The sequence below is a fragment of the Leptolyngbya sp. FACHB-261 genome (assembly GCF_014696065.1).
Taxonomy (GTDB): Bacteria; Cyanobacteriota; Cyanobacteriia; order FACHB-261; family FACHB-261; genus FACHB-261.
Map to the genome: position 1 here is coordinate 1 of NZ_JACJPL010000002.1, position 56,908 is coordinate 56,908.

The following is a 56,908-nucleotide window of genomic DNA, read 5'->3' on the forward strand; positions in this document are numbered from 1 at the left end:
CGACCTGGGCAGACGTGTTGAACCGGGCGAACCTGGGGATGGAAGTGATGCACGAGCGCAACGCTCACAACTTCCCGCTTGACTTGGCTGCTGGCGAAGCAACCCCGGTTGCTCTGACCGCTCCCGCCATCAACGGCTAATTAGTCCAGGCTAGTTAATCAAAAAGCGCTCTCCAATGGAGAGCGCTTTTTGACGTTCTTTCTAACCTTCTTTTCGACCTCTTTCTTCATAGGGCTTCATAGGGGTTTCCGCACTGGTGTTTTTTGCGTTTAGTCGAGCAATCCAGTTTGAATTCCAACCCTTTGACTGATTCAGGAGTAGCAATTTCCGACTTGTAAGCCGACTCCAGTGCTACGGTATGATGGACGCTTCTTGGCCTTCCTAACTCGGTGTACATCAAGCGACTGGAACTGACCCGCTTCAAGTCTTTTGGTAGTACGACGGTGATCCCGCTGCTACCAGGATTCACTGTCGTTTCTGGGCCTAATGGTTCTGGGAAGTCCAATATTTTAGACGCCTTGCTATTTGCTCTGGGACTAGCAGGTTCCAAGGGTATGCGGGCTGAACGCTTGCCAGATCTAGTCAACAACAGCCAAAAGTCGCGCAGCACAGTCGAGGCAAGCGTTAAAGTCACTTTTGACTTAGAAGACGGCAACGATGGAGAGTGGAGTGTCACTCGCAAACTGCGTGTCACGCCGCAGGGCACTTACACCTCTACCTATGCCATTAATGACGTTCCCTGTACCTTAACTGAGCTGCACGAACAGTTAGCAGAGCACCGCATTTACCCTGAGGGGTACAACATCGTGCTGCAGGGGGACGTCACCAGCATTATCTCGATGAGTTCGCGGGAGCGGCGGCAAATTATTGATGAGCTCGCCGGAGTGGCCGCCTTCGACCGCAAAATCGACCAGGCTAAGGAGAAACTGGACGCCGTTAAAGAGCGCGAAGACCGTTTTCGCATCGTTGAAAAAGAACTAATTGCCCAGCGCGATCGCCTTGCACAGGATCGCATTAAAGCCGAAAAATATCGAAAGCTCCGAGCTGAAATTCAGGCTATGGAGCAATGGGAGGTTGTTCTTAACGGCAGACAACTACAGCGACAGCAAACCCAACTGCGAGAGCAAATCCGAAGCTGTGAGCAAAACCGGACTGAGCTCAGTACTCAGTTAGCAGAGTTAACTATTAATATTGCTCGCGCCAGCGCTGAACTAGAGCATGCCAATCAGCGGGTTAAAGCTCTGGGCGAAGATGAGCAACTGGCACTACAGTCTCAGAAAGCGACACGTGAGGCAGAACTGCGAGCTGTGACGCGCTCTGCTCAGGAGTTGTCTCAAGCGCAGAAAACCGATCAAAATACACTGATTCACCTGCAAGGCGAGGTTCAGGAACACCACGGCTCTCTGGAGCGGCTCAATGACCAGTTCCGCGGTCAGATTGAGCAAATTGAGCAGCTAGTTGCCCGGCAACAGCATCAACAGCAATTGCTGGCCCGGTCCCGCGAATCGCTTCAGACCATTGCTGAATCTTCGAATACCTCGGTGCAGCAGCAAACTCAGCTGCGCCACCAGATCGATACCCTGCTGAGTACGCTCGACCCACAGCGCCAAGAGCAAACTCGCTTGCGAGAGCGACTGAGCCAGCTTGAACGCCAGATTCAGGACCAGAAGACGGAATTAGCTCGTCTAGATAACGACTTGATTGAGCGGCAGAACTTGCTCAGGGAAAAGCAAGCTGAATCAACCGATCAGCAAGAACGGGTCCAGTCTTTAGCGCAATCCTTGACAACGGCGCAGCAAGAAGGGCAGACCCAGCAGGCGACTCGCGACCGGCTGAGCGAAGAGCAAACTAACCGCCAACGGCAGTTGGACCGCATCGAAGCTCGGGCACAAGCTATCCAAGAAGTGCAGGGAACTTACGCCACGCGGTTGATTCTGCAGATGGAGTTACCTGGGGTTTGTGGGTTAGTAGCTCAACTCGGTCAGGTCGATCCGCATTATCAGTTAGCTCTCTCGATTGCAGCAGGTGCGCGTTTGGGCCACCTAGTTGTGGAAGATGACGGTGTGGCAGCGGCTGGGATCGAACTGCTCAGGCGGGAAAAAGCAGGTCGCCTCACCTTTTTGCCCCTCAACCGCATCCAGCCCGCTCGCTCGCTCCCCCGCTTGCAGGCAAACGGAGCTATCGACTACGCGCTCAACCTGATTCAATTTGATGAGCGTTACATTGATGTGTTTGCTTATGTGTTCGGCAACACAGTTGTCTTTGAGCATTTGAGTGACGCCCGACGCTACCTCAACCAATACCGCATGGTCACGATAGACGGGGAGTTGCTAGAAAGCTCTGGCGCAATGACCGGCGGTAGCGCGCAGAAGAACAGCCTTCAGTTTGGTACAGGCTCCCCAGCAGAATCAGATGAGGCAAAAGCCCTCAAGGAACGCCTTCAGGAAATTGAACGCTTGCTCAAGCTGATCAACCAGAAGATCCAGGTGGCTCAAGCCAACATGACGCACCAGAGCGAGCAACTGGCTGAATCTCGCGCTCGCCATCGGGATGCTCACTCCCAGATTGATCCTCTCACTCAAGCGATTGCCAGCCTTAACGGTCAGCGCGACCGCTTACGGCAAAACCTAGAGTCAAATCAGCAAGAACTCCAGGCCAGCCGTCAGCGGTTGAGTGAATTAGACCAGAACTTACCCGTTCAGGAAGCCGATTTGCAAATCCTGCGTCAAGAACTGGGTCTGTTGGAGCAGTCTCAAGACCACAGTGAGTGGCAGCAGGCTCAAGCGGCAGTTAGCGAGCAGGAAGTGCGGCTGGCAGAACTGGACGTGAACTTGCGCAGCGCCCGTGATCGCCAGAGTGATGCCACAACTCAAGCTCAAGTGCTTCAGGAAAAGATTAAGCAAAGCGAAGCCCGGATTCAGGAGTGCCGGCGTCGCCAAACTGACCAGCTCAACCAGCAAACTCAGCTGACCCAGCAACGGCAGCAGTTGGAAGCCACTCTGGCTCAGCTGCAACAACAACTGGCCACGTTAGAGGTGCAGCTAGGCTCCGAAAAACAGCTGCGAGATCGCCTAGAACGCCAGTTGCGCGAGCAGACCAATGCCCGCCAGGAATTGGAGTGGCAATTGAGCCGGCTCCAAGAGCGTCAGCAGGAAGCGCAGCAACAGCTCGAAAGCGTCCAGACCAGTTTGCAAGAGTACAGCCAGAACTTGCCCGATCCCGAACCTGAAGTTCCTGCCGATCTCACTTTAGAACAGCTGGCTTCTGAGTTACGCAGCCGCACTCGTCGCTTGCAGGCTATGGAGCCAGTCAACATGCTGGCGATTGAAGAATACAACCGCACCCAGGAGCGCTTGGACGACCTCAGCCAGAAGCTAACTACGCTTGAAGAGGAGCGTACCGAACTGCTGCTGCGGATTGAGAATTTCACTACGCTACGCCTGTCAGCCTTTAAAGAGGCGTTTGATGCAGTAGACAAGAACTTCCAGGTGATCTTTGCCGAACTCTCAGACGGTGACGGTCATTTGCAGCTCGAAAACGTAGCCGATCCTTTTGCGGGAGGTCTCAATCTGGTTGCTCATCCCAAAGGCAAACCGGTGCAGCGCTTAGCCTCTATGTCAGGGGGCGAAAAATCGCTAACAGCCCTCAGTTTCATTTTTGCCCTGCAGCTCTATCGGCCCTCCCCGTTCTACTCCTTTGATGAGGTAGATATGTTCCTGGATGGGTCGAATGTAGAGCGATTGTCTAGAATGGTAAGGAAGCAGGCAGATTCCGCCCAGTTCATTGTGGTTAGCCTGCGGCGACCTATGATTGAGGCGGCTGAACGCACAATTGGGGTCACGCAAGCGCGAGGTGCTCATACACAAGTCCTAGGCTTGAAGCTGCGCTCTGGCTAGCAAGATGTGACAGCATGGGTTGACGTCTCTACAAACCCGTGTCAGGAGCGCTCGTGTTATCGTCGTGATTGATGATTAGGCGAATAATCGCTCAGCATCGGTTGCGCCTCTCCTCAGTTTCGAGACTCTAGTTTCAAGATTGTTAATCGGCAATTCGGATTCAGTAGGACACAATGACAACGACATCTGAACCTGTTCGCCAGCGCTCGTCGATCCTGGGCACCCAGGTGATCAGCAAGGCAACCGCCCGACGGCTCGGCGTGGTTTCCCAGCTCTGGCTGGACATGGATCAGCGGCAGGTTGTAGCAGTCAGCGTGCGAGACAACCTGATTGCTGGAACGCCCCAATACATGTCTCTGTCCAGCATTGCGCTGCTGGGACCCGATGCCATTCTGGTCGATAACGAAGATGTCTTTGAAGACATCAACGTTGATGCTTACACCAGTCTGATTGGCAGTGAAGTCGTCACCGAGACTGGGGAACTGCTCGGTAAGGTGCGTGACTTCAAGTTTGACCCAGGCAACGGTGAGATCTTTCAGCTCATTCTGTCCTCGCTGGGTATTCCCCTAATTCCCTCTCAAGTGGTTAGCACCTACGAGTTGGATGTCAATGAGATCATCGCTGTAGGCCGAGATCGCATCATTGTCACTGAAGGCATGGAAGAGCGTCTGACCCAGCTGACCGTGGGCATTCTTGAGCGTCTGGGCATCGGCAAGCCACCCTGGGAGCGGGATGAAGATTACATCTCGACCGTTGATCCCAATGACATGCTGGGCACTGGCTCCAGCCGTCCCTCTACCGCTCGCACCGTAACCACTCGGGCCAGTGAGGATATGTGGGATGACGACAACTGGTCTAAATCCCGCCCTGCTGCCCGCCGTAAAGCTCCAGAACCCTACTACGACGAAGAGCTAGAGGAAGCTGATAACTGGTCGGACGAAGCTGAGGAATACGAAGAACCTTACGAAGAAGACAACCGTTACCGCCGCGACAACGAGGATGCTTGGTCCGACGAAGAACCTTACGAAGCGCCTCGAGTCAACATTCCCCAGAAGCAGCGCCAGCCCGAGTACGAAGAAGAGAAAGACTACTAGGCTCCCCACCCAAGGTGAAGCCCCTTCTGGTCCATAGCTCGTGAGTCCCTATCGCTGGCTAAGCCGCTCTCTGGCGACCTTAAAGCAAGCGGGTTGGTATCGCTCTGTACAACCTGCCACTGGTCGGGCAGGGTCAGTCGTTGAGCTGGACGGGCAACAGTTGCTCAACTTTGCTAGCAACAACTACCTGGGATTGGCAGGCGATGAGCGCTTGATTGAGGCAGCAGTGCTTGCCACCCGTACCTACGGCACTGGCAGCACTGGCTCGCGGTTACTGACCGGCCATCTGGAGCTACATCGGCAACTCGAACAAGCACTAGCGCGGCTCAAGCAGACCGAGGACGCTCTGGTCTTCAGTTCTGGTTACAGCGCCAACTTGGGAACGATCACAGCCCTGGTTGGTCAGCGTGATCTGGTGCTCTCAGATGCTTACAACCACTCCAGCCTCAAGAATGGTGCGATCCTAAGCGGCGCAACGGTCCTAGACTACGCCCACCTTGACTTGGCTGACTTGGGCCAAAAGTTAGCGCAGCATCGCCAGTCCTATCGTCGCTGCTTGCTTCTGAGTGACAGTGTGTTCAGCATGGACGGTGATTTGTGCCCTTTGCCAGCGCTATTGGATCTGGGAGACACTTACGATTGCATGCTCCTACTGGACGAGGCTCACGGCACGGGTGTTCTAGGAGCGCATGGAGCTGGGTTAGTTGAGCAGGCAGGTTGTACTGGTCGGCCTTTGGTGCAGGTAGGGACACTTAGCAAAGCTCTGGGTAGCCTAGGTGGCTATGTCGCCGGTTCAGCAGAGTTAATCGACTTTCTGCGCAATCGTGCTCCCAGTTGGATCTACACCACAGCCCTGTCACCAGCTGACACTGCCGCTGCCTTGAAGGCTGTAGAAATTGTGCAGGCTGAGCCAGAGCGCCGCGCCCAGCTATGGAGCAACGTTACCTTTCTGCGCCAGGCGCTCTCTGGTCTCGATCTACTGCCTTCTGAATCGCCAATTCTCTGTGTCCGAAGCGGTGACATTCCGCAAACCTTACAACTCGCTCAAGCCTTGAGACAGGCTGGGATTTTTGCGCCTGCTATCCGTCCACCGACCGTACCAACCAGTCGGATTCGACTAACTGTAATGGCAACGCATACACAAACGGATCTAAGAAACCTGGCTCAAGTGTTACAAAGCTATGCCGAGGTATCCACAGATTCATCTTTACCTACAAATGTTTACTAGGATGATTGCTAGTGGATCTGCTTCCCTGCGGCCTGTCTAAAACCTGTTCAAAGTGTCTGCTTTTTATCAGCACAGCCTTGACCACGTTCTTTGCCTGATTCGACTCTCGACTCATTACCGTGGCTGGCTCTGTCGATTTCTATTCCTGCTGACATGCTTCAAGATACCCAGACGATTCGCCACTATCAGAGACTCACTGATGATCTCGCAGAGCTTTGGAGCCGGGGCTACCGGACCGATGAACTGCGCCTGTTCACCAATGGCTATCTAGCAGCTCTGCGCACTTCCAATGTGGTAGAGCCCTACGCTATTCATCGTTTAGAAGAAGAGGCATTACGCTTCCTCTACGACTCGTCGAACTTCGCCATTCCCGAGCCGGAACGGGACTACGATCTGCCCTGATCCTGGTTTGGAGTTGCCTTAGACCTTAGACCTTAGACCTGGCCTAGTGTTCGTCTGCCTTCAGCTGAGCCAAAGGTCAGGCTTATAGGCTCTGAGCAAGAAGTTCGGTTCCCCGAACCTTAGCTGCTGTTTGCCCCAACCCTTAAGAAAACCGTTTCTTGATAGGCTGGAGATAAATGAGCAGCTAATTCTGCTCCTTGTTTATTTGGTGCTGCTTTGCATGACCGAATTACCTTCTGCTTTAGGGCTAGACTCAGGCAATCCTGCCTCGGCCCCTCGCACCTTTGATCTTGACGCACTGAATACTCAGTTTGATCAAGCTCATCCCCGTGACATTTTACGTTGGAGCACCGAGAACCTAAGCCACTTAGTGCAGGTGACCTCCTTTGCAGACAGTGGCATGGTGATCCTCGATCTGCTGGACCAGTTAGGGGCTCAGTTGCCTGTCCTGTTTATCGATACCCTACATCATTTTCCGGAGACTCTAGCGCACGTCGAGCGTGTTAGACAACACTACCGCCTAGACCTTCACATCGCCCATCCTGAGCCCTCCGATCGCAAGGCCTTTGAGGCTCGCTACGGGGAACGTCTTTGGGAACAAGACCTGGAGCAATATCAGGTAGTTACGAAGGTGTTGCCTTTTAAGCAAGCCCTAGCCGATCTCCAAGTGAAGGCTTGGATAAACGGACGGCGACGCGACCAAGCAACCACTCGCACCCAGCTCCCCGTGTTTGAGTGGCATGGTGAACGGCTAAAAGTGAACCCCTTGGTTCACTGGACCAAGAAAGAGGTTTGGAACTATCTCTTGGAGCATAACGTTCCCTACAATCCTCTCCACGACCAGGGCTACAGCAGCATTGGCGACCAACCGTTGACAACGGCAGTTCAGGTTGGTGAGGACGAGCGTGCTGGTCGTTGGCGGGGAATGGGCAAGGTTGAGTGCGGCATTCACGTTCTCTAGGTTGCCTCTGGGCTTCAGACACGAACTATTAGGAAAAACCAGATAGTTTTAGGTGATAAGTACAGATTGGGGCCAAGGTCTAAAGGCTAGAGGACGATAGGCCAACTGATGCCGATGGATTAGTGGTGCTCGCCTGTAACAGTTCTTCGATCTGGGCTAGGGCGGTTCGCGCCTCACGCGCATGACCTAGAAGGGTCTTAGCCATAGTCACATTTTCGGCAGCCGCTTGCTCAGTAATATCGCTGCGGTGCTGAATGCGGTCTTGGAGGCGCTGGAGTTGCTGATTCAGCTCATCAACCCGATCCACAAGTGCTCGGATCTCTTTGGCAATGCGAGCAAATGCCTGACCGCTGACTCCTGCTCGGTGGGCTTCTACTGCTGATGTGAATGCCAGCAAGCGAATGTGGCCAGATAGACTGCTCAAGGAATCAGTGACGACCCGCAGCTCCTGCACCTCCTGCCCAAAAGATTGGCTATTCGCTAGAATGCGCCGGGTCCGTCGGTGCACTGACTTAACCCCAGCAAAGGTTGCTTGAAAGACCCGTTCGCCCTTCTGGACTAGTTGGCGGGTGGTGTCCAACAGAGAGTGTTGACGAACCACGACGTGGTGAGTCTTAGCCATCACCTCAGCCTGTTGCTGTTGCAAAATCTGGCGATGATAGCTGACTTCTGCCTGACATTGCTCCAAACGGCTGCTATGGTCTCGGACGCGGTTTCGTTCTTCTTGCAGTGAGTGCAGGTAGGCACTAATCTGAGCTTTTTGATGATAGAGGGACTGGGCAGCCTGTTCCTGCACCTGGACCTGAGCTAGCAGCAAGGTTGGCAGATCCAGAAGCGACCAGCCTTGGTCACAGGTTACAACCAGTGGCTCGTGAGCTAACTCGGCAGCACGGGTTAAGGCCTTGTGCATAGCTTCAGCAACCGTCGCCGTCCAGGGTAGCTGGAGATAAGTCGTTCGTGCTTGCTCAAATAAGACCCGAATGGGACGTTTCAAGAATAAATCCAGGCCATAGGGTCTGCTGAGCTGCTCCAAAAACCGCCGCCGTGACACCATCCCCAATAACTTGCCCGCCTCCACAAGGATGACCCCGGGCAGTAGAGGGTCTTCCTCAAAGCGACGAGCGACTAACTTGCAAATCGTCGAGCTGTCTACCTCAAACCGGTGAAGCGCGAGCTGCCTGAGCCGCAGATCTAGCTCTGGTGTTAGCGCAGATAACTCTGGATCTAGCTCCAGATTGGTTAAAACATCTGTCTGAAGTTGAGCGTTTATGTCTACATCCGCTTCAAAGATCAATCGTCCCATCCCCTAAGCTTCACCTGTGCTCTTTAGCACACTGACAGTTTCAGATGCCCAATGCTTACATCACGGAAGGTTACAGAGCCAAACAGCACCCAAAGATCGCTTTCTGTCGAAGATGCGGCGCAGGAGGGGCATCAAAAGGCGGTTAGAAGCCTGCGCTCACTGGATAAACCTGGCTGATCGAGAACGAGGTCAGATCAGGGAACAACAAACTGTGAACATTTTAACCACATCTGCCGAGGTGCCATGAAATTTTGTCTCAGAAATCCTGATAGTCGACCGAGGGGCTGGAAGGGTATAGATTAGTGCCGACCCTGGCAGCCTTGCGGGAATTGCATTAAGATTCGGGCAGGGTGCTCGGTCGGGACAGCGATAAGGCTAGCTCTAAAAAGCTTTTTGTATGACGGACTGCGAATGGATGTAAACGGCTCTGATCCCAGAGACGCTTCGCTCTATGCGGTGCCCCACCGTCCCCCGATCATTAACAGCGCTCAAGAACTGCGCTCTGCTCAGAAACTGGGGTTGTCGCTGCGCGGGGCTATTGCTCGCAATATTGACTTAAGTTGGGCTCTACTCGACCAGCTTCGGGTACCCGGTGGAGACTTCCAAGGCGCGAATCTGCGCGGCGTTTCTCTGGGTGCTGCTGATTTACGCTTAGCTGACCTTAGCCTAGTGCGATTGGAGCAAGCTAATTTAGCAGGCGCCGATTTGTGGGGGGCAGACTGCTCTGGGGCGCAGGCCCAAGCAGTGAATCTGCAAACCGCGCGGCTAATTCAATCTCGCTGGTTACAGGCCAATCTGCGTAGCGCCCGTTTCGATGGGGCCGACTGTACCAAGATTGACTTGAGTGGGGCTGATTGTCTGCGAGCAAGGTTTGAGAAAACTTGTTTACAACGCGCATTGCTGCGTGGCACTTTTTTAGGAGCCTGTAGCTTACAGGGGGCTGATCTTAGGGGAGCCAATCTCGCCGGGGCCAATCTCAGTGGGGCTAATTTAACCGGTGCGGTGATCACTGACGCTGACTTTTCCGAGGTGCAATTAGAGCCGAAAACACGACAGTATTTATTGAGTATTGCAAGTGGTATTCATCCGCTTAGCGGTCGCTCAACGCATGAGACTTTGCAGCCTAACCGCAAGAGTTTTCTGTTTTTCTGGCGGCGTTAACCTTGCTGCGGTCTCCTGGCTTTCCGCCTGCTAAAAAATGGAAACTTTAACAATCGGAGCATCAAATAAAAGCCAAAAAAGCAGTAACATCCCTGATACTAAATGTTGATAGCCAGAGACAAATTAACAGTCATTCTTGCGTAAAGCATTAATAAAACTGGCTATCATTCGTTAGATATAAGACTTTAGCTACACTTCAGAATCGAGTTCATCTTTAGATTCATACTTAGATATAACCTGCGAAGGATACCTCAGCAAGTTTAATTCCCCTATGCTGACCTCGTTGCTTTAAAAATTGAGGGATTAAAAAGATGGATGCTGCGCCTCATTTTCCATTCGCCGCTACACTGCTGTACGTTGTTGGTTTTATCGCTGCTGTAACTTTCGGCTCAATCGCCTGGTACAACTCTAAGCGCCCTGTAGGCTGGGAGAACAAGGACCGCCCAGACATCGTGCCAGAAGTGAAAACAGAAGAAAATCCTGGTATTGGCGAACCGAATTCCTAACTTTGAAACTGCGCGGATCGTTGCCTTGGCTCGCCTGAATTTTGAGAAGGCACCACAATAGAGGCAGCGATCCGTCAGGGAGTTTTTACCTTCGTGCTTTCCGGCCTCACTCAAACTAGTGCCCGTCAGCGGGAAATTGCTGAAGTTGTTCTGCGCAATGGCTGGGGCTACATGCGCCGCCTACTCACAGGGGGCAAGCCTGATGAACCCCGCCTGCCGACCCCCCGTATCCTGCGCAATATTCTGGTCGAATTAGGACCTGCTTTCGTCAAATTAGGGCAGCTACTCAGCACTAGACCTGATCTGCTGTCGCCTGAATACATCACAGAATTAAGCACCCTGCAAGATGAGGTGCCGCCAGTGGCTTGGGAGGAAGTGGAGATTGTACTGCGCTCCAGCCTGCCCCGACCTCTGGAGGAAGTCTTCGCTGAGGTCTCTGCTATCCCGGTTGCCGCTGGTTCGATTGCCCAAATCCACCGTGCCCGTTTAGCGGGTCCAGAAGGGCGGGAAGTAGCGCTCAAGATCCAGCGCCCTGGGATTGAAGCAATTGTGCGGCAAGACATGCAGCTATTGCAAAGCATTGCAGAGTTGGTTTCCCGCACTGATTTTGGTCAGTACTACGATTTGGTGAGTTTGGCTGAGGAATTTAGTACTGCATTGCAAGCGGAACTGGATTTTACGGAAGAAGGCCAGTCTACCGAGCAGCTACGCGATAGCTTACAAAATACGGACCTGATTGATAGTAAGCAATTAATCGTTCCTGAGATTATTTGGGAACTGACTTCGCAACGCCTGTTAGTAATGCAATGGCTCTCTGGTGAGCCTGTTTTGGCTCACGACCGAGGACCAGCGGGGGGACCCATTGCAGTCATGCTGGTAAGAGCCTTCTTTCAGCAAATTTACATTGATGGCTTCTTTCACGCCGACCCTCACCCTGGCAACATTTTCTACCTTCAAGACGGCCGAATTGCTTTAATTGATTGCGGTATGGTTGGTCGCCTAGACCCTCGCACTCAGCAACTCCTGACTCAGCAAATGCTGGCAATTGTCAATTTAGATGCGCGGCGCTGTAGCCAAATTATTTTGGAGCTGGGGGAACCGACCAAGCGGTTGAATCTTGTGCAGTTAGAGCGCGATTACGATCGGCTACTGCGTCGCTACTACAACCGCAGCCTATCTCAAATCAACTTTGCACAATTGTTTTACGAAGTGCTGCGTTCCACCCGCAAAAATGGGGTGCGCGTCCCTGGCAACATGGGGCTCTATGTCAAAACTCTGGCTAATCTTGAAGGCGTTGCCCGTAGTCTAGACCCAGAGTTTAATTTGATGGGCGAAGTGCGTCCACTGGTGGCCGATCTGTTCCGGCGGCAGCTGATTGGCAGCACGCCTCTGCAGGATCTAATGATGACGGCTCTTGATTTGAAATCGTTATCCCTGGAGTCCCCCCGCCAGATTGAGACGCTGCTCGACCGGCTGGCCACGGAAAATCTGCAGTGGAATGTAGCTCTGCGGGGCCTAGACCCGTTACGGCGCAGCCTGGATGATTCAGCTAACCGGCTCTCTTTTAGTGTGCTGGTGGGCTCGTTGATTTTGGGAGCTGCAATTATTTCCAGTAGTGATATCGGTGGCCAAACACCGGTGCCCTTGGTTTGGATCAGTAGTGTGTTGTTCGCTACCGCCAGCTTTCTAGGTTTATGGCTGATAGTTAGCATTTTGCGCTCAGGAAGATTACGCTAGAGCTCTTGCCTTCCAGGTAGCAAATAATACTTTCTACGGTTTTGGATGAACGCTCACTTGTGCTGGTTTTCCGGTTCCAGACTCGATTCACAGGACTGAGACTCAGAGGGAGCGCGCTGAGGCTAGGAAGTTACTTCCGTAATGAATAATGAAAATGCTAGAACTCAGCAAGTAGGACAAGGGTAAAAGCAGTTACCCCTGCAACCTAGACCCCACTTTGGCACTTTGCTGTACTGGCCATAATGGATCTACCCCCCGAAACTCGCCTGTGAATCGCGTCGAACCCAATAACGATCACAATTTGGGGCGTATCCTGCGGGAGCGCTACCGAATCAGCCGTTTGGTCGGGAAGGGTGCAATGGGGCGGGTCTATGAAGCCCACGACACACTGCTCGGTAACGTGCCGGTGGCAGTTAAGGTCCTATCCCGTGCGCTCATGGATCAACGGGCCCGAGTGCGCTTTGAGCGAGAAGCGCGCATCTGCGCCCAGTTGAGCCAGAAAAGTTTGCACGTTGTGCGGGTTACGGACTACGGCGTCAGTCCTGATGATGCACCGTTCTACGTCATGGAATACCTACAGGGCCGCAACCTGAGGGAAACTATTGGCGGACGGCCCCTACTACTGCCGCGTTTTCTAGCCCTGGCTCGCCAGATCTGTTTAGGTCTCCAATGCGCTCACAATGGCATCGCCTTAGAGGACGGCGAAATCTGCCAGATTGTGCACCGAGACCTGAAGCCAGCCAATATCCTGATTTTGCCGGACGAGAGTTTGGATGAGCTGGTCAAGATCCTGGATTTTGGTATCGCCAAGTATATGAGCGAGAGCCAGCAGGGGTTAACCAGCGCCTACATGGGCACGTTGGCATACTCCTCGCCAGAGCAGATGGAGGGACGCACCCTTGACTCCCGTTCCGATATCTACAGTCTGGGCATCATCCTCTACGAGATGTTGACTGGCAGGATGCCCCTGGCAGCAGAAAGCTACACCTTTGGTAGCTGGTACAAGGCCCATCATTATCAACCCCCCCGCGCACTAAAGTCAGCAAACCCAGCTCTGCGCATCCCGCCTGTGCTGGAAAATCTGGTGATGCGCTGCTTAGCTAAAGCGCCACTCGACCGCCCTCAAAGCGTAAGCGACATTTTGCGCACTTTAGACAGCCTGGAGCAGCGCTCTACGCATGGTCGACAACTGGGCGAGCAGATCGGGGTTGCGATGGGCCGCTCAGAGGCACCCACAACCACCAAAGCCAGCACGACCCTTCGACCAGAAGCATCACCCGGCGCCGATCTCTCGCCTGCTAGCCTGGCTGAAGTCGGGCTAGAGAATGAAAATCAGCAAATCTCACCCGCCACTGCGGCAGATGTAGTCTGCATGCGGGCTCCCTGGCCAGACGATAAACCCCAGGCAGAAATTGTCTTCCCAGAGATCATTCCCTTCGGTATGTTTGGCCGGCAAAACCTGCCAACCCTCTGGACCATGCTGGAACTGGAGCAGATTCACGCCCGGTGGGCCAAAAGCCCCTACAACCAGTTTTTGTTTCTCGGAGCCCCTCACCCCATGATTCTTTGGGTGACAGCGCTCTATTCAGTGGATCTCAAGCCCCGCTGGATGCCCTGCTATCTGGATCTGAAAACCCCTAAGGGCCAGCATCTTACCCGCTTACTGGGCGAGCAGGGTGAGTATCGGCTGCTGTTGTTTGCTCAAGGAGACCCTGGCGCTTGCCGCCGGATTTTGCGCTCGACCGTTGCTCCGATTCAGAAGGAACTGCTGCTTGACTGGGCCAACGCGGCCCAACTAGCGCCAGAAGGCCAGGTGAGTGTCAGCAAGAAGCTGCTAAAAGCGGAACTGGATAAGGTGAAGGTTCGGTTCATGACCAAGCTAGATCAGATCAGTCGCGAACCCTCACCGCCCCAGAAGCCCAGAGAGAGTGTCTAGGGATACACTCAGTCTTTACCGTGCCCCTTACTGAGCCGGATGCAACTCTAGAGTGACAGCAATGCGCTGCAACTTTGTCGCGGTGCTACTGGCTTGGGTGCCACGGACCACATCCAACTGAATCCGATCGCCAGGCTTACGGTCCTCGATTTCCTGGGCCAGTTCCTCGCCGGAGGCAATTGGCTTGCCATTGATGCCGGTAATGATATCGCCGCCTAGGGTCAGTTGCAGGTTGCCCAGCGCCACATCACGACTGCCACCATGCAGACCCGCCTTGGCCGCAGGACTACCACGCTCCACTCGAGCCACTAGCACGCCGCGATCAACCGGTAGCTTCAGCACTTCGCTCAAGGGAGGCGTTAGTGGTTGCACGGCCACACCCAGCCAACCTCGCTGTACCTGACCATAGGCGAGCAGGTCGGGAACGACTCGGCGCACGGCAGTCACGGGCACGGCAAAACCAATCCCAGCGCTGGCACCACTGGCCGAGAAGATCATGGTGTTAACGCCTACTAGCTCGCCGTTGCGGTTGAGGAGAGGCCCGCCAGAGTTACCAGGGTTGATGGCTGCGTCGGTTTGAACCATGTTGCGGATGGCTCGACCTGCCACTTCTGACTTGATTTCCCGGTTTAGGGCGCTGACCACGCCAACAGTTAGGGTCAGGGATAAACCAAAAGGATTGCCAATGGCCAGAACCTTCTGGCCGACGCGCAGGCCATCAGTGTTGGCTAGGGGAATCGGCTGCAATAGCTTAGCTGGAGCGTCAATTTTGATCACCGCCAGATCATTGAGCGGATCGGCTCCCACCAGTTGGGCCTCGTAGCGGGACTGGTCAGAAAGCGTTACCTCCAAGCGATTGGCATTGCGCACCACGTGATAGTTGGTGAGGATGTTTCCCTGCTTGTCCAGGACACTGCCGGAACCGGTGCCCTGTCCCTCTGGGAAGGGACGGCGAAAATAGTCGTAGCCCACAATCGTCGAGGTGATGTTGACGACACCAGGACTCCGCTGCTCGTAGACCGAAACGTTGACCTGCTCGTCTTCATCAAACCCGGTTGAGCTTACAGAGGTATTGAGACTCGCACGTCCCTGGTTGTTCCCTTGAGCGAAGGCAGCCGGTAGGGGGCCAGTAAAGACTAACGCCAACACCAACAGGAGGCTCAAACAGCAGCGCCGAAGGCGGGTTGGACAGATGTTCATCTCTTAGGTCGGAGGCTCAGATTCTGGATTTAGTTTTATTGTGTCAGGAGAAGACTTGTAAACAGCCCCCAGACAGAGCGAGAGAGAGCCAGCTTGAGCTACGCAATAGATTTCGGCACCAGCAATACGGTGGTTGCTCGGTGGAATGCAGCAACGCGGGAGCCAGAGACACTAAAATTGCCCGGTTTAAGTGTTACCCAAGCCAATAATCCACCCTTAATTCCCAGCCTGGTCTACGTTGAAGACGCTGCCAATGAGTGCATCCTCACGGGTCAACTAGTACGGGACCGAGGCCTGGATTTGAGCATGGATGCCCGCTTTTTTCGCAGCTTTAAGCGCGGCATTGGCTCCTCGATTCAAGGCTTTTTGCCTGAGCTGGACGGACGGACGGTTAGCTTTGAGCAGGTGGGGGCCTGGTTCTTGCGGCAGGTCCTGGAGCAAGTTCAGAAAACTGGACCGACTGACTCGATTGTGTTTACGGTGCCGGTGGATAGTTTCGAGCCCTACCGGCATTGGCTAGGGCAGGTGGTCAGTGCGCAGGGTCCTGCGGCTTTGCCAGTGGAACAGGTGCGTTTGCTGGATGAGCCGACTGCGGCAGCTTTAGGCTATGGCCTCCAAGCCGGTGAGCAGTTGCTGGTGATCGACTTTGGTGGTGGCACGCTGGACTTGGCCTGGGTGCAGCTCAACCTGGAAGCCAACGGCAGCAAGCCTTTGGGTTTTGTACTCAAGTGGGGCGAGAAGCTGTTTGCCGAAAAGTCGGGCCAGAGGCCAAAGGTGGCGCGGGTGATGGCAAAGGCGGGTATGAACCTGGGCGGCACTGACCTGGATAACTGGCTAGTCGATTATTTTGCGCAAACCCAAGAGCTGCCTCGCAACTCGCTGATCACTCGGCTGGCAGAACGGCTGAAGATTCAGCTCTCGGCTCGGCCCAAGGCCAGCGAAGTCTACTTCAACGACGAGACGTTGGAGAGCTACGACCTTAGCCTGGAGCGCAGCCAATTCGAGCAGATCCTAGAGGAGCGCGGCTTTTTTGCTGGGCTGGAAGAGACTGTGACCCAAGTGCTGCAACAGGCCCAGCGTCAGGGGCTCACCGCCAACGACCTGGATCATGTGCTGCTGGTGGGTGGTACGGCTCAAATTCCAGCGGTGCAGAATTGGGTGCGCGAACGCTTCGGCAGCGATAAGGTCCGAGGCGAGAAGCCTTTTGAAGCCATCGCCCACGGTGCCCTGCAAATCAGTCAAGGCGTCGAACTTAAGGACTTTCTCTATCACAGCTACGGTGTCCGCTACTGGGACCGACGCAACAATTGCCACAGCTGGCACCCGCTCATCCCAGCGGGTCAGGCTTACCCAATGTCGCAGCCAGTGGAACTGGTCTTGGGGGCTTCGTTGGAAAGTCAGCCCAGCATTGAGCTGGTGATCGGGGAGTTGGGTTCAGAGAGCAAAGCGGCTGAAGTTTTCTTTGATGGCGACCGTCTGATCACCCGCACTAGCAGTCAGGCACAGACTCAGGTGCAACCGCTCAACGACCGAGACGGCGCACGCAGCATTGCTCAGCTCAACCCACCTGGCTATCCGGGCAGTGACCGGATTCGGGTGCTGTTCCAGGTCGATGTCCGCCGTACTTTGCGGATCACGGTTGAAGATATTCTGACCGGCGACACGTTGCTGGAAGACCGGGAAGTGGTGGAGCTGAGCTGAGCGCGCGATCGGGAAGATAAAGAGAAAGGGCTTGGCGGTGCCAAGCCCCTAGATTAGGCGCGTAATAGGTAAATTGTGGGCGGGGGAAGTGGAAATACGGCGTAAATGGTGTGAATAAGGGGAATGGGATGGGGGACCAAGCCCCTACCGGGTGATGGGTCCGTACCGGGTGATATGGTTGTTAGCTCTCGGCGGGGGGAGCAACTGGGCCGCTGCGAACTGGAATTAGATAGGCGATTAGGGCGCCGCCGCAGAAGCCTGCGATGTTGCGGAAGATTGGTAGCCACTCGCTGGTGCGGGTCAGGACTGGACCCAGGCCGAAGGCGATGAATAGCATGGCCCATAGGGGCGAGAAGATTAGCGCCCACTGCCAGGCGAAGATCTGATCAGGCTTGCGGGGATGACCAGCGAAGCCGAAAATTACGCCGCCAGCGATAGCGCAAACCAGGGTCAGGACCCATTGCTCGTGGGGTAGACCGGGCACTACGGCGCAGCCACCGCCGCGCAGACAGGTTTGGATTGCGTCAATAGCGGAGAGAATGGCCTGGTCTTCGCCGTTGTCTCGCACGAAAAACTGATTGCCGTAGCGGGTTTGTAACTCTACCCAGAACACGCGTGGCAATAAAGGATAGACTGCATCACCGACGTTGAAGTTGAGGATGTTGCCGCCACGGGAGTCGGCTACCATCAGCACGCTCTTGTCGTTTAAGCCCCAAAAGTCTTTGACCGCTCGACCGGGTGTTTGGTCGAACTGCGTCAGCACTCGCACTTTCCAACCTGTCTCGTCTTCGAAGTCGGTGAGCTTGCTGCTAAGTTGCTGCTCCTGCACAGAGGTGAGCACGTTACCCATATCAATGACTGCGGTGGGCTCAGACGGCAGCAATTCAGGTGCATAAACTGCGTGTGCAGCCGGGGCATTCACCCAACTCACTAGGCTCAAGACCAGTGCGAACAGAGCTGATGTGAAGAGGCGGGAGGCGTATTTCATTGTTATGGGTTTCTCTCAACAGGCTACGGCAGAGCTAATAGCAGCCAGGCAACTCATACTTCTTTACATTTGTTTACTGACTGTGTGTAAATCTTAGTCTGAGTCGGCGAATCAGTCCAGTAGTCACTGGATGGAGATTAAGAAGCCTTTAAATTTGGGCGAGCTGAGGCTGGAAAGCAAGACCCGCAAGGCTTTTCGCTGAGTTTGCACGCCTGTTTTGCTTGCCGATGGGCCTGCAATTGAGACCTGCTCTTGAGTTAGCGCGGGGGTGGGGGCGAGTGCAGGGCTAGTTGGATGAGTTGGGTGGATAGGTTGTAGAGGGTGATGGGTGGGCGACCAGCGGTGGAGGGGACTGAGATCTTTTCGACCCAGTAGCTGGCTTCTAGGATGGCCATCTGCCGGTTGACCTCGGATTCGGGCAGGCTGCTTTTGAGCACAATCAGGGAGAGGGGAACGCGGGCGGTGCGGCTGCGGGGGTCGGTGAAGTTGGCGATGATTAGCAAGATGAATTTGGAGGTGGACTGGAGATTGAGGTTGCGGGTGATGGTGTCCCAGAGGAGGAGGCGAATTTGGGAAGAGGTCATTGGGGTTAGCGGTTGGGGATGGGGGTGTAGAAGCTGCGCAGGTTGAGCTTGAGATCGAGTTGGGCTTTGTGCTGTTGCCAGAGACAGCGCAAATAACCGATGACATCTTGGGGATAGTCAAAGCGTTGGATTTCGGTTTTGAGAATTGCGGCTAGGGCTTGTAGGGCTTGGTGGGTTTTGCAGGTGCGAATGGCTTCGATGCAGGCTTCGAGCCAGCAGGCTAGTTTGCGATAGCTAATAAATTGGCCGCCGCGATCTTGGCGGTGCACAAAGAGCACTTGCGCCCATTGTTCGAAGCGCAAAATTAGGCTTGGGGAGATGCCTAAATAAGCAGCGATATCACTAAGCAGGATTTGGAGTTTACGCGGGTCGATAACAGTGGAAAGATTGCGCATAAGAGATGGGAATTGGTCGAGAAAATGACCCCTCAACGCTGGTGGGAGAAAGAGGCTTGTTTAGGGTTTAGTTAGCTGGTTGAAATTAGGTCCGGTTCCCCCAGCATTGGGGGTTAGGGGGCCTCAAAATACGGCCTGTGGGTAGGGGCAGGGTTGTCCTGCCCTTACCGAGATGCCGCCAAAGGGTTAGCCACCCCGGTGGTTTGCCATAGCAAGTCGGGGTGGCTAAGTAGGTGTTAAAATCACCCGTTAGCCTCCTGACTGTCCATAGAACAGTTGAGGGGTTAGCTACTCAGAGGTTGACCTATAGCCTTTGAGTAGCGCTTAAGTTGTATGGATTGTTCGGCTGATTCGATAGGCAAATCCTCTGCTGCAAATGATTGAAGCTACAGTATCAGATAGTTGGGTGCTGTGCAATGGTATTGGTTTGCTATTGCAATAAGAGACCTACCCCCCCGACCCCCTTCCCTGCGAGGGAAGGGGGAGGCTCAGAGCTGACTTCCCTTTCTTCGTAAGGAGCATTCTATTTGATGTACTACTAGGGCTGTTGTCTATTCTCTGCTCTCCAGTCTGCATAGTTTGCTAGTAGACGCTTCAGCTCATTTTGCTCACTGAAGGTGTAGACAGTTTCGAGGGGTTCCTGACCAGGCTTCGCTACAGAAGAAGTGATGGCTTGAAAGTTATGTCCTACAGCAAAACGAAAACCTTCGAGACCTGGCAGGTCTTTTACAAAGGTTAATGTTCCACCTGGAAGCGTGCCCACATACTCGAACTCTTCGAGATTAAGCCAGGTATACAAGTCGTCAAAGTTTTTGGTCAGTGTGGGCAACGTTTGAAGGCCAGTGGTCATGTTTGCGTATATCCGTGCGTGTGTTTGTCAGATGGTTGATCACTCCACCTTCTATGGTTGCACAGTAGTCCAATAACTCGTGTTCTGTACAAAGTATCTGTACAAAGTAGTAGATGCTGTACTCAGCCCGTCTTGCTGCATGAAGTTGTAGCAATTTATAGAGGGCTTCTTCTTGATCTGTAACCTAGTGCATCGATAGCTTCAAAGTTATGTGACACATAAAAACAGTGTCTCTATCTCGTTTAGGCACTTTAAAAAGCTCAGCCTGCCGTCTAGAAGTGTACTCCAAGCTGAACTTTTCTAGCCTAGACTAAAGATAAAGGATTTCCACCAAAGTCAGATTGAGGAAACTGCACTAGTTGAGAATCCTACACTACTACCATTCGCGTTAGTATTATTTATCATCTCCTGAGCTACCTGCTTCTCAATCTGGTCAGTTTCATCGTCATTCAAGTACAAACACTTAACCTGTAAATAAGCCAGTACAGTACGGGCATCATTACCATGAATAGATTCTTCTTCAATTAAGGTGAGGAGCTTGGAATATATCTCTTTGTAACGTTTCTCATTATATTGACGATTTGCTTCTTGCTCCTTGGATTCCTGTTCAATTACCTCTATATGCTCGCGTTTAATTCCTGTAGACTTTTCAATCCTTCTTAGCTCGTTTTTAACGTCTTCACTTATGACCCCCTGATTCTTCCGAATTCCATCAGAAAACACCTGTTTGTAGCGGCGCAAACTCTTCCGATACTCTTCCCTTGTCCCAACAACTCGTTCTTCTATTAGCCTTATATCATCATCACTAAGCTCCAACGATTGCTGTATCTTCCTCAACCCAATGCGGGTGTAGGGGCTAGGAGGATACTCTCTCTCCAATGCATAATACAACTGTTGCTCGTATTGTTGAAGCCTCTTTTGAAGTTCTATCCATTGTCGAGAATTAATTTGTCTGTCAATTTGCTCTGTATGTTCCAACGCAAGCCCATATTTGGTTCTTAAGACATTAAGGACATCATTTCCAAGTGGAATTTCCTCAAGAAAGGCATCGGAGAAGAGAACTCTCTCAGAGAGCTTCTGCCGATAATCCTGCAAATTCCACTGTAATATCTTCTGCCTCCGATTTTCTATCAGCTTTTCAATACGGTCCTGAAGCCGTCTAACAATGTTTTGAAATGCATCATCTTGAGTTGGCCAAACCCTTCTATTATTTACGTGTTCACCGCCTTCAGGTAGGGGTTCAAGTTCGTGAAGCAAGGTAATCTCCCAGTTGACTGGACGGAGTATTACAGGAATAACACAAGCTTTTCCTGCTTCATGTCGTCTTATTGATAGCGTGAATACAGTCTCTCTTGCGTAATCTGAGCAGATCAGATCTGAACTCAGCAACAGCAAAATTACATCGGCTTCATTTATATGACGTTCGATTTCACACTTCTTATCTTGGGCCTCGATCTGTTCACAGTGCCAAACTACGTTTGTGAATAAATAGAGAGATTTAAGATGCTTCTCCAGGTCACCTACTAAACCTTTGTCTTTCTCAGAGAAGATATAAAACGCTTTGATTGGTATATCAAGTTCTAAGAGTTCAGACATAGCAGGGCACCAAGAGAATAGATTGGGTAGAGAGGGCATTCGATCCAAATCTGACTATTTCCTTCCAAGCTCCCTTTATCCACAAGGAGAACAACACTAAAGGAAAGATCAAGATAAATTTCTCATCTTCTTAGCTATAGTTCGGAGCCTGTCTTCAATCTCAGAGAATGCTTCATCCTCAGAAGGCCATACCTTTTTATTGGTAACATGTTGACCTTCACTAAGTAGCGGTTCCAATTCCCGAAAAGGTGTAGATTTCCAACTGCATGGACGAAGAATAACAGGGATGACGGAAGCCTTTTTAGCTTTATATTGGCTCAGCGAGATTTCGGAAACTTCACGACATAGTGCGGAATTGATGGAATCATCAATAAAGTCTTGACTCATTAGAGGCAGAATAATACGCGCCGAGTTCAGATTCTCTATCACCACACGACGTTTATTACTACCTGGTTCAACGTAGCCCTCGTGCCAGTGCTTAATTAAGCCCTCATTCTCCAGTGAGTTGAGCCGCTTTTTAAATTCTTTCCAAAGCCTAACATCCCTGTTGGATTGGCGAGAATACCAGCAAAAAACTCTGATAGGCGCCTTGGGAGGTACTGAAATATGATAGTTATCAGGGGGAGAACTTATTTCCATCCCCTCAATCTCTTTCATATCCTCAATTTCTAATCCACTAGCAGCTGATGAATGTTGACTCGGAGAAGATGGCAGACTGCTTGACAGTCTAGCAATGTTCTGGTGACACTCTTCGATCAGCTCATCAAGCTCAAATTTTTGTTCAGCACTTGCAGTTTTAGCTCGCTCTTTCTCGAAAGAAAATAGCTTCTTTCTCCATATGTCGATTGCGTTGTTCGAGTCTGAAGAGGAATAACCTTGGTTCATGCTTTATTGCTAAATAATGTTTTAATTCCTCGCCACACTCTAACTATTGAAGCTTCCGTGTCGAGTTCCATCTCATATGATGCAATGAGTGGAATGACAGGCAAAGCTACTTTTAGTTTTGCTGCTGCGGTTTTTCCGGGGTCTTCTAGCTTCTCCCGGATATCCATTAATAGCTGTCTCATCTCGTCTGGATACTTGTCAAGCGGAGAACTTTCAAGGTGTTCGACAGCTTGAGTGACTTGAATGATAGCAGTCTCTGCATCTGGCTCTGAGATCAAGAATGCTTCTGACTCTTTAGCAAGGAGTTCACCATACTCAACTTCGTGCTTACGAATGCTGGGTAAGATTTCTCGTTTGATTCGCTGTCGTAGTTCAAAGTTTGCATTAGCACTAGCGCTAAGGTCAAGCTCTTTCTGAAATTCACCGAGCTTTTCGTATTCAATTTCAAGAATCTCTTCTAGATGAATCAACCTCTGTTGATTTATTCGATCAGGACGCATGGAAATACACCTCTATTAGGTTTTCACAGCAAAGTGTTCAATCACTAAAGCTGTAGAGACTGACTGCGCAATTTAGTTGTTAGAAATCAATTCACTGGCTCTAGAACATTACCGTTACAGGTGATTGGAGGCAAAGCTGGGTACCAGTATATATTCACCGACCGATAGTGTCGTGATGTCAGCAGCCAAACAACGTGATCAATATCAACCAGAGTTGTCTGTTGTATGCAGTTGAATGCAGTTTTTTTTAACGCTACCTAAACGTTTAATGTTGGCTAACTTACCTCAAATATCTCTTGAGCTACCCTCTAAGGTAACTGTCAAGGCTAGAAGTTCTTGTTTTATAGCTAAAAACAGCGGTATCCATCCTTAAAAAGCAAATTCACCCCTTTTAGTGGAACCTTATTCTCTTTATCTCGACGCCGTTAGCCACAAAGCCAAAGGTTGCACCTTTACAAAGCTAAGGAACGCAGCTAGATCTCTAGCTAAGCCTCCCAGAATTCAGGGATTGGAGCCTTAATGAGCTACTAAGTGACCTGCCTCCCAACCACAGCCAGTGGCTGAGCACAGGTATAAATACTTATCTTAGGATTCACTGCCAAATTTTGAGGATGTTAGTCAAGATGGAGTTAAGGAACATTACGACTCGCTAGCCCAGCCACAGCAAAGCGAGAACGCAATAGTAGACTGATTCACATTGCACGGAAGCCGATACCTCACCGTTTTCTAAACTATGTTTCCTCAACAGCGTCCGCGCCGCCTGCGCAACCATCCCCAACTCCGGCGTATGGTCCGGGAAACGGTTCTGACAACCGACGACCTCATCTACCCGCTGTTTGCGGTTCCCGGCACCAACTTCGCCAAAGAAGTCAAATCGATGCCAGGTGTGTACCAGCTTTCCGTGGACAAGATTGTTGAGGAAGCCAAACAAGTCTACGACCTAGGCATCCCCGCGATCATCCTGTTCGGCATCCCCGAAATCAAAGACATCGAGGCCACCGGCGCTTGGCACGATCACGGCATGATCCAACAAGCCGCTCGCGCCGTCAAAGCTGCCGTGCCAGAACTGCTGGTCATCGCCGACACCTGCCTCTGCGAATACACCAGCCACGGCCACTGCGGCTTCCTGCAAACCGGCGACCTCAGCGGTCGAGTGCTCAACGACCCCACCCTGGAACTGCTCAAGAAAACAGCAGTCTCCCAAGTGCGGGCTGGCGCTGATGTGATTGCTCCCTCCGGCATGATGGACGGCTTCGTACGAGCCATCCGCGAAGGACTTGACGAAGCCGGTCACACCGACATTCCGATCATGTCCTACGCCGCCAAATACGCCTCCGCCTACTACGGCCCCTTCCGCGACGCCGCCGAATCTGCACCTCAGTTTGGCGACCGCCGGACCTACCAGATGGATCCCGGCAACGGACGCGAAGCGATCAAAGAAATCGAACTGGACATCGCCGAAGGCGCGGACATGTTGATGGTCAAGCCCGCCCTGTCCTACATGGATATCATCTGGCGCGTCAAGGAAGCCACCCATCTGCCCGTCTTCGCCTACAACGTCTCCGGCGAATACTCAATGGTCAAAGCCGCTGCCCTCAACGGCTGGATCGACGAGGAGCGCGTGGTGCTAGAAACCCTGACCAGCATGAAGCGGGCCGGTGCTGATGGCATCCTCACCTACCACGCCAAAGATGTCGCCCGTTGGTTAGGAGCAGGCAGCCAGCAAGCTCAACAGGCCGAGCCCAGCGATGACAAAAACACTGTCGCCCCCTGCCTGCGCACCCCCTCCGAGCAATATCAGCCGGTGAGCGAAACCCTGCTTCAGCCAGAAGTGCAAGTCTAAGACTGCACTCTGAAGGGTCAATCTGAAGCCCCAATCCAAAGCGTTCCTCTAGAGCAAAGACAAGACTGAGCTGAGGATCTGTATCCTCAGCTGGCAAGAACCTAGAACTCGGGCAAGGTAGGCATTACGCCTACCTTTTTTTTGGCTTTCTCTAACCTTTTTTATCGGCCAAGTTTCCAAAGCGCAGCGGCCTGTGCCTGCCTGTGCCTAATGATCAGCTCCAATTCTGGTCAGGAACTTTGCGCAAGCGTTTGGCCGCGTCTACCACATCCTGCAACTCCACCGGGTCACTGAGGGGGTCCTCATCTAGAGCGATGACCCGGTTGAATTCTTTCTGCCAGCGCCGCAGTTCTGCCACATAGGGTTCGTGCGGCACTCGCTTCAGGTCGTCCCCTTCTGGCACCAAATCGCAGATGCCGTTGTGTAACCACTCGCCCGTGTGCCAATCAGGCATATCAACAGCAGGAAATAAACAGATGCCATGCAGATCCATGCCGCTATTCACTGCTGCCAAAGACTCCTCGACCACATCCTTCAGCCAGGCTGCCCTGCCCCCACCTAGGCCACTGGTTTCGCCAATGATCATCGGTCGCTGATAGCGCTGCCAAACCGTTTGCAGTAAGTCATGGAGCGGCTTGATGCGGTCATCGTGGGGCTCTAGGGCCTGGTGCGGTCCCTGCGCTCGATACTCCATCTGACCAAACGAGTAATTATTGGCGCCCACAATATCGAGAATCTCCGGCGACCCGCCCAGTTCTGGGTGCTCTTTGCCGTAGATGATGTCCCAAGCCAGAAACGTATCGACGTAGGTTTCGTGTTCGGCAGCCTCGATTTGATCCGGTTGGTCGCGGGGAGCCACCACCTGAACCAGCGGATCGATGTGAACCATCCTCGCCTGCGGCTCTACCTCGCGAATAGCTTTGACACCAGCAATCGCCGCCTTGCACAAACTCAGCCTGAGACGAAAGCGATCCTCTTTTGTGGTTCCATAGGGCGCAGCCCAACCCCACTCACCGCCGCAGAACGAGAAGAAAGTGATCTCATTGATAGGCGTGAAGAAATAGGGACCACGCAGGCGGGGAATCACATACTCAGCGGCAGCGCGGCAGTAGCTGGCAAACCGTTCAGTAAACGCATCCGAGAACGGGTCCAAGTCATCAGGGTAGCCGTAGTGGCAGAGATCCCAAATCGGGCTGATCTGACACTCCGCCATCGCTTCGATCATCGGGTCAATGCGGGAGAAGTCATAACGCCCACCGACATCAATCATGGGCCAGGGAATGCCCTCCCTAGCCACAGCAATACCCAGCGACCGCAAAATGTTGTAGTCCTCTCGGACATGGCGGTCGTGCTGCGTTTCCTCAGTCAAGTCGCGCCGCTGTTTTTCCTTCCAGCGAAAGGTCGAACATTCAAAGCCAGAGATGAAGAAAGTGGGGAAGATACCGGGTCGTTGAGCCATGTGTTGAGCCCTAGGTTGAGCCATATCTTCAGTGCCCATTTATTGCCCATTTGCTAATTGTTTGTTTAGCCCCACACCTTATTTCTCTAGACCTTCTCCTTCGCGGGGGGTGTGATGCCGCGCTTATTGAGACCTACTTCGAGTTCCTTGAGGAATTCAAAATCTTCCTCGGGTAGAAGCGGATGGGCCCCGCCGCTCGCGTCGCTGAGAGCCGGTTGCTTCTCCAAAAAGGCAAAGGCCTGGCGGAACTGGGCAGGGCCTACTTCTAACGGTGAGTCTAGGTGGCAGGGAATAATGCGCTCAAAATTCCAACTGGCGACTTGATCAGCCCAGTCAATCGTCTCCTGGGGAGCCCGGTTCAAGATTAGGGTCTGCAAAATCGGCGCAACAAACAGACGCCCACTGCCGCGTAGGGCCTCAAACGACTGCTGCCACTTCTCTTTCCAACTGAAAGGAAACCAACCGAAGAAAGCTTTTCTAGACCGATCCGGTGCTTTGAGCGCATCCCGAATCGACTGTCCCAGTTCAACCACTTCTAGGCTGCTGGGGCGGAAGTAAAAGGCAAACAGTGCAATACGCTGCCAACCTTTACGGCGATTGACCTCGTTATCCTCGACTGTGTCGAAGGCGCTATCTCTAGCATGGAACAGCAAGGCGTAGGGCTCCAATTGCACAATAGCCGGTGGGTCTTCCGGCACAGAGAGCACAGAGTCCGTGACCAGTAGCGTGCGCGAGCGCTTGTGGAAGAAGGCAACTTCCCCGAATGGCCCTTGCCCTAAGTCAACGTCTAGGACCGCGTAGTCAAATTCATCAGCGAAGGGAGTTTGGCTGCTGTCTGCGGGGAGAACATGAGTGCGCTTCAGCGGAAAGCCGAGCCAACTCAGGGGCAGATTCAACGGAAAGCTCCACTGCTTCGCGGCAACAAACACCTGCGAATTAGGAAAGCGCCTAGCGAAAGGACCGACAAAAACCTTGTGCTCCAGGCCAGAAACCGTGGGCAGGACAATATATTTGATGTCCCCATGCTGCGCGACCAGCTCTTGGACCAGCCGAATGCACTCTGGCGTCGGCGCAACTGGCGCGTAGACCAGCAGGCCGCCAGCTTCCAGCTTCACGACCGTCATGCGAATGGGCACGATCACGTAGATAATGCCCTGGACCTGGTCGAAGGTCCAAACCGTGTCCTTCACGACCTCCGTGCGCAGGGTTCGCCGTCTGCCATAGGGGTAGAGAGGCACCGCAGGCCAAAAAGGCCACGACCAATCTTTGGGTTGGATGGCAGGAACCGGTTGCTCCTGCGTCTCCTGACCGTTCATGGTGGTTTTAGCCACTCCAAGCCCCTCTTACCAATCCTGCCAATATCAAAGCTTGAGATCTGGATTAGTTCAATCTCTAAAGGTTGGAGTTTAGCAAATTTCGCCTGGATAACCTAACGATCTTCTAAACCCACTGACTAAACCTCGGCTTTTTGTGACAATCTGCGTGACAGAGCTCAATGCAAGATGGGCTCTAGTTATGGTCTGAGCTGTGATCTGAAAGATTGCCCTATGAAAATTGCTGAAACAGCAGTGACAGAAGCTGGAACCAGGAGAATCGCCAGCCAGGAGCATAACCTCTACCTCGCCCAGGGCATTCAACCCCACACAGCAACTCAAATTGTGCCCTCTGGACTGCTACAGCCGTTCTCTGAAGCTCTGGAAGCTCAGCTTTTGGCTAGACACAAAGCAGTAGAAAAAGCCCTGCACCAATACTTGGGCAAACCTTTCTATTCTGAGCCCGGTTTTATTCTCTACCAAGGCGACTCAACCGAATTGCTCAGCCATTTAGGCAAGGCTGAAGTTAGCACTGAAATTGGTACTGAAGTTAGCGTTGACTTAACCGTCACTTCGCCCCCCTACAACATTGGCAAAGCCTACGAACAGCCCATGAGCGTGGAGGAGTACGTTGCCTGGTGTTCGGGTTGGATGGCTCAGGTTTATCAAGTCACCAAACCTAACGGTGCCTTCTGGCTAAACGTGGGCTATCTAGAGGTGCCGGGTCAGGGTCTCTGTGTGCCAATTTCCTATCTTTTGTGGAACCAGTCGCCCTTTTACTTATTGCAGGAAGTCGTGTGGAAATATGGGGCTGGCGTTTCAGCTAAGCGACGCTTAAGCCCACGCAATGAGAAGTGGCTGTTCTACACCAAAAACCCCAAATCCTACACGTTTAATTTGGACGACATCCGCGATCCCAATGTCAAATATCCTAATCAAAAGAAGCAGGGCAGATATCGCTGTAACCCTCTGGGAAAGAACCCCTCCGATGTATGGGAGTTCCCCAAAATCACGACTGGAGAAAACAGAAGCTCCAAAGAACGCACCAATCATCCAGCCCAGTTCCCCTTAGCCATCGTCGAACGAATTGTGCGCGCTTCATCGAATCCAGTGGAAATCGTGCTCGACCCCTTTGCCGGTTCCTGCTCAGCAGGCATAGCAGCGGCGGGTTTAGGCCGCATCTTTATCGGTTTTGAACTCAAATCTAACTACTGTGAAATGGCAGCCAACCGCTTTGAGCAGTTCCAGCAGGCTAGACGCACTGCCACTCAGCAGGGGTAGCGATTGAGGAGCAGATGCTCTTATTTCAAACCTACAGGTTCAAGCTGTTATTTCTGCATTCAGATCCCCATCAGCTCTCCATTCGGGCACCAAGAGCCGATAGAACCGAGTGTCTCCTTGCATCATGGGGAACGTAGCAGGCAGGTCAGATTTTTCGACTTGCCGGAAACCATGCTTTTCATAGAAGCGATGCGCGGCTTTGAAAGCATCAACTGTTCCTAAGTAGATCGCTCGAATCTTGTGTTCTACAGCCCAATGGCACAACGTCGCCAACAATTGCTGGCCCACGCCAATTCCTTGCCCACGGTAGGGGGACGCCACAAACATCTTGCGCAGAGCCAGATGGTGATCGCCAAAATCAATAGCTGCAATTGTCCCAATCACCTGGTTTGCATCTACAGCTAGCCAGAAGTTGCCATGACCTTGTTGATAAACAGTTGGAATATCTAGCAGGTCAGGTTGATCAGCTAGAGTGATCGGCAAGCCAAACTCTTCTCGCTGGACTTGCAGAACTAGCTCAACAATTGAGGTTTCATACTGAGGGTGATAAGTCAAGATCTGCATATTTGAAGGCCTCGCTAGTTCACAGCTAGTCAATGTCGGGTAGATAAATTAGGTCACATCCCCTCCAGAACCAATGGCGGTTTGTCTCGACTCAGCATAGGGCCAGCTGATCGTTTGTGGTGGGTTCAAGAAATTTTTGTAGGCAAGCGCCATGTGTTTTGCCGCTCGCTGAAATGGCATTCGCCCGGTTGCTGTGCCTAAGCCTGGACAGGCAACGGTGCGTATTTTTCGTATCTCCTTTTGATTGTGTTGCCACACAGCCAGCAACATTGCCCACATCGCCTGGTAAACATTGTCTGTTTGACTAATCAACATGGGCACTCGCATGGTTGGCGTATGGGCCAGGAAAGGATGCTGAGGATGACCCGTACCGATAATGAATGAAGTACCAACCGGTTGCTCACCCCGAAACTGCTGGATAATGTGTTCTTGTACGCGCTCCATCAGCTCAAGGCCAAAATAGCGAATGATCGCCAGATCAACACCCCCATCCATCAGCCCGAACGAGTTGCCTGCGCTCACCAGGCAATCGTAGTCGGTTAGTTCTTCAAAGTAACCAGTTACGATTGAGACTGCCTGAACCCCATCAAATTCTTGTCGCCAAGCACTGCAAAGTTCTTCGATCGGATCAACCAGAATGAGTTTCAGATCCGTGACCTTCACTTGATTTTTCTCTGGGCTCATTTCCTAAATGCCAACGCTCCAATAGTTGCGAGAAGTCAACCGGCTGACCCTCATAGTTCAGCATCTGTTCATTGATGGTCAGCCAGGGTTGAGCACTTTTAGTCCATAAATGAGCAACAGGTTTTAACCAGCGGGTATCATCTAAAGTCCCTGCCTTGACATTAGCGATCTGCAAATTACGCGCAGGATGGTGAAACAGCCTAGTTCCGCAATCGCCACAAAACAGGCAAGTGACTTGACGACCGCTTTCGGAGCTGCGCTGCCAGGCTTTCGGTTGACCTTGAGTGATCACCACAGCTTCGCGAGGCACTGTCATAGACAGACCAAAAGCACTTGAGGACTGCTTTTGGCACTCTTTGCAATGGCAGGCGTAAAGCGTCAAAGGTTCAGCGAGTAGCTCATAGCGGATGCGTCCGCATTGGCAACCTCCAGGATATGAAACGCTCATAGCCAGCTCCTCTCTATCGACTCTTGCTAACGTAGCCTGCAATCTCAGCTATTCCTCTCAACTTCTGCAGCAATTTGGCCCAGATTAACGGCTCAGATTAAAGTGCAGTAGCCAAGAGCAACGCCATTAGAAGCTTTGCGAACACTCTAGCTAGAGCATTTAAGCTACCTTATTCTCTAAAAGCCTTAAGAGACAAGCTTTGCCAGCCCAATCAGAAAGGAAGGCAGCAATGAACACCGAGCCGGGGGCAAATAGCAGGATTGATCGCATTTTACCAACGCCGGAACTGCATCCTTGGGCTTCAGGACCTGCTGTCATTGAATTACAAGAGCTGTTACGGGCACACGGTTTTGGGATCAAGGCCGATGGCGATTTTGGCGGCATTACCGAGGCGGCAGTGAAGGCATACCAACGGCAACAGGGCTTGAGGCCGGACGCGGTCATTGGCCCCAAAACCTGGGCAGCATTGAGAACAACCGTTCAACCAGGAACGCGAGTTCTACGCGAAGGCTATAGCGGTGTGGACGTGCGTGAACTGCAAGGACTGCTACAGATTTGTGGGCATCCAGTCAGTCGGAATAGCCTCTTTGACTCAGAAACCAAACAGGCGGTGCTAGCCTTTCAGAGACGGCATCAGCTTAAAGATGATGCCGTGGTGGGACCTATTACCTGGACCGTTCTTCGAGGCGGTCCGCCACTGCCCCAGCCGCCTAAGCAGACTGGCTGGTATGTAAACCCGCGCAAGTGGTGGTAGACAGGACTTACACAGAAATTTCAGCTAGAGATATGCAGTAAATACCTGCTGGATCGTTATAAATAGACCACAGAGCGCTGCCTTGAGAAGTCATGCTCGGTCACAATAGTTGCGATTGCTTGAGCAATTTTTTGGCCTCCAGAGACGGAAGGTTCGATCGGAGAGACTGCGGCATAATCGCTTGCCTCATTGCAGATGATGCGCAAATCTATCACAGGCAGAGCCGCTTGAATCGCCTCTCTGGTAATGCAGTCATTGAACATAGACAAGGCAGTAAATTGCAAAAGACGCATAACTGGATCCAAAAGCGGACATTGATCATAAATGGTACAGACTGTGGTGGATTTGCGGAGCGCCAGCACTGCTTTTAGCATCTGCTGATAGTTTCGTTGGAACTCAGTTTTCATCGCTGCTAACCGCTCGAACACCTCGACAGAAGTTGAGGCTGCTCCGTGAAGACTGTAGGCGTACCGTAAGGCATCATTACCACCAACGCTAATGAATAAATGGCTGGCATTGGCTGGTACCCGCTTGAGCTGTTGGTGAACATCTTGAGTGACATTGCCGTCTACAGCAAGCAAAGTGGCTTGATGGGCATCTGGCAAACAACTCTGTACTTGCTCAATAACAGCTGGACCTCCGGATACATAGGACGAGTTATCAAAGATTGAATCGCCCAATAATATGATGTGTGCCATTTTATAACTTCCATTTCAAAATAGGTTTAGCCTTCTAAACTCAGGCTAACAGCTGGGCTGATTGGGAAAACATCTCCTAGGCAGGAACTAAGATAAGATGGAAAGCCCTGAGCCTTGAGACTTAGGCGCAAGCCTCTCAATTAATTGACTTCCTCCATTTGGTCAACCAACCAAGCCTGTTGCGATGTGGAAACCTGAACTGCTAGCCCCAGCCAAGAACCTGGAACGGTTAAAAGTTGCCATTGCCTATGGCGCCGATGCCGTTTATCTGGGGGGGCAGAACTATGGTTTGCGAGCCCGTGCTGACAATTTCACCGACTACGATTTAGCGCAGGCTGTAGCATTCGCCCACGAACATAGAGCAAAAGTTTACGTCACCCTGAATGCCTTCCTCCATGATGCAGACTTTGAGGGGCTGCCAGAATACTGCCAGTTTCTCGAATCGACTGGTGTTGATGCGGTGATCGTGTCTGATTTGGGCGTGATTCGGGTCGTGCGCAAGTGCTCCAAGCTCAACATCCACCTGTCCACGCAGGCGTCTTGTCTCAATGCCTATGGCGCACGCTTATGGAAAGAGCTGGGGATCCAGCGTCTGATTGTGGGCCGCGAACTCAGCATTGCAGAGACTGGCCTGATTCGAGCGCAGGCCGACCTTGAGGTCGAAATGTTTACCCACGGTGCCATGTGCATGGCTTACTCCGGCCATTGCACGATCTCGAACTTCACAGCAGGTCGGGACTCCAATCGGGGAGGCTGCATTCAATCTTGTCGCTTACCCTATCATCTGCCCAGCAAGAGACAAGAACCCGATGAATTAGTGACCTTCATGTCCTCTAAGGATCTGTGGGGCATTGAGCAGATTGGTGCGTTTTTCCAACATCAGATCTGTTCGCTCAAGATTGAAGGGCGGATGAAATCTTCGTTCTATGTTGCCGTTACCTGCAAGGTCTATCGACAGCTAATTGATGCTTATGCAGAAGGAAGGTTGAGTGCAGATTTGCTCCAGCAAGCGGCAGCAGAATTACAATCAATTCCGCACCGAGACTATAGCTCTGGCTCACTAGAAACTCCAGCCGCTCAGGACTCAGTCTTCGAACAGTTGGCGGGTATCAATACCGGTAGTCATCAATACTTAGGGATGGTCTTAGAGGCAACACCTCAAGCCATTGTCCTGCAACTGGTTGAACCTCTAAGCGTTGGCGCTGAAATTGAAGTTGTTCCCTTTGAGGGAGAACCTATTCGTTGGCAGGTAAATCAGCTTTCCTCAGTGACTGGAGAGCCATTAGAGCTGATGCGCAAGGATAGTATCGTTTGCATCGCCAAGCCAGATCAGTCAGCTCGATTCAATCAGATTGCGAAATTAAATGTTGTTCGGGCCGCTCAAAGGGCCGCACTGGCCAGTGCAATTTAATACCTTCATTGCATCAATTCATGACCTGGAGCGGTGCGCCAATGCTCCAGATTTAGCTGAGGTTTTGTTAGAACCACGGTTACTAGCCCGACAGGGGAAACTGTCAGACGGTGAAGTCCACTCGTTAGCATCTGAAGCCCTAAAGCAAGGCTTACGTCCAGTTCTGGTATGTGACGTGCTGATGACAGAGCGGAGCATGACTAGAGTTTGCGAACAGCTCACCCACTGGGATCTCAACTGCTTTGGTGCCATTCGTGTCAGCGACCCCGGGGTTGCCTACTGGCTACAAACCCATTTCCCTGACCTGCCATTGCAGTTCATCGCCGAAACCGGCAATCACAACCTGGAAGCACTACAAGGTTGGTGCGATATTCTCGCTAGTTCGTTGGAACGGCTGATCCTATCAATTGAATTGCCCGAAGAAAAGCTGGTCGAATACTGTCAGGCGCTGCCTGTCGCTTGTGAGCTGTTGGGTGTCGGTCAGATTCTCCTGTTTTACTCACCCCGTCCACTTTTATCCGAGCCAAGCATTTCAGACGGCCAGGAGGAGCTGTATTTAGAAACTACTGCTGCCTTTGAAGAAGCCAGGGATCGCCATTTTCCACTTTTGCAAACCGAGCATGGCACCTTCATGTTCCTGGACAAAGATCAGTTCATTCTGGATAAACTCGAGCGCCTGCAAGCAGCAGGGCTGCATACTGTACGCCTCGATTTGAGACACTTGAGCCAGGCAGGTGACATAGCCGTGGGAGTCGATCAAATTTGTCATCAAATTCGAGAAGATCCAGTTGCGCTGCGCACCAATTGGCCCCGGCCCACCCGCGCTCCCTTTTTCAAAGCTAACCGGACGACTGCCCTATTCCCGCGCATGAGATCTACGTTACTTGAACATCGAAATGCAGCTTGTCTAGCCGAAGTTTTAGCTGGAGAGGGAGGAAAGTACGTTGTTTTTCATAGCCTGCGCCCCTTCGAAACTTCGCTTGCCAAAAGTATCCTACTGCCCACGGGTGAAGAAATCGCTATCCCTCAAAATCTTGCGTTCCGCGATTTGAGTGGCGAAGTGGCCGACAACTTTGAGTCAGAGCAGATTTTAATTACGGACTGGATCAAAAAGGTGACACCCGGGTCACTGCTGTTGGGACAATAGTGTTTTGCAGCTTATATGTGATTTTGACTCTGTAGGGCCAGGATGCCCAATCCTTATTTCCGCTTCAAACAATTCACAGTCACTCAAGATCGCTGCGCCATGAAAGTTGGCACTGATGGCGTTCTTCTGGGTGCATGGACCACTACTACCGATGCACAGCAAATTCTAGATATTGGCACCGGTACAGGCTTAGTCGCGCTCATGCTGGCACAGCGATCAACAGCAGCAATCGACGCAGTGGAGCTTGACCCAGAAGCTTGTAGTCAGGCTAGAGAAAACGTTCAGCGCTCGCCTTGGCGGGAACGCATTCAAGTTCATTCTGGCTTAGTTCAAGATTATGCTGTTACTTGTTCAAAGCGATACGAACTTGTAGTCTCCAATCCACCCTTCTTTGAGAACGCTAGCAAGACCCTCAAGCAGGCTAGAAATATAGCGCGGCACAATGACTTTCTGCCACAAGCCGACCTGTTGCAAGTGGCAAAGCAGCTTTTGCAAGATGAGGGCCGTTTGGCTGTGATCTATCCGCCTGAGCAAGCCCAAAGCTTTCAGAGCAAGGCTGCAAGTTTTGGCTTCTTTTGTAATAGAGTCTTATGTGTCAAACCAACTCTTGAAGGTCCGATCAAACGTATTTTAATGGAACTGAGCAAAAGCAAATTTTCCTATCAAGAAGATACCATCGCTATCGAGGCAGCTAGACGCTTGTACACAACCGAATTTATCAGCTTGATTCGAGATTTCTACTTGAAGTATTAGCCCATGCTGGACCCATTTGATACGGAGCTCTATCTCAGTTCTGAAACTGACGAATTGTTTGAGAAGGGACCGTGGCCCAAGCCATTTGTCTTCAATGAAGAAGTGGTGCGGGTTTTCGATGATATGGTCTCACGCTCAGTCCCCTTGTATCGCCAAGTCGTAGCCTGTGCGGTTCAATGGGCTAGAGCTTACTATCAAGCAGACACCCGAATTATCGATGTTGGCTGCTCTACTGGCACCTTTTTAGAACTACTGGGACGCTTCTTGAAGCAGCCAGCTACATTAGTGGGCATTGACAATTCTCAAGCCATGTTAGAGAAAGCTCAACAGAAGTTAGTTCAGCTGCAACCGACCCATCAGATCGAGCTCATTTGTGCCAACGCTGAGCATTGTTCGTTCGAAAATAGCAGCGTGGTTGTCATTAACTACACTTTGCAGTTTCTTCCTCTACACCAGCGTCAGAAACTACTCCAAAAAATTTACCAAGGATTGGTTCCAGGTGGGCTTCTTTTCTTGAGTGAAAAGGTCAAATCAGCACATCCACGGTTTCAAGAAACGATTACGCTTCACTACGAGGCTTTCAAAGCCCGCAATGGCTATGCCCGTCTAGAAATTGAACGCAAGAAAGAAGCGCTGGAAAATGTTTTAGTTCCCCTCACGGAAGCGCAACAAGTACAAATGCTGCAAGATAGTGGGTTCGCTCAAGTTGACTCGCTGCTCAAGCTGCACAACTTTATCTCATTGGTCGCTTTGAAGTAGGGATAGCCTGATGCTGGATGCAACCATTGGTTACATATCACCTGATTACCTGGAGCTTTACGACGCCGCTTTTGATCGAGAGGCTATCTTAGCCCTGCGACAAGAACGCCAGGCTAAGTTGTTCGAGCCTCAGGCCAGGCAGTATCACGGCGCAGTTAAGACTATTCGAGATCTTCAGAGCGACTGGTCTGACTTTTCAGGAACAGTTGTGAAAGTTGGTCGTGCAGATGAACTTTCAGCAGAACAACAGCAGCGTTTACATGAGGCTCTCCAAGTCTTTTGCCCTTGGAAAAAAGGTCCGTTTGACCTGTTTGGCATTACCATCGATAGCGAATGGCGTTCCGATTGGAAATGGGCACGGCTCCTGCCTCACATTCACTCCCTTAAGGATCGCAAAATCGCAGATATCGGTTGCCATAATGGCTATTTCATGTTCCGCATGGCCAATGAGCAACCGGCTTGTGTCATTGGCTTCGAGCCGGTTGCCAAACACTTTTGGAACTTCCAACTAATCCAAAACATTGTCCAACAGAAAACGCTGACATTTGAGCTGTTGGGGGTGGAGCATATGCACTTTTACCCCCACTTCTTCGATACGATTTTCTGCTTAGGTATTCTCTACCATCATCCTGACCCGATTGGCCTACTGAGCAAGATGCGGCAAGCTTTAGCTCCTCACGGTGAAATCATCATCGATTGTCAGGGAATTCCAAGCGAGCTACCTGTAGCGCTGACCCCGCGCAAACGTTATGCCCAAGCACGCGGCATCTGGTTTCTACCCAGCCAATCCTGCCTGGAGAATTGGCTAGCGCGGGCGGGCTTTACGAATATTCGCTGTTTCTTTGCTGAGCCGCTTTCGGTCGAGGAGCAGCGTCGCACCGCCTGGGCTGATGTGAATAGCTTGCAGGAATTTCTCAACCCTGATAATCCCTCACTGACTATCGAAGGCTATCCTGCCCCGTGGCGCTATTACGTCATTGCTACCCGCTCAACCTAACGAAGATGGTTCCTGCTACTCGTCAGTTTTAACGTGGAAACTCAGGCCAACGCAGCCACTCTATAGAAGTGGGAGAAAGAGGTGAGAGAATATACGGTCGTGGTAGAAGAGTTCAATGGCTTCGACCTGACTTTCAATCTTGGCTTTCAATCCGACTTTTGATATGCAACGATACCCGATGACGCCCTAATGACGCTAAATACTAAGGCTCCATGAAACATAGCAAGATAGCAATTCTTCGATGGTTCCTGATTGGACTGCTCATTGCTTTAGTGATTTGGCTGCTCAATAAAGTTGACATTGAGCAAGTCCGAGAGCGGGTTGATCAGTTTGGCATCTGGGCCCCTGTCATTGTCTTTGGCCTACGCTTTACCAGCGTGATTGTGCCAGTATTGCCGGGAACTGCTTACGCGGTTTTGGCGGGCGGGCTGTTCGGATTTGTTCAGGGTTTTCTGGTGATAGCGCTGGCGGACTTAGCATCCTGTACGTTCAATTTCTACATTGCTCGGCGCTATGGACGGGGCTTAGTTGAAAGATTTGTCGGTCAGCAATTTATGGAGAAGGTCGATCGCCTGGGCAAACGACATCTGGAACGCAACTTTTTTCTGATGGCAGCCTTTCTGATGACAGGGCTATTCGACTTTGTCACCTACGCTGTAGGACTGACCCAAACCTCCTGGCAAAGCTATCTATTAGCGCTCATGGCTAGCATTCTCATTGCCAAGCCCCTCTGGGTAGCGGCTGGAGCTGGAATATTTGAAGGCAGCCAGCTCCTCTTAGGGTTTGCGCTACTGGCGGCGTTTGGCATTGGCGCTGTGACAGCGGTTGTCCAGCGGCAACCGGATCAGTGAGCCATCGGGCTCAAAATGAACCCATTGACAGGTGAGATCGCCTGTGAGCCTTGCCATGAACGATAGTGCGATGAATAACAATAACTTTTGAACCAGATTTTAAGGCTAGATCTTAAGACCAAATTGCAAACATTCAGAACCACCGGGAGAGCCATCAATGCCACGCGAAGTTACTGACCAAGACGGCATCACTTGGACCTGCGCCCAAGCTTATGCAGGTCTTTCATCTGACGAAGAAAGCCAAAGCGCTGCGCAAGTCAAAGGAGAACCGGATCTCTATCACGTCGTTTGCACACCGAGTGGGGGCGCTCAATCTGTACGGCTTCAGTTGAAGGGAAATTGGCAAGAATCCTACTCGGATGAGGAATTGCTTCAGCAAATAGAGACAGGACGCAAGTGAGAACCATCGGGATTCAATCGAATGCAGATTCGGGACAATGCACAGCAGATTGAGATCTATAACAGCGGTCTTCTGGTATTTCTATACGACGAGGCTAATCGTGAGCTGATCAATCGAGCCAATCCCGGCTTGCTCGCTGGTTTTGCTGGGGAAGAGGACCTACAGGATGAACGTCTAAAGGAGGTCGCACAGCAAAGGCTCCTGGTTGTCTATGAGTTGCAACAGGACGATTCGTTGGGCATTGATGTGTCAGTTGGTCCGAGTCTTTCGGAAACGGAAAAGCAATCGGCAGCTTGGTTAGCTCCCCAGATAGCCGAATCAGTTTGCCCAGTGGCAAGCTATGCATTGAATCCTATGATTCACTCCAACTGGGTTCTGAAACTCCCACTGATCCAGGTGCAGTTCTTGAGGTTCCACTAGGAGGTTATGTGCTGACGCTGCATCGGATTGACTACGACGGTTTGAAAGCAATGGGCATGGCTGATCTAAATGATTATCAGGGTCCACAGGAATTTATTAGCCTGGCTCCAGAGGCAAAAGCTGACCAGAGTTCCCCCTCAGAGGTTCTTTTGCTTTTTCCAATTTCCTAGACACATCGCAGGCGCAAATACCCTTCAGCCGTAGCACTCAAGTCGCAGCGACCTGCCCTGCCTCCGAGCGAAGGGTAGCCGGTAGGCAATGTTAAACTTCCCACCAGCCATTAGTTTGCAGTTGCAATCTGAGGGTCAGTCATCTGGAGCTTGGTTGAGGCTCCAGGTGGCGCTTTGAGAACGTAACTATGAACCGTCGCTTTGCCCGCAAAACGCGCAAGGTTTAACCCAGTTCTGAAGCCTCAGCCTAAGCGCCTCATTCAAATTCTTCTACAATGCACCCTCGCGCCTTTTGCAGAAATCTGCGAGAGGCGTTTTTTTGCCAAGACCGATGAGCTACCCCTGCTGGCCAGTTAAAGTGAGAGCAGTCTCATCTGATGAATGTCTCATGAGTGTTGTGACGCCCAAGCGGTTCACCGTCGATGAATATCACCAGCTGATCAAACTCGGTTTTTTGACGGAGGGAGATCGGATTGAGTTGATTCGCGGGGAACTGATTCAGATGGCTGCGAAGGGAACACCTCATACGGTCTGTAGTTCCATCCTGTATCGCCAATTAGATCGGCTTTTGGGAGACAGAGCTGTCATTCGTGGGCAAGATCCGATTACTCTCTCCAATCAGAGTGAGCCCGAGCCGGATGTTGTTATCGCACGAGGCAGAGATGAGGATTACTTGGCTCATCATCCTTATCCTGAAGACCTTTTGTTAGTCGTCGAGATCTCGGACACGACGCTAGACTACGACCAAACCACAAAGCTGGCTTTGTATGCTGAAGCAAGAATTCCTAATTATTGGATCGTGAATCTGCAAGCTCGTCAGTTGGAGCGCTACAGCCAACCCTACGAAACGAGCCAAGGCAAGTTCAACTATCTCAACAAGCAAATCTCTCTTGCAAACCAGTTAGTTTCCATCCCTGGTTTTGGAGATGCGACGCTGAACTTGAACCGAGTTTTCCTAGAAAGTGCCATTGATAAGTGAACGGTCAGAATAGAAGCTTTAAATGAGGGGATTTGCCTTAAGCACAAAGGAATTAAGTGCTACACTCGGAGCGCTTTTCCCCGATGGCAGCGATGGTCAATTCCCCAACAGAGACATCCAGCAAGCAACATCCAACAGCAGCCCTGATCGTTGGCGCGGGTCAGGGAATTGGTTTAGAGTTTGTGCGCCAATTGCTACAGGACAACCGTGCCGAACGCATCTACGCCACCTATCGCAACCCACACTCAGAGCTAGTGACGCTTGCCGATTCTCGCTTGCGTTGTCTGCCTCTCGACATTACTGAAGAGACACAGATTGCCACTGTCGTTCAAGAAATCCAAACAGAAACAGCAGCACTCCATACTGTCATTAACTGCGTAGGCGTGCTGCATGAAGGCACCATCCAACCGGAGAAGAACTTGCGACAACTGAATGTAGAGCAACTCACGCGCTACTTTCAAGTGAATAGCATTGGTGCAGTGCTATTGGCAAAACATATCCAGCCCCTGTTGAAACATAAGGACCGCGCCATCTTAGCGACCATCTCTGCCAAAGTCGGCAGTATTGGCGATAACCAATTGGGCGGCTGGTATGGTTATCGTGCCTCGAAAGCAGCATTAAATATGTTCATGCGAACCACCGCAATTGAATATAAGCGAACCTGCCCACAGGCCATCGTTGTCACCCTCCATCCCGGCACAACCGACACCCAATTATCTCGCCCCTTTCAGCGCAGCGTTCCACCAGAAAAACTATTCTCTGTTGAGCGGACAGTTCAGCAACTGCTGACTGTTTTAGAGCAACTACAAGCAAGCGATAGTGGCGAATTCTTCTCCTGGGACGGCAGCCGCTTACCCTGGTAAGTTCGAAGCTTGGGTTCAGGAGACAGTTGTAGTTAAGCTCGGTTGGTTACGAGCAGCACCCGCCAACACCAAACAGAGGATCGTAATTGCCCTCTGCCATTCCTTCCGAATTACTGGCTCCTCCACAGAATCAAACAGACTAACCAAGCGAGGAATGGCCTGCTCCAAGGCAGCAGAAGGCACCGAGCGATGTAAGTCAATCAGATGTGTCAAGCTTTCTTGCCGATTCAAGAAATTAACGACCCAACGAGTCGTATGGTCGGGACTATCGGGTACACGCTGCATTCCTAGTTCAAACTTCAACCAATGATAAAAAGGTGGTAGACGTTCGGCCAGGATTGCTCCGGCGGTTGGCAGAGTCTGCCGCAAAAGCCCAACATCTAATCTACTCAACTGCTCCTGAATCGAAGATTCTACCAGCAATTCCTGTTGGCTCAAGGACAGCAATCTTTCAACTTCCTGCACAGAAAAATCAAGCTGTTGGGCAAACGTAAGCAACATTTCTTTCGTTTCGTAATGGCCTTAAGTTCAAGTTATCAATCGGTTGATTGCGCGTCTCTGAGCTACCTCATAGACACAGATCAATCCCCCTAGCAAGTTTTGCTGTTATGCTCACGCTTAGGCTGTACAACGGAGACTTCAAGTCAAAACTGGGTGCAAATCCCCCAACAACAGCAGGAAAATCATGAAAGTAGTTGTCATTGGTGCAACTGGAACTATCGGTCAGGCCATCATTCAAGCTCTCTCAACTCGTCACCAAATCGTGCAGGTGGGCCGATCTAAGGGGGAGTATCAGGTGGACATGACCTCAAAAGACTCAGTGCAAAAACTCTTCGAGACAATTGCTCCGTTTGATGCCGTTATTAGTGCAGCGGGTCAAGCTAGATTCAAGCCTCTGGAAGCCTTGACCGACGAAGACTTTCAATTCAGCCTGGGTCACAAGTTAATGGGCCAAGTCAATCTGGTAAGGGTAGGGCTAGGTTATGTCAACGACAATGGCTCATTCACCCTAACGAGCGGAGTTCTAGCTGGCGAACCAATGCCTGGTAGTGCTGCCATTAGCCTAGTGAATGCAGGAGTGGAGGGCTTTGCAAGGGCAGCAGCTTTGGAAGCACCCCGTAGTATTCGGGTCAATGTTGTCAGTCCGCCCTGGGTGAGCGAGACACTAGAGGCAATGGGCAAGAGCGGGTCTGATGGTCTGCCAGCTGCGCAGGTCGCTGCGGCTTATGTAGAGAGTGTAGAAAGCCAGCGCACAGGCGAGATTCTAGACGCTCGATCCTTCGGTTCTTAAGGCATTGAGTTACAACGACTCAAAACCCTGAAGCTAGAGAGTTTAACTTGAATTAGGAAATAGATAGAAGCAAACCCTATGGCTCTTTTACCGGCCTGGTATTTTGATGAATCTAAAATGGCTGGGGTTGATTTTAAATCTATAGACCAGGTCGAAGCATTTGACCAAAAGCAGCTATCCAGCACACCTGAGAAAGAGCAGGCTTTGGTAGCGCGGCTGGGAATTGGCTCAGGTCACACAGTTGTCGATTTGGGAGCAGGAACTGGTGCCTTTGCGATTCGGGCTGCGCTCAGTGGCGCTGCCGTGGTTCATGCTGTGGATATCTCACAGGCAATGCTCACTTATGCCGAGAATAAAGCGCAGCAAGCGGGGGTTGAGCAGATCCAATTTCACCGAGCTGGGTTCTTAACTTATGACCACGAGGGCAACTTAGCTGACTTTGTGATCAGCAAGTATGCACTGCATATCCTGCCCGATTTTTGGAAGATGGTTGCGTTTCTACAGATTGCCTCGATTTTGAAACCAGGCGGTGTTTTCTACTTACGCGATGTCATCTTTTCGTTTCCTCCTTCTCAATACGAAGCTGGCATCAATGCTTGGATTGAGCGGGCCGCTAAACCAGAGGGCTGGACAGCTAGCGACTATGAGCTGCACGTGCGAGAAGAACACAGTACGTTTGCCTGGATAATTGAAGGGATGCTGACCCGAGCTGGTTTCGAGGTCGCAGAAGCCAATTACTTGTCGCCAACTGCTGCTGAATACCGCTGCATTAAGTCAGGCATTTAGTGAGATAAAACAACCAAGTGCAAAACAACCAAGAATTGCTGAATTAAAGATTACACCTCAGCCGCATTTAATCTGCGCCCAGTAAGGGAGGACGCAGGCACAGATAGGCTAGAGGGCCAAACAACGGGATGAAAGCAACCAGGCGAAAGAGCTGAGAATCGCTACTCAAACCCCGGCGTGCCATGTCGTCACTCAACAAGGTTGGAAAGGGAAACAGGAAGCAAAACAGAAGAAACGCCAAACTCATGGCGTGAACAAAACGGTTCGTTTGAAACTCCTGACTAAAGGCTGACCAATCACCAAAGAATAAGGCGAACGCTAGCAAAACAATCGTGCTAAAGGCCAAAATAAGGCCGGTCGAACGTGAATCCAGCCACTTCAACCAGGTGTCTTTGTGCCCCGAGAAACTTTGATTGGGCTCACGCAGGGCTAGGTAGGGAATCAGGCCAAGCACTCCTGTTGCAACAGAGGCCAGCATAAAGGCCCAGGCAGGCACTCGCTGCATCCTGCCATCGGCAAAGGTCAGGCAACTGTAGATCAGTAACCAGATGCCAACCAGGCTGAACAGCGACACAATCACCGGATTAATAGTCGGTATTTGGCCCGAAAGCAGGGTTTGCAGCGGCTGAAAGGTGTCCGGCTGGACTGGAGGAGCAAACAGCAGCACATAGACAATAAAGCCAAGCCAGATCAACCAGAGCAGCAGTTTCCGTCCCATAGTTCCCTACACTTCTTCCTACGCACGCCTCCATTGTTGAAGCCCAAGCCAGCTGCAAACACTTCCTGGAGGCGGATACCAGGTCGTTGCGACCTATACATTGCTTTTGGCGTGCCAGAGGATTGCATTTCGAGTGAGATCTAGTTAACTAACGCATCAGCAATAGACTTAGGTGCCTGTATGCTGAGCTAGAAATTGCGTTATGAAGTACGAATCTACTGTAAGAAAACCCAGCTACTGAACATAGCGGCTTGACCACAGGCTTGGTTTTGCTGATCGAGTAAATTCCAAATGGTTGCCTGTTCAATTGAAAAACGACGTCCAGTTTTACTGATACGAACGCCACTATAATCATCAATGTAACCCTGAGCAGCAACAGTGGTTAACAGGCGTTGCCGTTCTGACTGATGCACTGGTTCGGCTGAAAGGCGAGAAGGCATTTGGATGAGTTCCTGCCAGGAAAGTTCGAAAAGCCGCAAGGCCGTATTGTTGCCATAGGTGAAAATGGGTTCTGGCGCGTTGCTGTGGGAAAGTACCACAAAGGGAGCATAGAACAGTTGCTGAGCTTGCTCCTGCAGTGAGAGTTTCGGGTCGAGCAAGGTCTTGCCAGTCCAGTGCGAAAAGTTGTCAAGCAGAATTGCTGCATGGTTGACCAAGAAATCATTGTGTTGACTGGGTTGAGGGAGCATCAGGATAACAGGATAATGGCTAGGACCAAGTTTGGTGATTGAAAGGTTGAATGAATGTACTTTGACACCAGAAGTTGGTCAAGTCTGCTTGGTAATTCTTTCACGGGATTAAAGCTTGTCTGAGCTGATGCCAGTAAGCCCGCTAATAATTCTGCCGCCAATAGCTACATCCAGTCATTAGCTGAAGCTCATACAAAGGCTTTATGCTCAAGTTCTATGCCCAAGCTCTATGCTCAAGATTTTATGTGCAAGCCATGTAGATAAGCATCAGCTATGGTTTAGCCTGTTATCTGCGGTCAGAAGTTGCAATTATTTAACTACCTCTTGTATTAAACTGCACCTGTCATCTGTGAGCGTGGAGCGGTAGCCTGTGATTCTTTATTTGCTAGATCTCTTAGGAGTCGCTGTGTTTGCAATTAGCGGCGCACTTGCCGCAGGGCGTAAGAGTTTGGATCTTTTAGGGGTGGTTGTCATCGCAGTGGTGACCGCCATTGGAGGAGGTACGTTCCGCGATCTACTCTTGGATCAACACCCAGTATTTTGGATTGAAGATCCAATTTACTTAGTGGTTATTCTCGCTGCTACCGCCCTGACCATCATCTACACTCGCTTCCGCAAACCGCCTAGCAAAGCCCTACTAACCGCTGATGCTTTTGGGCTTGCTCTTTTCACAATTAGTGGTGCTCAAATTGCTGAGCAATCTAACTTGAGCAGCATCATTATTGTTCTAATGGGAGCGATTACGGGTGTTGCTGGTGGAGTGATGCGCGATGTGCTTTTAGCCGAAATTCCCATCATTCTGCGTCGAGGCAATATCTATGCAACAGCAGCGATTATGGGGGTGATCGCTTATCTCATACTTCAACAAATTGGGTTTAACCGTTCTGTTGCTGCCCTTTTGGGTATGGGGGTGATCGCGGTACTTCGGCTTGCTGCTATCACTTGGGGGCTTACACTGCCAGTGTTCAGTTTGCCGGACCACGAGTCTGAGTAAGATTAGGAAGTCCCTGAAGATTGGTTTTCACAGTGCTTGGTTTTCTGATAGTCCTGCTATCTTCTTTCTTTTTTTGTTTTCAGAATGTAATTGTTAGGGTTCTCTTCCACGAGTACACAATTTTAGGACTATTCAGAACCGGCGGCTTTGTAGAGACGAACCTACAGAATTCGTTTCTACTGATGTTTTTGCGCATGCTGTTGGTTGTTCCCCTAATGGCAGTTCTGGCACCCAAGCTTTATCCAGCAACCTGGAAGGATATTGGCCAATTACGAAACATAGAACAGCGTCAACTCCTGCTGCAATCGGTTGGTTGTGGCATCCTCATGTTCCTCTACTTAGCCCTACTCTACGTTGCCATTGGCATGATTCCGACTGGCATTGCCATGACCTTGTTCTTCACCTATCCTGTCTTCACAGCACTGCTTTCCTGGCGATTATTCGGCAGCCGTCCTAGCCGTTTGCGTTGGGGGGTGATGGGCTCCGTCTTGCTAGGCAGCATTTTGACAATGCCTCAGATCAACTCAACAACCGATAGCAATAGCTTGATTGGCATCATTACAGGTATTGCATCTGGCATCACCTATGCTCTCTATACGGTGATTGCGCAAAAAAGCTTTGAGAAACTACACCCAGTTCCTTTCACCTGGATCAGTTTCGCAACCTCATTAGTTTTATCGGCAACCAGCCTGCTAATTTGGAACGTCCATGAAGCTCAGCTTCCCTGGCTTGCTCTCTGGATCGGTGGCCTGATCTCTGCCATCGTCACCTTCGCTGGGCACTTGATGAATAACTTTGGCATCCGCCTGATTGGGGCTACGGCGGCATCAATGGTTAGTGCTAGCAACCCGGCGCTCACGGCAGCACTAGCCTGGCTAACAATTCAGGAGACACTCAACGGGCTGCAACTGTTTGGCATCCTGGTCGTAACTCTGAGTGTTGCTTTGCTGAGCCGGGAACACCGTTCTTCAACCTGAGACTTAGGCTCCCTATTCATAAGCTAGGCTGAAATGTTTTTTAAGTAGACAACAAAAAGCCCAGAAAACAAAGCCAAAATAAAGTCCAGAAAATAAAGCCAAAACAATACCGATGCTGATACCAAACTTTCGTTAGGGCAATCACCATCGGCAGTGTTAGAGTTTCAGCAAGTTAGATATGGATAGACCTTTAACCAACGCTGTGCTGATGGCTAATTCAATCTCCAAACCTGCAACCACATTTTCCAAACCATCTTTTGGCTTAGAGATCTGTTGGTGTACTTACTGTTTCGGGTATGGCTGGTAGTAAACTCCAGAACCCTGGTCAGGGACAAAATGACAGGCCCAGTAAGAGCGTACAAAGCTGCGCCAAATGGGTTCGTCCGACTTGCGATAATAGTCACCCAAAATCGGTTGAATGGCTGCCGTTGCTGTCCTCAGGTGGTAGTGTGGCATGTTTAGAAAAATGTGATGAGCCACATGGGTCCCAATGTCGTGGTGAATGGCATTGAACCAGCCATAGTCACGATCGATGGTGGACAAAGCCCCCTTGAGGAAATACCAATCCTTGCCACGGTACCAGGGAATATCCGGTTCTGTGTGATGGAGGAAAGTAACCAGATCCAACCAAATCACAAATACCGTATAGGGAGCCAGGTAATACTTCAGCAGAAACAACCAGCCGAACTCGTAAGTGAGCCAGCCTAAGCAAACAATCATCAAGCCCCAAAGCACAGAACTAGTCAAGACATCCTGCTTTTCTGAGGGCCGGAACAGTGGGCTGTTGGGAAGGAAGTGAGATCCTTGCTTACCAGGCGAACGCCGGAACAGATAGAGCGGGTAAGCCAGCAAGGGCAAGTAGAAACGGAACAGCTTTTCATACCAGGGCATCTGCTCGTACTGAGCCTGGCCAATCGGGTACCAGCTTTCGTCCGTATCTAGGTTGCCCGTATTGGCGTGGTGAGTTCTGTGACTGATACGCCAGCCGTGATAGGGCACCAGGATTGGGATGTGAGAGAGGTGACCAATCAGGTTATTCAGCCATTTGAGCTTGGAAAAAGAACCGTGACCACAGTCGTGCCCAACCACAAACAAGGCCCAGAACATGGTCCCTTGCATCACCCAGAAAATCGGTAGGAACCACCAAGAATCTAGAAAATGGGCGGTCGCATAAAGCCCCCCGATGATCGCAATATCCAGAAAGAAGTAAGTCAGAGACTTCCAGGCAGAAGGCTCAAAACAGGAAGCTGGAATTGCGGCTTTGAGATCTTGAAGTGTAAACGGAAGTTCCGCTGTACAGGTAGATGAGTCTGTAGGGTCTGTCTGATTGAGAACGGTGTTTGATTGCACGAAGTTCCGATTTTTGATCTTAGAACCCACATTTCGTCTTCTGCATGAAACATTCAGGTTTTCGTTGGGAGAACCTCTTCTGGGTAGGAGTTCTAAAGTTATTTAGTTCGCACAAACTGTCCGTCTGCGATTCCCAATCAAGCTAGCTTGTTGAGCGCACATTCTGGAGAAATTGTTGCGACCCCCATTGCTCCGCGAAGTGTTTAATGTGTCATTTAGAGTGCGAATGCAGGTTGGCAACGAGGGCTATTCTACCCTTTTATTTTCTAACTTCTCACATTAAGCCTCAAAAAAGCGGCTTGCCTATTTACTGTTCGCGTTCGTCCAATCCTACATTGCTGTCAGTAGGACGGGGACTTATTGTAGGCCCTACCGAAAACTGGCTCATGCTGAAGCACAGCCAGCAACAGGGTGAGACGGAGTTGTCAATTAATATCGAATCACCCGTGCTAACCCATACAAGACTGCCGAGGCTAGCACAGCTCCTACCACAATACTCAGAATGCCAGCGTCGAAACTGCCGGTAGCGGCAACGATCGAACCAGGAATCAGGGAGCCGCCAACCCCGCCAAATAAGACTGAAAGCCCGTTGTATAGTCCAGTGCCCGCACCTACTCGGTCAGGGGGCAACAGATGTTGAACAATCGCGTATTCCTGAGCACCATAGGCACTTTGGAAAAATACAGCCATCGCGAAGAACAGCACTAAGAGTCCCAACGTGGTCATGCTCGACGCAACGTAGACCATCACCCCTGCCCCTAGAAATCCCGCACTAGCCAACAGAGTACGCTGCTGGAACCTATCGCCCAAGTAGGCCATTAAGATAATGCCTGCAATCCCCGCCGCAAACACTAACGCTAGTGGCCAGCCCAAACGCTCGAAGTCGATGCCCTTGGCTCGGTTGAAGTAGGTCGGCAACCAGTTGAGGGTGCCGAAGGCACAGAAGGCATTGAGCGTACCACTCAAGACCAACAGCCAGAAGCGTGGATCCCGTCGATAGTTTCTGCCCGAAGTTTCTATGGGTTGAACATTGGTCGCAAAACTGGCCGATCCAAGACTGGCCGATCCAAGACTGGCAGACCCGAGACTGGCTAGCCCAGCATTAGATGGGCCAGATGAAGATGAGCCAGAACCCGTGCTACCGTGGCCTGACTCACGACTGCTCAGGCTGTAGCCAACTCGGGGCCGATCCTCCACCAAAAACCAGACAAGCGGAATGGAGAGCAACATGCCCACCACACCCAAAACCGCAAAGGCCAGACGCCAACCCATGAGGTTGATCAACGGGATGATGATCAGGGGGGCAGTCGCAGTGGCCAATAGGATGCCTGCACTCCAGATCGCATTGGCTCGGGAACGCTCGCCGACTGGAAACCAGTGGCTCGTGATTGCGCTCAGCATGGGAATATGGACGCCCTCCCCTAACCCCAGCAGCAAGCGCAGCACAATCAGTGCGGTCAGCCACTGCCCCAAGGGCGCACTCAGGATCGTGAACAGAGAGAACGCGACAATCGCAGCAATCACACTGCGTTTGGGGCCAAACCGCTCGGCGAATGGGCTGAGCAGCATGTTCGATAAGCCGTAGGACAAAAAGAACACCGCTAATAGCAACTCCCCGTTTGAACCAATCTCACGGTCGGTCCAACCAAAGTCCTCAGCGATACGGGGCAACGCTAGTGCCAGATTGTTGCGATCCAGATAGTTGACGAAGACGGTCACAGCAAGGACGACTGGAATCCGCCAACGGGTTTCGCGAACAGGTACAGCAATTGGCATAGCAGTTCTCCAAATTAATCTACAGTGAATGGCTCTACAGCAGGTGCAGAGGCAAGCGGTCTGTAATCAGCAGCAAGGCGGGCCACTGAGATGGGCCAGTGAAATGGGCCAGTAAGATGGGCCAGTAAGACGAGTAGGGATATAGGGACAGCGCTAGCCCAACCTCCAAGCAAAGAATGATTGTACAAGTTAGCGCCGAGCAGAGCGGTTGCCTTCATGGCTCAAGCCAGAACTGCACTGGAGGCAGGTACAAGCAGCCATGCTGTAGTTAAGCTGTGGGCCAATTAGGTTTCAGAAGCAGTAAATGATTTCGACAGAATTAGCTCAGACTGAAGTTTTTGGATCTGTCTGTTTGCTGGGCCTGGATATAGTGCCTGTAATGATCCAAGTCAATTCATTCATGAAGCTAACTTCTAGGGGGTCTATTTCGCCTGCCAGGAACAGCCAACGACAGGCTGTCATTTTGGTTTACAGAGGCAATCAACTCCTTATCAAACGTCCAAAGCTTGCACAGAGCACAAGACCCAAGGTGCTATCCTTTGCAAAGACTTAGCCGCGTGGTAATTCGTGCGCCAAACCAATGGGTAAACCCAACCAGATACTAATTTTGTTTGCTCATCCTGCATTAGAAAAGTCACGGGTGAATCGCTGCCTGATTCAAGCCGTCAAAGGGCTAGACTCAGTCACCATTCACGATCTTTACGAGGTTTATCCTAACTTCCATATTGATGTGAAGTTTGAGCAGAATCTCCTCCTTGAACACGACATTATTGTCTTTCACCATCCTTTCTACTGGTACAGCAGTCCTGCCCTTTTGAAGGAGTGGCAGGATTTAGTGCTGGAGCATGGGTTTGCCTATGGACACGAAGGTATTGCCCTCCGAGGCAAGAAGTTTCTCACAGCCATTACAACGGGTGGCGGTGAGCAGGCTTATAGCCAGAAGGGATACAACCGCTTCACGATTCGACAACTGCTGGTGCCCTTCGAGCAAACGGCAAATCTCTGTGGCATGGAGTATCTGCCCCCCTTTGTGGTTCAGGGAACCCACAAGCTACGCGAGCAAAACCAGATCTTCAAGCATGCTGAGGACTACCACAGCGTCATCACAGCCCTACGTGACAACAGAGTGGACTGGGAACAGCTCAGACAGCTTAAGCACTTTAATCAACACCTGGCTCAGGCCATACCGACTTCAGAGGTGACGCACCATGCATAGCGAAGGCTTCTTCTTTCAGGCGTTTGTTTATCTCATGGCCGCAGTGCTGTCGGTGCCCATTGCCCAGCGCTTGGGACTCGGCTCAGTATTGGGCTATCTGCTAGCAGGGGTGATTATCGGACCCTTTGTCCTGGGTTTTGTGGGGCAGGAGGGCAGTGATGTCATGCACTTCGCCGAGTTTGGGGTCGTCATGATGCTGTTTCTAGTTGGCTTAGAACTGCAACCCTCGCTGTTGTGGCGGTTGCGGGTGCCTATCTTGGGGCTAGGTGGTTTGCAGGTGGCAGTGACTAGCCTGGGGATTGCGGGTCTCGGGCTTCTGTTTGGGCTCTCCTGGCAGATGGCACTGGCAGTAGGCATGATTCTCTCGCTGTCTTCAACCGCGATCGTGCTCCAAACGCTCAACGAGAAGGGGTTGACCAAAACCGAAGCTGGACAGTCGGCTTTCTCGGTGCTGCTATTTCAAGACATCGCGGTCATTCCCATGCTGGCCCTCCTGCCCTTGCTGGAGATCGCCCGTTCATCTGCCAATTCATCGGTCACTGTGGCTGCCAATGGCCTAGTTTTCGCCGCCGCGGAAACGGCAGAACAAGGCGCAGCCCTACCGGGTTGGCAACAAGCCCTGCTGGTGATGGGAACGGTGGGTGGCATTATCGTTGCCGGTCGGTTCCTAATGCGCCCGGTCTTTCGATTTATCGCCAATACCCGGTTGCGCGAGATGTTTACCGCAAGCGCCTTGCTTTTAGTCATTGGGATTACCCTGGCCATGCAACTGGTGGGGCTCTCCCCCGCGTTGGGCACGTTTGTTGCGGGCGTCGTCCTGGCAGATAACGAGTACCGTCACGAATTAGAGACTGACATCGAACCTTTCAAAGGCTTGTTGTTGGGGCTGTTTTTTATCTCTGTTGGCGCCAGTATTGACTTTAATTTGCTGTTCCAACAACCCTTGCTAATTTTGGGTCTTGTCCTGGGGCTGGCAATCGCTAAGTTTGGCGTGTTGTTCGTGCTGTCGAAGCTCTTCAGATTGGAATTGAGCCAGGGCCTTATGTTTGCCTTTGCTCTAGCTCAGGGCGGTGAATTTGCTTTTGTGCTGTTTTCTTTTGCCACGCAAAACAACATCCTCACCCCAGCTGTAGCCAATCCTTTAGTAGTGGTTGTAGCCCTATCGATGGTGCTGACACCATTGCTGATGATCATCAACGAAAAGCTGGTACAACCTCGCTTTAGAGACTTAACCCCCAGGCCAGAGGCAGATGAAATTGACGACAACGAAAATCCCGTAATCATTGCAGGCTTCGGTCGGTTTGGACAAATTGTGGGCCGTTTACTGCTGGCCAACGGCTGCACCATTACGGTTCTAGATCACAATGCTACCCAAATCGAAATGCTGCGCCGCTTTGATTGGAAAGTGTTTTATGGAGATGCTTCTCGGACTGATCTGTTGCATGCGGCAGGGGCAGAACAAGCCAAGCTACTGGTGATCGCAATTGACGATCCTGAAAAAACTCTAGAAACCGTTGACCGGGTTCGCAAGCATTTTCCCCACCTGAAGATTTTGGCCCGTGCAAGTGACCGCCGCCACGCTTACGAGCTAATTCGACGCGGCGTAGAAGTCGTTCAACGGGAGACTTTTGGCTCTGCTTTGGAGATGGGTGTAGAGGCGCTGAAAGCGCTGGGAGTTCGTTCCTACCGAGCCCATCGAGCAGCCAATACCTTTAGAGAACATGATGAGCAGGCCTTGCAAGATATGGCCCATTTCACCGGCGATGAAAAGGGGTTGTTGGCGAGATCGCGTCAAATGGCCAGAGACCTAGAGCAATTGTTGCGTTCGGATGATCGAGAGCTGACTCAGGACATCGATCGGGCCTGGGATACTACAACCCTACGCAAAGATAGATAAGGGCGAAGCAATGGGTCATTTCATTGAGGCTGCTCCGAAGTAAGTTGCTCCTTCAGCTTGCGCAGGATTGGAATCTTTTTGAGTTGCTCAGGTCGCAGGGCATCCCAATCTAAACCGGCTGGTTGTAGATAGCTCTTGTTAGTTTCAATTACCTTTTCAGGCGTGACAATCCAATCGAGCGGCCAATCATGAGCTTGCATTGGCAAACGTGAGTCTTCAACGACCTGCAAGGGATGTACCGTGGTTGCAATGGGGGTTTTAGATTCCACCAATCCAAACGCTTTTAGCATTGCCAGTTCCAGGTCGGCAAAGCCAGCGCCTTTACCAGTTCGGCCTCCATTGCCGGTCACGGCTACGCAGCCCACCAAAACCAGATCAATCGGCTCCATCTCCTCAAAGCTCACTAAGCGGCCATAAGTCAGGGCATTCCGTGCAATCGCTCCTGCTTCAAGCTGGACATCGTGCTGCTGCAAAGCCTCCGCAGTCAACTCCACAAAGCAGCGAGCATTGGTCAGGCGAGGCACTGCCATATACAGGCGCTTACCCGCCTGCAAAGCGCGTAAACGCACGGGAGCTTGGGGTGAATCGGGATTACACTTGATGACCTTTGCCTGCTGCCAAATGGTTAGCTGCGCCAGTCGTTCAGCCGCCTGCTCAGCCCCGACAAAATTGGGAATATGGCCGAACGGGTCACGGATCGTTGCTTGCTGTTCCTTGAGCAAGGACCAGATTTCGGTTCTGAGTTTGTCTTTGTCAGCCTTGTCTTTGTCGGCGTGATGGCCGCTCCAAGCCTGTTGAGTCATGCAGGTTCTCTCGCTGAAGGTTCCAGGTCGGCGGACTAAGCCTGCTAGCCAGTGACCTGATTGACAATGAGAGTCAGGCAAAGCCTCGCAGCTCAGACAACACCTGATTCGTGACGCCTCTGCCAACGGCCTGACAGGTCAGCCAAGGTCAGTGAAGCCTCATGCTAGACTACTCAACCTCCAGGATGCAATTCACTGGCATCACCGCAGAAGCAGGTCCACTGAAATCGATCAGGGAAACGCAATTATGAGCCGTCATCTTATTTCCTCCGGTTCACCTTTCGAGCGAGATATTGGTTATTCCAGAGCTGTTGTAGATGGCGACTGGGTCTTCGTTTCAGGTACGACCGGTTTTGATTACGGCACAATGATCATCTCTGAAGATGTGGTGGAACAAGCAGAACAATGCCTTAAAAACATTGATGCGGCATTGGCAGAAGCAGGCTGCGCTTTAAAGGACATTGTGCGCGTGCGTTACATTCTGCCCAATCGAGAAGATTTTGAGCCTTGCTGGCCGGTGCTGCGTCAATATCTGGGAGAGATTCGCCCAGCGGCAACCATGATTGCTGCTGGGCTTTCAGACCCTCGAATGCGAATTGAAATAGAAGTGACCGCACGTCGTCAAAGCTAGCTCTAGTGCATTGGATAGTGTGAGATTGTGTTGAGATTTTCATGTGGACCCTACATCGGAACTCACTGAGTCTGAAAGATGTTTTGAACCATTGGTTTAGCCAGCCCAGCCGCTGCCTGGTCGAGCGCTGTCACCTCGTTTTCGTCTAGCTGCCAGCCCAGCGCCCCTAGATTCTCCTTGGCCTGTTCTACAGTCTTCGCGCCTGGGATTGGCATCGTTCCCTTAGCGATACACCAGTTAATGGCAATCTGCGACAGGGTCTTATTTCTCGACTTAGAAATTTCTTGTAAGCAGCCCAAAAGCGGGCTCATTCCTGGCAAGAGTTGCCTGAATAACAGACCGCGAATTCCCTTGGGCCAGGGGCCTTGCGGCGAATATTTTCCAGTGAGCAGACCCAGTGCCAGAGGACTGTAGGCAATCAACCGGATGCCGAGTTCATCACACACCTGCTTGAGGTCCAATTGGGTGACAGGATAGGTCGAGAGGAGTGAATATTGGACCTGAAGGGTAGCAATGGGAACGCCGCGCTGAGCCAGTTTTTGATGCACCCATTTCAGCCGTTGGGGTCCATAGTTAGACAGGCCCACACCCTTGACTAGCCCTTGCTCATAGAGGTCCGCCAGACCCTCCAAAAGCGCGCCCTCTTGCCAGGGAGCATAGTTGGCAGTAGACCAGTGCATCTGCACCAAATCGACTCTCCCTAGTCTTTGAGCAGAAGCTTGACCTGCTGATACCATCGACCGGCGACTCCAACGCCAGGGGTAAGCCGCTAGCTTGGTTGCTAGACAAACCTTTTCTTGATTTGGCCCTAGATACCCTTTGGCGAAACGTCCCAACAGCAGTTCGCTGCGCCCATTCAACTTGCCAGTGCCGTAGGAATCGCCGGTATCAAACAGAGTCACGCCGCTTTCTACACACAGGTTGAAGACTGCTTGCAACTGGTCATCCATGCTTTCGTCATAACCCCAGAGCAGGCGATTGCCCCAAGCCCAGGTTCCACAGCCCATCGTTGGCAGAAAAAGGTTTTGACTCGTCTTCATCTTGGCGTCCTGTCAGTCTCCTCAGAGCAGCATATTAGACGGGCCGAAGTTTGAACCGGGATGTTCTTAGAACTGCCCAGTTGACTCCAGCCCTAAGTCCTATCAAGATGTCTAACACCAACTCACTTTTTAAGCGCCACACATACCCCTCCCAACCTCCCCTTGGCAAGGGGAGGAGCCGCAGGCGATGGAGTTTTGATGGGTAGCTCTCAGTTAGAGAAGCGGTATTAATTGCTTGGTCTAAATCGCTTGGTCTAACACCTCAATTTGCACCTTCTGCGCACAGGAACCATCAACCCACCCAACTCGTCACCTGTGAGCGATGAAACAAAGTGCTGATTTCGAAAGTGCTCAACACACTTTTTTAAAGTGCAGAACGTATTCAAGCCAAGGGTGCCATGCCTAGCTTCAGCTCAGATTCAATAGGGCAGTGCCTATGTCTTCTCGTTCAATTCCGCGTTTTCTTACCGTGAGTTTTGTCTGCTCCTTGTTGCTTTTGGCAGCGGCTGTAGTCTTTGCCTATCTAGCTTCACCGCTCCGGGATTCAACCTTCCAGGCCAACAGTGCCAACGCCGGTACATTAACGCCCTGGTTGCAAGGGATGGGCGAGGAAGATTGGCTGCTGGGCGCAACCGTTCTGGCGACGCTGCTAGCAACCAATCTCACTCTCGTTCTCTACCAGTGGAAACCCTTCCAGATCGCCAATCTATCTAGCTACTGGCAACAGGGGTGGCCTAGAGGAGCAGCTCAGTTTATGGGCTGCATACTCTGGTTGGCAATCTGGGCTTTGCTCCTGGGTGGCTTCTGGTTTGGGCTTTTCGTGTATTTACTAAACCAATGGTTACTGGACTAGCAGTTACCTGGCACCGACCAAAGGCCGTTGGGCTGCCGTTTTTCCCCATACGGCTTGGCCGGTGATCAGCTCCACCACATCCATGCCATTGCCAATTACACCTGGCACACTGGGATAACCCGCACTTGCGCCCACAAAGAACAGATTAGGCAACTCAGTCGCATAGCCCAACCGATTCAAACCCACCTGTCTCGGAATGAGCTTAGCCCCGTAAATATTGCCCTGCGGTTGCCCCAAATAGAACTCACTCGTGGTCGGTGTGCCGTAGAGTTTCATGCGGGTGTAGGCATTCACATCTGGAATCAAATCCTGCACGCTGACCATCAGTTGCTTATAAATTTCTCGCTTCTTGGCTTTATAAGCCTTGGGATCAGTTTTGTGCAGCTGTTCAAAGGGTTCATAGGGACAAACAGTAGCAATTTCTAGAACGTGATGTCCTGCCGGTCCCATGCCCGGTTCGCTCGATTTCATGGTCGGGCAAGACAGGAAAATCCAGGGACGCTCCAGATTTCCCTCCAACTGTTGCTGATAGGCCCGGTTCAAATCACCGCCGGGGTAATACCAGATATTCCAGTTGCCAATGCCATAGCGTTCGGGCTCAAAACGGCTGTCTAAGCCCAAGTAGATGTTGAAAGCACTGGCAGAATATTGGTAGCCGGTCAGACGTTGGCGCTCTCGCGAACTGAAAGCCCGAGGATTATTAACCAGGGAAACCGTTAACTTGGGGTCTAGGTCGCTGATGTAACCCTTGGTTGCGTAATACTGTTGACCACCCGCCGTGAGCATTTGAACGCGGTGGTTCTCGACCTGGATATTTTCCACTGGTGTTGACAGTTTAACCACCCCACCGCCTGTGGTGATTGCTTCTACAATCGTGCCTACAAAGTGCTTGAAATGATGTTTGGGATAATAAGCCCCTTCTGAATAGTCCCAAACCAGCGAAGTATGGGTCATCAGGGCAATCTCTTCGGGCGGCAAGGCATAATCGCCGCTCTGACCTGCTAACACCGCCTGCAATTTGGGCGATAGGCCAACCTGGTTGTACAAATCCTGCAAGGTCCAGGTGCGCTTCTGAAACAGGTCCCAGTATTTGGGCAGCTTCAACCAGTCAGTCCACTTCTGATTAAACCAACGCACTTCTCGTGCTAGCCCATGAATTTCTTGGTGGAG

Annotated in this window: 55 protein-coding genes and 1 pseudogene (1 of these 56 cut by a window edge); 33 read left to right on the plus strand and 23 right to left on the minus strand. The window is 51.5% G+C overall.

From position 1 onward, the window contains the following. The 6 genes and pseudogenes from H6F94_RS02145 to cysH form a co-directional block, all read left to right on the plus strand. Positions 1-140, plus strand: a pseudogene (locus H6F94_RS02145) (photosystem II q(b) protein); the annotation flags it as partial. 249 nt (positions 141-389) lie between these two features. Beyond that, a complete protein-coding gene (gene smc / locus H6F94_RS02150) occupies positions 390-3,896 on the plus strand; it encodes a chromosome segregation protein SMC (RefSeq protein WP_190800608.1) in 3,507 nt (1,168 codons plus the stop codon). A 173-nt stretch (positions 3,897-4,069) separates the two neighbouring features. Then, entirely contained in the window at positions 4,070-4,990 is a 921-nt protein-coding gene (locus H6F94_RS02155) for a PRC-barrel domain-containing protein (protein ID WP_190800609.1), read from the plus strand. 40 nt (positions 4,991-5,030) lie between these two features. After that, positions 5,031-6,218 carry an 8-amino-7-oxononanoate synthase gene (gene bioF / locus H6F94_RS02160; RefSeq protein ID WP_190800610.1) on the plus strand — a complete coding sequence of 396 codons (1,188 nt, stop codon included), beginning with the start codon at positions 5,031-5,033 and terminating at the stop codon, positions 6,216-6,218. 90 nt (positions 6,219-6,308) lie between these two features. Beyond that, complete coding sequence (locus tag H6F94_RS02165) at positions 6,309-6,620, plus strand: DUF6761 family protein (RefSeq protein ID WP_396426407.1); 312 nt, start codon at positions 6,309-6,311, stop codon at positions 6,618-6,620. 220 nt (positions 6,621-6,840) lie between these two features. After that, positions 6,841-7,581: a phosphoadenosine phosphosulfate reductase gene (gene cysH / locus H6F94_RS02170; RefSeq protein ID WP_190800611.1), complete on the plus strand. Its 741-nt coding sequence runs from the start codon at positions 6,841-6,843 to the stop codon at positions 7,579-7,581. A gap of 79 nt (positions 7,582-7,660) precedes the next feature. Here cysH and H6F94_RS02175 read toward each other — a convergent pair whose 3' ends face one another. After that, positions 7,661-8,884, minus strand: a complete 1,224-nt coding sequence (locus H6F94_RS02175; RefSeq protein ID WP_190800612.1) for a methyl-accepting chemotaxis protein — start codon at positions 8,882-8,884, stop codon at positions 7,661-7,663. Between the two features lie 411 nt (positions 8,885-9,295). Here H6F94_RS02175 and H6F94_RS02180 point away from each other — a divergent pair, with 411 nt between their 5' ends. The 4 genes from H6F94_RS02180 to H6F94_RS02195 all read left to right on the plus strand — a co-directional run bounded on the left by H6F94_RS02180 (position 9,296) and on the right by H6F94_RS02195 (position 14,224). After that, the gene (locus H6F94_RS02180; protein WP_190800613.1) at positions 9,296-10,045 is read left to right on the plus strand and encodes a pentapeptide repeat-containing protein; all 750 of its coding nucleotides are present in this window, start codon (positions 9,296-9,298) and stop codon (positions 10,043-10,045) included. A gap of 311 nt (positions 10,046-10,356) precedes the next feature. Further along, positions 10,357-10,551, plus strand: a complete 195-nt coding sequence (gene psb35, locus H6F94_RS02185) for a photosystem II assembly protein Psb35 (RefSeq protein ID WP_190800614.1) — start codon at positions 10,357-10,359, stop codon at positions 10,549-10,551. A gap of 93 nt (positions 10,552-10,644) precedes the next feature. Next, positions 10,645-12,288 (plus strand): ABC1 kinase family protein, encoded by a 1,644-nt coding sequence (locus H6F94_RS02190; protein WP_313949200.1) that lies wholly within the window; start codon positions 10,645-10,647, stop codon positions 12,286-12,288. Between the two features lie 268 nt (positions 12,289-12,556). Continuing rightward, positions 12,557-14,224 (plus strand): serine/threonine protein kinase, encoded by a 1,668-nt coding sequence (locus tag H6F94_RS02195; RefSeq protein ID WP_313949201.1) that lies wholly within the window; start codon positions 12,557-12,559, stop codon positions 14,222-14,224. Between the two features lie 27 nt (positions 14,225-14,251). On the opposite strand, the gene H6F94_RS02200 is transcribed toward H6F94_RS02195, so the two are convergent. Further along, the gene (locus tag H6F94_RS02200) at positions 14,252-15,424 is read right to left on the minus strand and encodes a S1C family serine protease (RefSeq protein WP_190800615.1); all 1,173 of its coding nucleotides are present in this window, start codon (positions 15,422-15,424) and stop codon (positions 14,252-14,254) included. Between the two features lie 93 nt (positions 15,425-15,517). Between H6F94_RS02200 and H6F94_RS02205 the strand changes: the two genes are divergently transcribed. Then, entirely contained in the window at positions 15,518-17,125 is a 1,608-nt protein-coding gene (locus tag H6F94_RS02205) for an Hsp70 family protein (protein ID WP_190800616.1), read from the plus strand. Positions 17,126-17,306: 181 nt separating this feature from the next. Here the strand turns inward: H6F94_RS02205 and H6F94_RS02210 are convergent, their stop codons facing one another. The 7 genes from H6F94_RS02210 to H6F94_RS02240 all read right to left on the minus strand — a co-directional run bounded on the left by H6F94_RS02210 (position 17,307) and on the right by H6F94_RS02240 (position 22,923). After that, complete coding sequence (locus H6F94_RS02210) at positions 17,307-18,113, minus strand: TPM domain-containing protein (protein WP_190800617.1); 807 nt, start codon at positions 18,111-18,113, stop codon at positions 17,307-17,309. 257 nt (positions 18,114-18,370) lie between these two features. Beyond that, entirely contained in the window at positions 18,371-18,697 is a 327-nt protein-coding gene (locus H6F94_RS02215; protein ID WP_190800618.1) for a hypothetical protein, read from the minus strand. 5 nt (positions 18,698-18,702) lie between these two features. After that, on the minus strand, positions 18,703-19,092 hold the full coding sequence (locus tag H6F94_RS02220; RefSeq protein WP_190800619.1) for a hypothetical protein: 390 nt from the start codon (positions 19,090-19,092) through the stop codon (positions 18,703-18,705). A gap of 538 nt (positions 19,093-19,630) precedes the next feature. Further along, on the minus strand, positions 19,631-19,942 hold the full coding sequence (locus H6F94_RS02225) for a hypothetical protein (protein WP_190800620.1): 312 nt from the start codon (positions 19,940-19,942) through the stop codon (positions 19,631-19,633). Positions 19,943-20,278: 336 nt separating this feature from the next. After that, positions 20,279-21,538 carry a hypothetical protein gene (locus tag H6F94_RS02230; protein WP_190800621.1) on the minus strand — a complete coding sequence of 420 codons (1,260 nt, stop codon included), beginning with the start codon at positions 21,536-21,538 and terminating at the stop codon, positions 20,279-20,281. A 108-nt stretch (positions 21,539-21,646) separates the two neighbouring features. Next, positions 21,647-22,423 carry a hypothetical protein gene (locus H6F94_RS02235; RefSeq protein WP_190800622.1) on the minus strand — a complete coding sequence of 259 codons (777 nt, stop codon included), beginning with the start codon at positions 22,421-22,423 and terminating at the stop codon, positions 21,647-21,649. Next, the gene (locus H6F94_RS02240; RefSeq protein ID WP_190800623.1) at positions 22,420-22,923 is read right to left on the minus strand and encodes a hypothetical protein; all 504 of its coding nucleotides are present in this window, start codon (positions 22,921-22,923) and stop codon (positions 22,420-22,422) included. The genes H6F94_RS02235 and H6F94_RS02240 overlap by 4 nt, the downstream gene beginning before the upstream one ends. 733 nt (positions 22,924-23,656) lie before the next feature. Here H6F94_RS02240 and hemB point away from each other — a divergent pair. Further along, entirely contained in the window at positions 23,657-24,766 is a 1,110-nt protein-coding gene (hemB, locus tag H6F94_RS02245) for a porphobilinogen synthase (protein WP_190800624.1), read from the plus strand. A gap of 214 nt (positions 24,767-24,980) precedes the next feature. Here the strand turns inward: hemB and H6F94_RS02250 are convergent, their stop codons facing one another. Beyond that, on the minus strand, positions 24,981-26,225 hold the full coding sequence (locus H6F94_RS02250) for a family 1 glycosylhydrolase (RefSeq protein WP_190800625.1): 1,245 nt from the start codon (positions 26,223-26,225) through the stop codon (positions 24,981-24,983). An 86-nt stretch (positions 26,226-26,311) separates the two neighbouring features. After that, positions 26,312-27,556: a DUF4336 domain-containing protein gene (locus H6F94_RS02255; protein WP_396426408.1), complete on the minus strand. Its 1,245-nt coding sequence runs from the start codon at positions 27,554-27,556 to the stop codon at positions 26,312-26,314. A 216-nt stretch (positions 27,557-27,772) separates the two neighbouring features. Here H6F94_RS02255 and H6F94_RS02260 point away from each other — a divergent pair, with 216 nt between their 5' ends. Continuing rightward, positions 27,773-28,819: a DNA-methyltransferase gene (locus H6F94_RS02260; RefSeq protein ID WP_190800626.1), complete on the plus strand. Its 1,047-nt coding sequence runs from the start codon at positions 27,773-27,775 to the stop codon at positions 28,817-28,819. Positions 28,820-28,858: 39 nt separating this feature from the next. On the opposite strand, the gene H6F94_RS02265 is transcribed toward H6F94_RS02260, so the two are convergent. From H6F94_RS02265 to H6F94_RS02275, 3 genes are read right to left on the minus strand one after another with little or no spacing between them, the layout of a single operon-like run. Further along, complete coding sequence (locus H6F94_RS02265; RefSeq protein ID WP_190800627.1) at positions 28,859-29,383, minus strand: GNAT family N-acetyltransferase; 525 nt, start codon at positions 29,381-29,383, stop codon at positions 28,859-28,861. Between the two features lie 48 nt (positions 29,384-29,431). Continuing rightward, positions 29,432-30,067 carry a macro domain-containing protein gene (locus tag H6F94_RS02270; protein WP_190800628.1) on the minus strand — a complete coding sequence of 212 codons (636 nt, stop codon included), beginning with the start codon at positions 30,065-30,067 and terminating at the stop codon, positions 29,432-29,434. Further along, positions 30,012-30,515 carry a GFA family protein gene (locus tag H6F94_RS02275; protein ID WP_190800629.1) on the minus strand — a complete coding sequence of 168 codons (504 nt, stop codon included), beginning with the start codon at positions 30,513-30,515 and terminating at the stop codon, positions 30,012-30,014. The genes H6F94_RS02270 and H6F94_RS02275 overlap by 56 nt, the downstream gene beginning before the upstream one ends. A 229-nt stretch (positions 30,516-30,744) precedes the next feature. Here H6F94_RS02275 and H6F94_RS02280 point away from each other — a divergent pair, with 229 nt between their 5' ends. Continuing rightward, positions 30,745-31,269, plus strand: coding sequence for a peptidoglycan-binding domain-containing protein (locus tag H6F94_RS02280; protein WP_190800630.1), 525 nt, complete (start codon positions 30,745-30,747; stop codon positions 31,267-31,269). A 56-nt stretch (positions 31,270-31,325) separates the two neighbouring features. Here the strand turns inward: H6F94_RS02280 and H6F94_RS02285 are convergent, their stop codons facing one another. Next, the gene (locus H6F94_RS02285) at positions 31,326-31,967 is read right to left on the minus strand and encodes an SGNH/GDSL hydrolase family protein (RefSeq protein ID WP_190800631.1); all 642 of its coding nucleotides are present in this window, start codon (positions 31,965-31,967) and stop codon (positions 31,326-31,328) included. 184 nt (positions 31,968-32,151) lie between these two features. Here H6F94_RS02285 and H6F94_RS02290 point away from each other — a divergent pair, with 184 nt between their 5' ends. The 11 genes from H6F94_RS02290 to H6F94_RS02340 all read left to right on the plus strand — a co-directional run bounded on the left by H6F94_RS02290 (position 32,152) and on the right by H6F94_RS02340 (position 40,717). Beyond that, a complete protein-coding gene (locus H6F94_RS02290; protein ID WP_190800632.1) occupies positions 32,152-33,378 on the plus strand; it encodes a U32 family peptidase in 1,227 nt (408 codons plus the stop codon). Further along, complete coding sequence (locus H6F94_RS02295; RefSeq protein WP_190800633.1) at positions 33,368-34,525, plus strand: U32 family peptidase; 1,158 nt, start codon at positions 33,368-33,370, stop codon at positions 34,523-34,525. The genes H6F94_RS02290 and H6F94_RS02295 overlap by 11 nt, the downstream gene beginning before the upstream one ends. A 42-nt stretch (positions 34,526-34,567) precedes the next feature. Further along, entirely contained in the window at positions 34,568-35,278 is a 711-nt protein-coding gene (locus H6F94_RS02300; RefSeq protein ID WP_190800634.1) for a tRNA1(Val) (adenine(37)-N6)-methyltransferase, read from the plus strand. Between the two features lie 3 nt (positions 35,279-35,281). Further along, on the plus strand, positions 35,282-36,037 hold the full coding sequence (gene cmoA / locus H6F94_RS02305; protein WP_190800635.1) for a carboxy-S-adenosyl-L-methionine synthase CmoA: 756 nt from the start codon (positions 35,282-35,284) through the stop codon (positions 36,035-36,037). A gap of 10 nt (positions 36,038-36,047) precedes the next feature. Next, complete coding sequence (gene cmoB, locus H6F94_RS02310; RefSeq protein ID WP_190800636.1) at positions 36,048-37,034, plus strand: tRNA 5-methoxyuridine(34)/uridine 5-oxyacetic acid(34) synthase CmoB; 987 nt, start codon at positions 36,048-36,050, stop codon at positions 37,032-37,034. Between the two features lie 212 nt (positions 37,035-37,246). After that, positions 37,247-37,885 carry a TVP38/TMEM64 family protein gene (locus tag H6F94_RS02315; protein WP_190800637.1) on the plus strand — a complete coding sequence of 213 codons (639 nt, stop codon included), beginning with the start codon at positions 37,247-37,249 and terminating at the stop codon, positions 37,883-37,885. A gap of 157 nt (positions 37,886-38,042) precedes the next feature. Continuing rightward, the gene (locus tag H6F94_RS02320; RefSeq protein WP_190800638.1) at positions 38,043-38,285 is read left to right on the plus strand and encodes a hypothetical protein; all 243 of its coding nucleotides are present in this window, start codon (positions 38,043-38,045) and stop codon (positions 38,283-38,285) included. A 21-nt stretch (positions 38,286-38,306) separates the two neighbouring features. Further along, the gene (locus H6F94_RS02325; protein WP_190800639.1) at positions 38,307-38,705 is read left to right on the plus strand and encodes a hypothetical protein; all 399 of its coding nucleotides are present in this window, start codon (positions 38,307-38,309) and stop codon (positions 38,703-38,705) included. 8 nt (positions 38,706-38,713) lie between these two features. After that, positions 38,714-38,875, plus strand: coding sequence for a hypothetical protein (locus H6F94_RS02330; protein WP_190800640.1), 162 nt, complete (start codon positions 38,714-38,716; stop codon positions 38,873-38,875). A 388-nt stretch (positions 38,876-39,263) separates the two neighbouring features. Further along, on the plus strand, positions 39,264-39,854 hold the full coding sequence (locus H6F94_RS02335) for a Uma2 family endonuclease (RefSeq protein WP_190800641.1): 591 nt from the start codon (positions 39,264-39,266) through the stop codon (positions 39,852-39,854). Between the two features lie 92 nt (positions 39,855-39,946). Then, positions 39,947-40,717, plus strand: coding sequence for an SDR family NAD(P)-dependent oxidoreductase (locus tag H6F94_RS02340; protein WP_190800642.1), 771 nt, complete (start codon positions 39,947-39,949; stop codon positions 40,715-40,717). 15 nt (positions 40,718-40,732) lie between these two features. Here the strand turns inward: H6F94_RS02340 and H6F94_RS02345 are convergent, their stop codons facing one another. Beyond that, on the minus strand, positions 40,733-41,218 hold the full coding sequence (locus H6F94_RS02345) for a hypothetical protein (RefSeq protein ID WP_190800643.1): 486 nt from the start codon (positions 41,216-41,218) through the stop codon (positions 40,733-40,735). Between the two features lie 184 nt (positions 41,219-41,402). On the opposite strand from H6F94_RS02345, the gene H6F94_RS02350 reads away from it, so the two are divergent. Both H6F94_RS02350 and H6F94_RS02355 read left to right on the plus strand, forming a co-directional pair. After that, on the plus strand, positions 41,403-42,008 hold the full coding sequence (locus H6F94_RS02350) for a short chain dehydrogenase (RefSeq protein WP_190800644.1): 606 nt from the start codon (positions 41,403-41,405) through the stop codon (positions 42,006-42,008). 78 nt (positions 42,009-42,086) lie between these two features. Then, complete coding sequence (locus tag H6F94_RS02355) at positions 42,087-42,794, plus strand: class I SAM-dependent methyltransferase (RefSeq protein ID WP_190800645.1); 708 nt, start codon at positions 42,087-42,089, stop codon at positions 42,792-42,794. A gap of 67 nt (positions 42,795-42,861) precedes the next feature. On the opposite strand, the gene H6F94_RS02360 is transcribed toward H6F94_RS02355, so the two are convergent. Together H6F94_RS02360 and H6F94_RS02365 are read right to left on the minus strand one after the other, a co-directional pair. After that, positions 42,862-43,512 carry a hypothetical protein gene (locus tag H6F94_RS02360; RefSeq protein ID WP_190800646.1) on the minus strand — a complete coding sequence of 217 codons (651 nt, stop codon included), beginning with the start codon at positions 43,510-43,512 and terminating at the stop codon, positions 42,862-42,864. A gap of 215 nt (positions 43,513-43,727) precedes the next feature. Next, a complete protein-coding gene (locus H6F94_RS02365; RefSeq protein WP_190800647.1) occupies positions 43,728-44,201 on the minus strand; it encodes an MEKHLA domain-containing protein in 474 nt (157 codons plus the stop codon). A 370-nt stretch (positions 44,202-44,571) separates the two neighbouring features. On the opposite strand from H6F94_RS02365, the gene H6F94_RS02370 reads away from it, so the two are divergent. Both H6F94_RS02370 and H6F94_RS02375 read left to right on the plus strand, forming a co-directional pair. Further along, positions 44,572-45,195: a trimeric intracellular cation channel family protein gene (locus tag H6F94_RS02370; protein WP_190800648.1), complete on the plus strand. Its 624-nt coding sequence runs from the start codon at positions 44,572-44,574 to the stop codon at positions 45,193-45,195. 215 nt (positions 45,196-45,410) lie between these two features. Then, positions 45,411-46,172 carry an EamA family transporter gene (locus tag H6F94_RS02375; RefSeq protein ID WP_524537846.1) on the plus strand — a complete coding sequence of 254 codons (762 nt, stop codon included), beginning with the start codon at positions 45,411-45,413 and terminating at the stop codon, positions 46,170-46,172. Between the two features lie 282 nt (positions 46,173-46,454). Here the strand turns inward: H6F94_RS02375 and H6F94_RS02380 are convergent, their stop codons facing one another. Further along, positions 46,455-47,522 carry a DUF3474 domain-containing protein gene (locus tag H6F94_RS02380; protein WP_190800650.1) on the minus strand — a complete coding sequence of 356 codons (1,068 nt, stop codon included), beginning with the start codon at positions 47,520-47,522 and terminating at the stop codon, positions 46,455-46,457. Positions 47,523-47,951: 429 nt separating this feature from the next. Continuing rightward, positions 47,952-49,298, minus strand: a complete 1,347-nt coding sequence (locus H6F94_RS02385) for an MFS transporter (protein ID WP_190800651.1) — start codon at positions 49,296-49,298, stop codon at positions 47,952-47,954. A 580-nt stretch (positions 49,299-49,878) separates the two neighbouring features. Here H6F94_RS02385 and kefF point away from each other — a divergent pair. Both kefF and kefC read left to right on the plus strand, forming a co-directional pair. Next, positions 49,879-50,514 (plus strand): glutathione-regulated potassium-efflux system oxidoreductase KefF, encoded by a 636-nt coding sequence (kefF, locus tag H6F94_RS02390; protein ID WP_190800652.1) that lies wholly within the window; start codon positions 49,879-49,881, stop codon positions 50,512-50,514. Then, complete coding sequence (kefC, locus tag H6F94_RS02395; RefSeq protein WP_190800653.1) at positions 50,507-52,411, plus strand: glutathione-regulated potassium-efflux system protein KefC; 1,905 nt, start codon at positions 50,507-50,509, stop codon at positions 52,409-52,411. Before kefF ends, kefC begins: the two co-directional genes overlap by 8 nt. A 20-nt stretch (positions 52,412-52,431) precedes the next feature. On the opposite strand, the gene H6F94_RS02400 is transcribed toward kefC, so the two are convergent. Next, complete coding sequence (locus tag H6F94_RS02400) at positions 52,432-53,214, minus strand: 5-formyltetrahydrofolate cyclo-ligase (RefSeq protein WP_190800654.1); 783 nt, start codon at positions 53,212-53,214, stop codon at positions 52,432-52,434. Positions 53,215-53,461: 247 nt separating this feature from the next. Here H6F94_RS02400 and H6F94_RS02405 point away from each other — a divergent pair, with 247 nt between their 5' ends. Beyond that, positions 53,462-53,845: a RidA family protein gene (locus H6F94_RS02405; protein WP_190800655.1), complete on the plus strand. Its 384-nt coding sequence runs from the start codon at positions 53,462-53,464 to the stop codon at positions 53,843-53,845. A gap of 62 nt (positions 53,846-53,907) precedes the next feature. On the opposite strand, the gene H6F94_RS02410 is transcribed toward H6F94_RS02405, so the two are convergent. After that, the gene (locus H6F94_RS02410) at positions 53,908-54,885 is read right to left on the minus strand and encodes an aldo/keto reductase (protein ID WP_190800656.1); all 978 of its coding nucleotides are present in this window, start codon (positions 54,883-54,885) and stop codon (positions 53,908-53,910) included. A gap of 436 nt (positions 54,886-55,321) precedes the next feature. On the opposite strand from H6F94_RS02410, the gene H6F94_RS02415 reads away from it, so the two are divergent. Further along, complete coding sequence (locus H6F94_RS02415) at positions 55,322-55,738, plus strand: hypothetical protein (protein WP_190800657.1); 417 nt, start codon at positions 55,322-55,324, stop codon at positions 55,736-55,738. A 3-nt stretch (positions 55,739-55,741) separates the two neighbouring features. On the opposite strand, the gene H6F94_RS02420 is transcribed toward H6F94_RS02415, so the two are convergent. Further along, positions 55,742-56,908: the 3' portion of a phytoene desaturase family protein gene (locus H6F94_RS02420; protein ID WP_190800658.1), read on the minus strand. 396 nt of this gene lie beyond the right edge of the window; only the last 1,167 of its 1,563 coding nucleotides appear in the window; the start codon falls outside the window, past its right edge; the stop codon is at positions 55,742-55,744.

What these genes read in the sequence shown, in the direction of transcription:
- H6F94_RS02155 (WP_190800609.1), top strand. Translation starts at nt 4,070, where the DNA reads ATGACAACGACATCTGAACCTGTTCGCCAGCGCTCGTCGATCCTGGGC.
- cysH (WP_190800611.1), top strand. Translation starts at nt 6,841, where the DNA reads ATGACCGAATTACCTTCTGCTTTAGGGCTAGACTCAGGCAATCCTGCC.
- H6F94_RS02175 (WP_190800612.1), bottom strand. Translation starts at nt 8,884, where the DNA reads ATGGGACGATTGATCTTTGAAGCGGATGTAGACATAAACGCTCAACTT.
- H6F94_RS02180 (WP_190800613.1), top strand. Translation starts at nt 9,296, where the DNA reads ATGGATGTAAACGGCTCTGATCCCAGAGACGCTTCGCTCTATGCGGTG.
- psb35 (WP_190800614.1), top strand. Translation starts at nt 10,357, where the DNA reads ATGGATGCTGCGCCTCATTTTCCATTCGCCGCTACACTGCTGTACGTT.
- H6F94_RS02200 (WP_190800615.1), bottom strand. Translation starts at nt 15,424, where the DNA reads ATGAACATCTGTCCAACCCGCCTTCGGCGCTGCTGTTTGAGCCTCCTG.
- H6F94_RS02210 (WP_190800617.1), bottom strand. Translation starts at nt 18,113, where the DNA reads ATGAAATACGCCTCCCGCCTCTTCACATCAGCTCTGTTCGCACTGGTC.
- H6F94_RS02215 (WP_190800618.1), bottom strand. Translation starts at nt 18,697, where the DNA reads ATGACCTCTTCCCAAATTCGCCTCCTCCTCTGGGACACCATCACCCGC.
- H6F94_RS02220 (WP_190800619.1), bottom strand. Translation starts at nt 19,092, where the DNA reads ATGCGCAATCTTTCCACTGTTATCGACCCGCGTAAACTCCAAATCCTG.
- H6F94_RS02225 (WP_190800620.1), bottom strand. Translation starts at nt 19,942, where the DNA reads ATGACCACTGGCCTTCAAACGTTGCCCACACTGACCAAAAACTTTGAC.
- H6F94_RS02230 (WP_190800621.1), bottom strand. Translation starts at nt 21,538, where the DNA reads ATGTCTGAACTCTTAGAACTTGATATACCAATCAAAGCGTTTTATATC.
- H6F94_RS02235 (WP_190800622.1), bottom strand. Translation starts at nt 22,423, where the DNA reads ATGAACCAAGGTTATTCCTCTTCAGACTCGAACAACGCAATCGACATA.
- H6F94_RS02240 (WP_190800623.1), bottom strand. Translation starts at nt 22,923, where the DNA reads ATGCGTCCTGATCGAATAAATCAACAGAGGTTGATTCATCTAGAAGAG.
- hemB (WP_190800624.1), top strand. Translation starts at nt 23,657, where the DNA reads ATGTTTCCTCAACAGCGTCCGCGCCGCCTGCGCAACCATCCCCAACTC.
- H6F94_RS02250 (WP_190800625.1), bottom strand. Translation starts at nt 26,225, where the DNA reads ATGGCTCAACGACCCGGTATCTTCCCCACTTTCTTCATCTCTGGCTTT.
- H6F94_RS02260 (WP_190800626.1), top strand. Translation starts at nt 27,773, where the DNA reads ATGAAAATTGCTGAAACAGCAGTGACAGAAGCTGGAACCAGGAGAATC.
- H6F94_RS02265 (WP_190800627.1), bottom strand. Translation starts at nt 29,383, where the DNA reads ATGCAGATCTTGACTTATCACCCTCAGTATGAAACCTCAATTGTTGAG.
- H6F94_RS02270 (WP_190800628.1), bottom strand. Translation starts at nt 30,067, where the DNA reads ATGAGCCCAGAGAAAAATCAAGTGAAGGTCACGGATCTGAAACTCATT.
- H6F94_RS02275 (WP_190800629.1), bottom strand. Translation starts at nt 30,515, where the DNA reads ATGAGCGTTTCATATCCTGGAGGTTGCCAATGCGGACGCATCCGCTAT.
- H6F94_RS02280 (WP_190800630.1), top strand. Translation starts at nt 30,745, where the DNA reads ATGAACACCGAGCCGGGGGCAAATAGCAGGATTGATCGCATTTTACCA.
- H6F94_RS02285 (WP_190800631.1), bottom strand. Translation starts at nt 31,967, where the DNA reads ATGGCACACATCATATTATTGGGCGATTCAATCTTTGATAACTCGTCC.
- H6F94_RS02290 (WP_190800632.1), top strand. Translation starts at nt 32,152, where the DNA reads ATGTGGAAACCTGAACTGCTAGCCCCAGCCAAGAACCTGGAACGGTTA.
- H6F94_RS02300 (WP_190800634.1), top strand. Translation starts at nt 34,568, where the DNA reads ATGCCCAATCCTTATTTCCGCTTCAAACAATTCACAGTCACTCAAGAT.
- cmoA (WP_190800635.1), top strand. Translation starts at nt 35,282, where the DNA reads ATGCTGGACCCATTTGATACGGAGCTCTATCTCAGTTCTGAAACTGAC.
- cmoB (WP_190800636.1), top strand. Translation starts at nt 36,048, where the DNA reads ATGCTGGATGCAACCATTGGTTACATATCACCTGATTACCTGGAGCTT.
- H6F94_RS02315 (WP_190800637.1), top strand. Translation starts at nt 37,247, where the DNA reads ATGAAACATAGCAAGATAGCAATTCTTCGATGGTTCCTGATTGGACTG.
- H6F94_RS02320 (WP_190800638.1), top strand. Translation starts at nt 38,043, where the DNA reads ATGCCACGCGAAGTTACTGACCAAGACGGCATCACTTGGACCTGCGCC.
- H6F94_RS02325 (WP_190800639.1), top strand. Translation starts at nt 38,307, where the DNA reads ATGCAGATTCGGGACAATGCACAGCAGATTGAGATCTATAACAGCGGT.
- H6F94_RS02335 (WP_190800641.1), top strand. Translation starts at nt 39,264, where the DNA reads ATGAGTGTTGTGACGCCCAAGCGGTTCACCGTCGATGAATATCACCAG.
- H6F94_RS02340 (WP_190800642.1), top strand. Translation starts at nt 39,947, where the DNA reads ATGGTCAATTCCCCAACAGAGACATCCAGCAAGCAACATCCAACAGCA.
- H6F94_RS02345 (WP_190800643.1), bottom strand. Translation starts at nt 41,218, where the DNA reads ATGTTGCTTACGTTTGCCCAACAGCTTGATTTTTCTGTGCAGGAAGTT.
- H6F94_RS02350 (WP_190800644.1), top strand. Translation starts at nt 41,403, where the DNA reads ATGAAAGTAGTTGTCATTGGTGCAACTGGAACTATCGGTCAGGCCATC.
- H6F94_RS02355 (WP_190800645.1), top strand. Translation starts at nt 42,087, where the DNA reads ATGGCTCTTTTACCGGCCTGGTATTTTGATGAATCTAAAATGGCTGGG.
- H6F94_RS02360 (WP_190800646.1), bottom strand. Translation starts at nt 43,512, where the DNA reads ATGGGACGGAAACTGCTGCTCTGGTTGATCTGGCTTGGCTTTATTGTC.
- H6F94_RS02365 (WP_190800647.1), bottom strand. Translation starts at nt 44,201, where the DNA reads ATGCTCCCTCAACCCAGTCAACACAATGATTTCTTGGTCAACCATGCA.
- H6F94_RS02375 (WP_524537846.1), top strand. Translation starts at nt 45,411, where the DNA reads ATGGCAGTTCTGGCACCCAAGCTTTATCCAGCAACCTGGAAGGATATT.
- H6F94_RS02385 (WP_190800651.1), bottom strand. Translation starts at nt 49,298, where the DNA reads ATGCCAATTGCTGTACCTGTTCGCGAAACCCGTTGGCGGATTCCAGTC.
- kefF (WP_190800652.1), top strand. Translation starts at nt 49,879, where the DNA reads ATGGGTAAACCCAACCAGATACTAATTTTGTTTGCTCATCCTGCATTA.
- kefC (WP_190800653.1), top strand. Translation starts at nt 50,507, where the DNA reads ATGCATAGCGAAGGCTTCTTCTTTCAGGCGTTTGTTTATCTCATGGCC.
- H6F94_RS02400 (WP_190800654.1), bottom strand. Translation starts at nt 53,214, where the DNA reads ATGACTCAACAGGCTTGGAGCGGCCATCACGCCGACAAAGACAAGGCT.
- H6F94_RS02405 (WP_190800655.1), top strand. Translation starts at nt 53,462, where the DNA reads ATGAGCCGTCATCTTATTTCCTCCGGTTCACCTTTCGAGCGAGATATT.
- H6F94_RS02410 (WP_190800656.1), bottom strand. Translation starts at nt 54,885, where the DNA reads ATGAAGACGAGTCAAAACCTTTTTCTGCCAACGATGGGCTGTGGAACC.
- H6F94_RS02415 (WP_190800657.1), top strand. Translation starts at nt 55,322, where the DNA reads ATGTCTTCTCGTTCAATTCCGCGTTTTCTTACCGTGAGTTTTGTCTGC.